This is a genomic window from Amycolatopsis sp. NPDC049159, assembly GCF_040648295.1.
Lineage (GTDB): Bacteria > Actinomycetota > Actinomycetes > Mycobacteriales > Pseudonocardiaceae > Amycolatopsis > Amycolatopsis pretoriensis_A.
Genome location: NZ_JBEZDL010000008.1, coordinates 170254 through 225625 on the forward strand (window position 1 = coordinate 170254; position 55372 = coordinate 225625).

The 55372-nt window shown below is 71.8% G+C and carries 60 protein-coding genes (3 of these 60 only partly in view); 31 read left to right on the forward strand and 29 right to left on the reverse strand.

What is annotated here, in order from left to right; translation table 11 throughout:
• The 3 genes from AB0B33_RS17160 to AB0B33_RS17170 form a co-directional block, all read right to left on the reverse strand.
• Window positions 1–129 carry the 5' end (the start) of an ABC transporter substrate-binding protein gene (locus tag AB0B33_RS17160; protein ID WP_360772341.1) on the reverse strand. It extends 1194 nt beyond the left edge of the window, so the window shows 129 of its 1323 coding nt (coding positions 1–129); its start codon is at window positions 127–129; the stop codon falls past the left edge of the window.
• Window positions 130–385: 256 nt separating this feature from the next.
• On the reverse strand, window positions 386–901 hold the full coding sequence (locus AB0B33_RS17165; protein ID WP_360772790.1) for a general stress protein: 516 nt from the start codon (window positions 899–901) through the stop codon (window positions 386–388).
• Window positions 902–1077: 176 nt separating this feature from the next.
• Window positions 1078–2274: an acyl-CoA dehydrogenase family protein gene (locus tag AB0B33_RS17170; protein WP_360772344.1), complete on the reverse strand. Its 1197-nt coding sequence runs from the start codon at window positions 2272–2274 to the stop codon at window positions 1078–1080.
• Window positions 2275–2405: 131 nt separating this feature from the next.
• On the opposite strand from AB0B33_RS17170, the gene AB0B33_RS17175 reads away from it, so the two are divergent.
• Both AB0B33_RS17175 and AB0B33_RS17180 read left to right on the forward strand, forming a co-directional pair.
• Complete coding sequence (locus tag AB0B33_RS17175; RefSeq protein WP_360772347.1) at window positions 2406–2756, forward strand: DUF4190 domain-containing protein; 351 nt, start codon at window positions 2406–2408, stop codon at window positions 2754–2756.
• Between the two features lie 34 nt (window positions 2757–2790).
• Window positions 2791–3402 (forward strand): DUF4190 domain-containing protein, encoded by a 612-nt coding sequence (locus tag AB0B33_RS17180; RefSeq protein ID WP_360772350.1) that lies wholly within the window; start codon window positions 2791–2793, stop codon window positions 3400–3402.
• Here AB0B33_RS17180 and AB0B33_RS17185 read toward each other — a convergent pair.
• Window positions 3399–4253: an SPFH domain-containing protein gene (locus AB0B33_RS17185; RefSeq protein ID WP_360772353.1), complete on the reverse strand. Its 855-nt coding sequence runs from the start codon at window positions 4251–4253 to the stop codon at window positions 3399–3401. The genes AB0B33_RS17180 and AB0B33_RS17185 overlap by 4 nt on opposite strands.
• Window positions 4254–4345: 92 nt before the next feature.
• On the opposite strand from AB0B33_RS17185, the gene AB0B33_RS17190 reads away from it, so the two are divergent.
• The 4 genes from AB0B33_RS17190 to AB0B33_RS17205 are packed head-to-tail and all read left to right on the forward strand — an operon-like array spanning window position 4346 to window position 8203.
• Window positions 4346–5257 (forward strand): aminoglycoside phosphotransferase family protein, encoded by a 912-nt coding sequence (locus AB0B33_RS17190; RefSeq protein ID WP_360772356.1) that lies wholly within the window; start codon window positions 4346–4348, stop codon window positions 5255–5257.
• Window positions 5258–5267: 10 nt separating this feature from the next.
• Window positions 5268–6545, forward strand: a complete 1278-nt coding sequence (locus AB0B33_RS17195; RefSeq protein ID WP_360772358.1) for a CBS domain-containing protein — start codon at window positions 5268–5270, stop codon at window positions 6543–6545.
• The gene (locus AB0B33_RS17200; protein ID WP_247014530.1) at window positions 6538–7047 is read left to right on the forward strand and encodes a DUF1003 domain-containing protein; all 510 of its coding nucleotides are present in this window, start codon (window positions 6538–6540) and stop codon (window positions 7045–7047) included. The genes AB0B33_RS17195 and AB0B33_RS17200 overlap by 8 nt, the downstream gene beginning before the upstream one ends.
• A 10-nt stretch (window positions 7048–7057) precedes the next feature.
• Entirely contained in the window at window positions 7058–8203 is a 1146-nt protein-coding gene (locus AB0B33_RS17205) for a P-loop NTPase (protein ID WP_247014531.1), read from the forward strand.
• Between the two features lie 48 nt (window positions 8204–8251).
• On the opposite strand, the gene tatB is transcribed toward AB0B33_RS17205, so the two are convergent.
• The 4 genes from tatB to sigE all read right to left on the reverse strand — a co-directional run bounded on the left by tatB (window position 8252) and on the right by sigE (window position 12314).
• Window positions 8252–8662: a Sec-independent protein translocase protein TatB gene (tatB, locus tag AB0B33_RS17210; protein WP_360772363.1), complete on the reverse strand. Its 411-nt coding sequence runs from the start codon at window positions 8660–8662 to the stop codon at window positions 8252–8254.
• Between the two features lie 78 nt (window positions 8663–8740).
• Window positions 8741–10258, reverse strand: coding sequence for a trypsin-like peptidase domain-containing protein (locus tag AB0B33_RS17215; protein ID WP_247014533.1), 1518 nt, complete (start codon window positions 10256–10258; stop codon window positions 8741–8743).
• Between the two features lie 797 nt (window positions 10259–11055).
• The gene (locus AB0B33_RS17220; RefSeq protein WP_247014534.1) at window positions 11056–11706 is read right to left on the reverse strand and encodes a zf-HC2 domain-containing protein; all 651 of its coding nucleotides are present in this window, start codon (window positions 11704–11706) and stop codon (window positions 11056–11058) included.
• Complete coding sequence (gene sigE, locus AB0B33_RS17225) at window positions 11703–12314, reverse strand: RNA polymerase sigma factor SigE (RefSeq protein ID WP_247014535.1); 612 nt, start codon at window positions 12312–12314, stop codon at window positions 11703–11705. The genes AB0B33_RS17220 and sigE overlap by 4 nt, the downstream gene beginning before the upstream one ends.
• A gap of 190 nt (window positions 12315–12504) precedes the next feature.
• On the opposite strand from sigE, the gene AB0B33_RS17230 reads away from it, so the two are divergent.
• Window positions 12505–13149, forward strand: coding sequence for an O-methyltransferase (locus AB0B33_RS17230; protein ID WP_086865531.1), 645 nt, complete (start codon window positions 12505–12507; stop codon window positions 13147–13149).
• A 1-nt stretch (window position 13150) separates the two neighbouring features.
• Here AB0B33_RS17230 and AB0B33_RS17235 read toward each other — a convergent pair whose 3' ends face one another.
• Window positions 13151–14335: an MFS transporter gene (locus AB0B33_RS17235; protein WP_360772368.1), complete on the reverse strand. Its 1185-nt coding sequence runs from the start codon at window positions 14333–14335 to the stop codon at window positions 13151–13153.
• Window positions 14336–14397: 62 nt separating this feature from the next.
• On the opposite strand from AB0B33_RS17235, the gene AB0B33_RS17240 reads away from it, so the two are divergent.
• Complete coding sequence (locus AB0B33_RS17240; protein ID WP_360772371.1) at window positions 14398–15291, forward strand: LysR family transcriptional regulator; 894 nt, start codon at window positions 14398–14400, stop codon at window positions 15289–15291.
• Between the two features lie 187 nt (window positions 15292–15478).
• Here AB0B33_RS17240 and AB0B33_RS17245 read toward each other — a convergent pair whose 3' ends face one another.
• Window positions 15479–16933, reverse strand: coding sequence for a M17 family metallopeptidase (locus tag AB0B33_RS17245; protein WP_360772374.1), 1455 nt, complete (start codon window positions 16931–16933; stop codon window positions 15479–15481).
• 90 nt (window positions 16934–17023) lie between these two features.
• A complete protein-coding gene (locus AB0B33_RS17250) occupies window positions 17024–17191 on the reverse strand; it encodes a DUF3117 domain-containing protein (protein ID WP_013222969.1) in 168 nt (55 codons plus the stop codon).
• A 197-nt stretch (window positions 17192–17388) separates the two neighbouring features.
• Between AB0B33_RS17250 and AB0B33_RS17255 the strand changes: the two genes are divergently transcribed.
• The gene (locus tag AB0B33_RS17255) at window positions 17389–18183 is read left to right on the forward strand and encodes an enoyl-CoA hydratase-related protein (RefSeq protein ID WP_360772377.1); all 795 of its coding nucleotides are present in this window, start codon (window positions 17389–17391) and stop codon (window positions 18181–18183) included.
• Between the two features lie 19 nt (window positions 18184–18202).
• Here AB0B33_RS17255 and AB0B33_RS17260 read toward each other — a convergent pair whose 3' ends face one another.
• Genes AB0B33_RS17260 through AB0B33_RS17280 form a run of 5 tightly spaced genes read right to left on the reverse strand, consistent with a single transcriptional unit; the run spans window position 18203 to window position 20516 of the window.
• Window positions 18203–18766 (reverse strand): DNA-3-methyladenine glycosylase I, encoded by a 564-nt coding sequence (locus AB0B33_RS17260; protein WP_360772380.1) that lies wholly within the window; start codon window positions 18764–18766, stop codon window positions 18203–18205.
• Complete coding sequence (locus AB0B33_RS17265) at window positions 18759–19217, reverse strand: SRPBCC family protein (protein ID WP_247014541.1); 459 nt, start codon at window positions 19215–19217, stop codon at window positions 18759–18761. Before AB0B33_RS17265 ends, AB0B33_RS17260 begins: the two co-directional genes overlap by 8 nt.
• Window positions 19214–19537: a DivIVA domain-containing protein gene (locus tag AB0B33_RS17270; RefSeq protein ID WP_247014542.1), complete on the reverse strand. Its 324-nt coding sequence runs from the start codon at window positions 19535–19537 to the stop codon at window positions 19214–19216. The genes AB0B33_RS17265 and AB0B33_RS17270 overlap by 4 nt, the downstream gene beginning before the upstream one ends.
• Window positions 19534–20202 (reverse strand): permease prefix domain 1-containing protein, encoded by a 669-nt coding sequence (locus AB0B33_RS17275; RefSeq protein ID WP_247014543.1) that lies wholly within the window; start codon window positions 20200–20202, stop codon window positions 19534–19536. Before AB0B33_RS17275 ends, AB0B33_RS17270 begins: the two co-directional genes overlap by 4 nt.
• Complete coding sequence (locus AB0B33_RS17280; protein ID WP_125307115.1) at window positions 20199–20516, reverse strand: helix-turn-helix transcriptional regulator; 318 nt, start codon at window positions 20514–20516, stop codon at window positions 20199–20201. The genes AB0B33_RS17275 and AB0B33_RS17280 overlap by 4 nt, the downstream gene beginning before the upstream one ends.
• A 140-nt stretch (window positions 20517–20656) precedes the next feature.
• Between AB0B33_RS17280 and AB0B33_RS17285 the strand changes: the two genes are divergently transcribed.
• The 4 genes from AB0B33_RS17285 to cydC are packed head-to-tail and all read left to right on the forward strand — an operon-like array spanning window position 20657 to window position 25969.
• Window positions 20657–21817, forward strand: a complete 1161-nt coding sequence (locus AB0B33_RS17285; RefSeq protein ID WP_360772385.1) for a cytochrome ubiquinol oxidase subunit I — start codon at window positions 20657–20659, stop codon at window positions 21815–21817.
• A gap of 3 nt (window positions 21818–21820) precedes the next feature.
• Window positions 21821–22807, forward strand: a complete 987-nt coding sequence (locus AB0B33_RS17290; RefSeq protein ID WP_360772388.1) for a cytochrome d ubiquinol oxidase subunit II — start codon at window positions 21821–21823, stop codon at window positions 22805–22807.
• 10 nt (window positions 22808–22817) lie between these two features.
• Window positions 22818–24380, forward strand: a complete 1563-nt coding sequence (gene cydD / locus AB0B33_RS17295; RefSeq protein WP_360772391.1) for a thiol reductant ABC exporter subunit CydD — start codon at window positions 22818–22820, stop codon at window positions 24378–24380.
• A complete protein-coding gene (gene cydC, locus AB0B33_RS17300) occupies window positions 24377–25969 on the forward strand; it encodes a thiol reductant ABC exporter subunit CydC (protein WP_360772394.1) in 1593 nt (530 codons plus the stop codon). The genes cydD and cydC overlap by 4 nt, the downstream gene beginning before the upstream one ends.
• On the opposite strand, the gene AB0B33_RS17305 is transcribed toward cydC, so the two are convergent.
• Window positions 25905–26807 carry a glucosyl-3-phosphoglycerate synthase gene (locus AB0B33_RS17305; protein WP_360772395.1) on the reverse strand — a complete coding sequence of 301 codons (903 nt, stop codon included), beginning with the start codon at window positions 26805–26807 and terminating at the stop codon, window positions 25905–25907. The genes cydC and AB0B33_RS17305 overlap by 65 nt on opposite strands.
• Before the next feature lie 51 nt (window positions 26808–26858).
• Here AB0B33_RS17305 and AB0B33_RS17310 point away from each other — a divergent pair, with 51 nt between their 5' ends.
• Window positions 26859–27533, forward strand: coding sequence for a lysophospholipid acyltransferase family protein (locus tag AB0B33_RS17310; RefSeq protein WP_247014549.1), 675 nt, complete (start codon window positions 26859–26861; stop codon window positions 27531–27533).
• 4 nt (window positions 27534–27537) lie between these two features.
• On the opposite strand, the gene AB0B33_RS17315 is transcribed toward AB0B33_RS17310, so the two are convergent.
• Window positions 27538–28254, reverse strand: coding sequence for an SDR family oxidoreductase (locus AB0B33_RS17315; RefSeq protein WP_360772400.1), 717 nt, complete (start codon window positions 28252–28254; stop codon window positions 27538–27540).
• Window positions 28255–28324: 70 nt separating this feature from the next.
• Between AB0B33_RS17315 and AB0B33_RS17320 the strand changes: the two genes are divergently transcribed.
• Window positions 28325–29170 (forward strand): LysR family transcriptional regulator, encoded by an 846-nt coding sequence (locus AB0B33_RS17320; RefSeq protein ID WP_360772403.1) that lies wholly within the window; start codon window positions 28325–28327, stop codon window positions 29168–29170.
• 26 nt (window positions 29171–29196) lie between these two features.
• On the opposite strand, the gene AB0B33_RS17325 is transcribed toward AB0B33_RS17320, so the two are convergent.
• The 5 genes from AB0B33_RS17325 to AB0B33_RS17345 form a co-directional block, all read right to left on the reverse strand.
• Window positions 29197–29487, reverse strand: coding sequence for a hypothetical protein (locus AB0B33_RS17325; protein ID WP_360772406.1), 291 nt, complete (start codon window positions 29485–29487; stop codon window positions 29197–29199).
• Window positions 29488–29774: 287 nt separating this feature from the next.
• Window positions 29775–30200 (reverse strand): hypothetical protein, encoded by a 426-nt coding sequence (locus AB0B33_RS17330; protein ID WP_360772409.1) that lies wholly within the window; start codon window positions 30198–30200, stop codon window positions 29775–29777.
• A 139-nt stretch (window positions 30201–30339) separates the two neighbouring features.
• Window positions 30340–30924 carry a TIGR00730 family Rossman fold protein gene (locus AB0B33_RS17335; protein WP_360772411.1) on the reverse strand — a complete coding sequence of 195 codons (585 nt, stop codon included), beginning with the start codon at window positions 30922–30924 and terminating at the stop codon, window positions 30340–30342.
• Window positions 30924–31709 carry a TIGR00730 family Rossman fold protein gene (locus AB0B33_RS17340; RefSeq protein ID WP_360772414.1) on the reverse strand — a complete coding sequence of 262 codons (786 nt, stop codon included), beginning with the start codon at window positions 31707–31709 and terminating at the stop codon, window positions 30924–30926. The genes AB0B33_RS17335 and AB0B33_RS17340 overlap by 1 nt, the downstream gene beginning before the upstream one ends.
• 9 nt (window positions 31710–31718) lie before the next feature.
• On the reverse strand, window positions 31719–33551 hold the full coding sequence (locus AB0B33_RS17345) for a glycoside hydrolase family 9 protein (protein WP_360772417.1): 1833 nt from the start codon (window positions 33549–33551) through the stop codon (window positions 31719–31721).
• A 113-nt stretch (window positions 33552–33664) separates the two neighbouring features.
• Between AB0B33_RS17345 and AB0B33_RS17350 the strand changes: the two genes are divergently transcribed.
• The 6 genes from AB0B33_RS17350 to AB0B33_RS17375 all read left to right on the forward strand — a co-directional run bounded on the left by AB0B33_RS17350 (window position 33665) and on the right by AB0B33_RS17375 (window position 44072).
• Complete coding sequence (locus AB0B33_RS17350; protein WP_360772420.1) at window positions 33665–34939, forward strand: helix-turn-helix domain-containing protein; 1275 nt, start codon at window positions 33665–33667, stop codon at window positions 34937–34939.
• Between the two features lie 257 nt (window positions 34940–35196).
• Entirely contained in the window at window positions 35197–37227 is a 2031-nt protein-coding gene (locus AB0B33_RS17355) for a M4 family metallopeptidase (protein WP_360772423.1), read from the forward strand.
• A gap of 79 nt (window positions 37228–37306) precedes the next feature.
• The gene (locus tag AB0B33_RS17360) at window positions 37307–38572 is read left to right on the forward strand and encodes a helix-turn-helix transcriptional regulator (protein WP_360772425.1); all 1266 of its coding nucleotides are present in this window, start codon (window positions 37307–37309) and stop codon (window positions 38570–38572) included.
• Window positions 38573–38895: 323 nt separating this feature from the next.
• Entirely contained in the window at window positions 38896–41160 is a 2265-nt protein-coding gene (locus tag AB0B33_RS17365; protein WP_360772428.1) for a M4 family metallopeptidase, read from the forward strand.
• A gap of 85 nt (window positions 41161–41245) precedes the next feature.
• On the forward strand, window positions 41246–42850 hold the full coding sequence (locus AB0B33_RS17370) for a M28 family metallopeptidase (protein ID WP_360772431.1): 1605 nt from the start codon (window positions 41246–41248) through the stop codon (window positions 42848–42850).
• A gap of 169 nt (window positions 42851–43019) precedes the next feature.
• Entirely contained in the window at window positions 43020–44072 is a 1053-nt protein-coding gene (locus AB0B33_RS17375; RefSeq protein WP_360772434.1) for a chitinase, read from the forward strand.
• A gap of 42 nt (window positions 44073–44114) precedes the next feature.
• On the opposite strand, the gene AB0B33_RS17380 is transcribed toward AB0B33_RS17375, so the two are convergent.
• Window positions 44115–44921, reverse strand: coding sequence for a DUF3152 domain-containing protein (locus tag AB0B33_RS17380; protein ID WP_360772437.1), 807 nt, complete (start codon window positions 44919–44921; stop codon window positions 44115–44117).
• A 258-nt stretch (window positions 44922–45179) separates the two neighbouring features.
• Here AB0B33_RS17380 and AB0B33_RS17385 point away from each other — a divergent pair, with 258 nt between their 5' ends.
• Entirely contained in the window at window positions 45180–45617 is a 438-nt protein-coding gene (locus AB0B33_RS17385; protein WP_360772440.1) for a hypothetical protein, read from the forward strand.
• 3 nt (window positions 45618–45620) lie between these two features.
• On the opposite strand, the gene dapE is transcribed toward AB0B33_RS17385, so the two are convergent.
• A complete protein-coding gene (dapE, locus tag AB0B33_RS17390; RefSeq protein ID WP_360772443.1) occupies window positions 45621–46691 on the reverse strand; it encodes a succinyl-diaminopimelate desuccinylase in 1071 nt (356 codons plus the stop codon).
• 23 nt (window positions 46692–46714) lie between these two features.
• Here dapE and AB0B33_RS17395 point away from each other — a divergent pair, with 23 nt between their 5' ends.
• The 5 genes from AB0B33_RS17395 (at window position 46715) to AB0B33_RS17415 (ending at window position 49773) form a co-directional block, all read left to right on the forward strand.
• Window positions 46715–47143 carry a hypothetical protein gene (locus AB0B33_RS17395; RefSeq protein ID WP_360772446.1) on the forward strand — a complete coding sequence of 143 codons (429 nt, stop codon included), beginning with the start codon at window positions 46715–46717 and terminating at the stop codon, window positions 47141–47143.
• Between the two features lie 28 nt (window positions 47144–47171).
• Entirely contained in the window at window positions 47172–48155 is a 984-nt protein-coding gene (gene dapD, locus AB0B33_RS17400; protein ID WP_360772449.1) for a 2,3,4,5-tetrahydropyridine-2,6-dicarboxylate N-succinyltransferase, read from the forward strand.
• Between the two features lie 28 nt (window positions 48156–48183).
• The gene (locus AB0B33_RS17405) at window positions 48184–49122 is read left to right on the forward strand and encodes a CHAD domain-containing protein (protein ID WP_360772452.1); all 939 of its coding nucleotides are present in this window, start codon (window positions 48184–48186) and stop codon (window positions 49120–49122) included.
• Window positions 49123–49288: 166 nt separating this feature from the next.
• A complete protein-coding gene (locus AB0B33_RS17410) occupies window positions 49289–49459 on the forward strand; it encodes a hypothetical protein (protein WP_360772455.1) in 171 nt (56 codons plus the stop codon).
• 137 nt (window positions 49460–49596) lie between these two features.
• Window positions 49597–49773 (forward strand): hypothetical protein, encoded by a 177-nt coding sequence (locus tag AB0B33_RS17415; protein ID WP_247014564.1) that lies wholly within the window; start codon window positions 49597–49599, stop codon window positions 49771–49773.
• Here AB0B33_RS17415 and AB0B33_RS17420 read toward each other — a convergent pair whose 3' ends face one another.
• The gene (locus AB0B33_RS17420) at window positions 49774–51189 is read right to left on the reverse strand and encodes an FAD-dependent monooxygenase (RefSeq protein ID WP_360772458.1); all 1416 of its coding nucleotides are present in this window, start codon (window positions 51187–51189) and stop codon (window positions 49774–49776) included.
• Window positions 51190–51270: 81 nt separating this feature from the next.
• On the opposite strand from AB0B33_RS17420, the gene AB0B33_RS17425 reads away from it, so the two are divergent.
• Complete coding sequence (locus tag AB0B33_RS17425; protein WP_360772461.1) at window positions 51271–51888, forward strand: TetR/AcrR family transcriptional regulator; 618 nt, start codon at window positions 51271–51273, stop codon at window positions 51886–51888.
• Here the strand turns inward: AB0B33_RS17425 and dapC are convergent.
• The 3 genes from dapC to AB0B33_RS17440 form a co-directional block, all read right to left on the reverse strand.
• Window positions 51882–52973: a succinyldiaminopimelate transaminase gene (gene dapC, locus AB0B33_RS17430; RefSeq protein ID WP_360772464.1), complete on the reverse strand. Its 1092-nt coding sequence runs from the start codon at window positions 52971–52973 to the stop codon at window positions 51882–51884. The two genes, AB0B33_RS17425 and dapC, sit on opposite strands and share 7 nt — an antisense overlap.
• A complete protein-coding gene (gene fdxA, locus AB0B33_RS17435) occupies window positions 52970–53290 on the reverse strand; it encodes a ferredoxin (RefSeq protein WP_360772467.1) in 321 nt (106 codons plus the stop codon). Before fdxA ends, dapC begins: the two co-directional genes overlap by 4 nt.
• Before the next feature lie 109 nt (window positions 53291–53399).
• Window positions 53400–53573 (reverse strand): hypothetical protein, encoded by a 174-nt coding sequence (locus tag AB0B33_RS17440; RefSeq protein WP_360772470.1) that lies wholly within the window; start codon window positions 53571–53573, stop codon window positions 53400–53402.
• Between the two features lie 59 nt (window positions 53574–53632).
• Between AB0B33_RS17440 and AB0B33_RS17445 the strand changes: the two genes are divergently transcribed.
• Window positions 53633–54424, forward strand: coding sequence for a GNAT family N-acetyltransferase (locus AB0B33_RS17445; protein WP_360772473.1), 792 nt, complete (start codon window positions 53633–53635; stop codon window positions 54422–54424).
• Window positions 54421–55372, forward strand: the 5' portion of a protein-coding gene (gene cofD, locus AB0B33_RS17450; RefSeq protein ID WP_360772476.1) for a 2-phospho-L-lactate transferase. Its footprint extends 38 nt past the window's final position; only the first 952 of its 990 coding nucleotides appear in the window; it begins with the start codon at window positions 54421–54423; the stop codon falls past the right edge of the window. The genes AB0B33_RS17445 and cofD overlap by 4 nt, the downstream gene beginning before the upstream one ends.
• A protein-coding gene (locus AB0B33_RS17455; protein WP_360772479.1) for a coenzyme F420-0:L-glutamate ligase crosses the window boundary here: on the forward strand, window positions 55346–55372 show its beginning. The gene runs 1368 nt beyond the window's last position; only the first 27 of its 1395 coding nucleotides appear in the window; the start codon lies at window positions 55346–55348; the stop codon falls past the right edge of the window. Before cofD ends, AB0B33_RS17455 begins: the two co-directional genes overlap by 65 nt.

Genomic DNA, 55372 nt, shown 5'->3' on the forward strand with positions numbered 1-55372 from the left:
GTTGATCTTCAGCCCACCGCCCGATCCGCAACCGGCCAGCAGACCGGTCACCAATGCCCCTGCCCCCAGCAGGACCGCGGCACGGCCGGGCGAGCGTCCCCGTTCGCCCGCGCCGATCCTCTTCCCCATAAGGCCTCCTCACCCGCGTGCACGCCGGTTACCGCGGTACCCGGTGGGCACCGCGACGCGATGAGGCGAACCGCGCCAGCACCCCGACGTGCTAGTGCTCGGGCCGCCGCGCTGGTTGGGCGAGGCCGCCCGACTGGTGTCGGACAACTTATGCCGGGCGATCACACCCCGCAAGCAGTATCGGTAACGATTCAGCCCACCGCGCGTCGAATCGTGATTTTTCCCTGGTAGGGGCGGAGTTTTTAGGGGTTCGGGTTCAGGGGTTCGGCTTGAGCGCGAGCTTGGCGAGCAGTTCGCGCGCCTGTTCGGCGGACCGCGGCTGGCACAGGACGTCGTACCGGCCGGCGACGAGCTGGCTCGCCGAGGAGAAGTCCCGCCGCCCGCGCGACATGCTGTACCCGATGGCGGCGAACATCAGCCCGGACAGCACGCCGAGCACGAGCCCGGTGAGCACCTGCAACGCGAAGCCCTGGTTGACGAACAAGCCGAGCAGCAGCCCGGCGAAGATGCCGAACCAGGCCCCGGACACCCCGCCGGCGGCGAGCACGCGCCCCCAGGTCAGCCGCCCGATGACGCGCTCGACGAGCATCAGGTCGACCCCGACGATGGTGACGTCGGAGACGGCGAACTCGCTCTCCGCGAGGAAGTCGACGGCCTGCTTCGCCTCGCCGTAGGTCGCGTACGACCCGATCGGCCAGCCGGTCGGCGGGGTCGGCAGCCGTGGCAGGTTGCCGGGCGCCCGGCTCCCGCCGAAGGGACTACTCACCATCATCACCTGCGCACTCGTGGTCTCGGGCGTCCATCTTGTCAAGAACGCCCGGACCGTGCGAGCCGCTTACCCCGAAAGGCCGGACACTGCCCCATGTCGACAAGTCGCTTCGCACTTTCCCTATGAAAGTGTCGCCGGAGGGCGCCTCCCGCGCAGCTTTCGTAGGGAAAGTGGCGGCCTCAGGAGCGGGACTTGTACTCCCGCAGCAAGCCGCGGCTGATGATGGTCTTCTGGATTTCGCTCGTCCCCTCGCCGATCAGCAGGAACGGGGCCTCGCGCATCAGGCGCTCGATCTCGTACTCCTTCGAGTACCCGTAGCCGCCGTGGATGCGGAACGCGTCCTGCGTGACCTCCGCGCAGTACTCCGAAGCGATCAGCTTCGCCATCCCGGCCTCGACGTCGTTGCGCTCGCCCGAATCCTTGAGCCGCGCCGCGTTCACCATCATCAGGTGGGCCGCTTCGACCTTCGTCGCCATCTCGGCCAGCTTGAACGCGATCGCCTGGTGCTCGGCGATCGCCTTGCCGAACGTCTTGCGCTGCTGGGCGTACTCGACCGCGAGCTCGAACGCGCGGATCGCGATGCCGCACGCCCGCGCCGCGACGTTCACGCGGCCGACCTCGACACCGTCCATCATGTACGCGAACCCGCGCCCCGGCGCCTCGCCGAGCACCATGTCCGCGCCGATCCGGTAGCCGTCGAAGACCGCTTCGGTCGTGTCGACGCCCTTGTAGCCCATCTTGTCGATCTTGCCGGGGATGGTGAGCCCGGGCGCCACCTCGCCGAAGCCTTCCGGCTTCTCCACGAGGAACGTCGTCAGGTTCTGGTGCGCCTTCTCGGCGCCCTCGTCGGTCTTGACCAGCAGCGCGATCAGGTTCGACGAACCGCCGTTGGTCAGCCACATCTTCGAGCCGTCGATGACGTAGCCGTCGTCGGTCTTCTTCGCCTTGGTCTTGATCGCGGCGACGTCCGAGCCGAGATCCGGCTCCGACATCGAGAACGAGCCGCGCACCTCGCCGGTCGCCATCCGCGGGAGGAAGTGCTGCTTCTGCGCTTCCGTGCCGTGGCGGGAGATCATGTGCGCCACGATGAAGTGGGTGTTGATCACACCGGACACGCTCATCCAGCCCCGCGCGATCTCCTCGACCACCAGTGCGTAGGTCAGCAGCGACTCGCCGAGCCCGCCGTACTCCTCCGGGATGGTGATCCCGAACAGGCCCATCTCCTTCATGCCCTCGACGATGTCCGCCGGGTAGGTGTCGGAGTGTTCGAGCTCCTGGGCGTGCGGGATGACTTCCTTGTCCACGAACTGGCGGACGGTCGCGAGGATCTCCGACTGCACGTCGGTCAGGCCGGCGGTCTGGGCGAGACGGGCCATCACGGCTCCCTTTCCGGAATACGACGCCGCTCCCGGCGCTGGGTTACCGGTGAGTATGACCCGAAACCCGCGACCCTGCTATGAGGGCGCTCACGATTCCCGCCGTAGAGTGCGGCGCGGAGGGGAGCACCATGACTTATCCGCAGGACCCGAACAACCCGTACGGTCAGCAGTACGGCTACCAGCAGCCCGGTTACCCGCAGTACCCCGGCTACCCGGGCGGCTACCAGCCCCCGGTGGAGGGCTCGGGCCTCGCCGTCGGGTCGCTGGTCTGCTCGATCCTCGGGCTCATCCTGTGCTTCGTCGTCGGCATCGCGGGCATCATCATGGGCCACATCGCCTACGGCAAGGCCAAGCGCGGCGTGGCCGACGGCCAAGGCCTCGCGCTGGCGGGGATCATCATCGGCTACATCTCCATCGCGCTGAACATCGGCCTGCTCGCCCTGTTCATCGGTATCGGCGCGTTCAGCGGCTGGCGCTAACCTTGGCTTCGCGCACGCACCGAGGGGATCCGTCATGACCGACCCGTCCGGGGACAAGGACCGCCCGGCCACCGATCCGACCGTGGCCTACGACCCGCCGCCGGCCACCGAATCGACGTCGTACGAGCCGGAGCGGTACGACCCGCCGGCCGGTGACGCGACGATCGCGGACACCACCGTCGCGGACACCACCGCGACCGCCGAGCCGGCCGCCGCCCCGGAGCAGCCCGGCCCGCTGCCGCCCGGCTCGTTCGAGACGCCGGCCGCGCACATCCCCGGCACGCCGTACGCCGCTCCCGGCCAGCCGGTGTACTCGCCGCCGCCCGGGTACCCGCCGCAGCCGTACCCGCAGTCGTACGTCACACCGCCGCAGTACGGCTCGCCGTACGCGCCTTCGGCCCGCGGGCAGGACAACGCGCTGGCGATCGGCGCCCTGGTCTGCTCGATCCTCGGCTTCTGCTCCGGCATCACGGCGATCGCCGGGGTGGTCATGGCCCACATCGCGCTGAGCAAGACGAACCGCGGCGAAGCGGGCGGCCGCGGCTTGGCCACGGCCGCCCTGATCGTCGGCTACGTCGCCATCGCGCTCTGGGTCGGCTTCTTCACCACCCTGATCGTCCTGAGCGCGAACGGGCAGCTGACCTAGTCCGGCAGCACCGCGTCGCCGGGGCTGCGCGGCGCCGGTGTCGCGTGACCGTTCACCTCCGGCTTCGCCTCGGCCGGCGGTTCCGGCGGCGGCGCGGCCTTCGGCGTCTGCGCGTCCAGGAACCGCAGCAGTTCCACCGGGAACGGCAGCACCAGCGTCGAGTTCTTCTCCGACGACACCTGCACGACGGTCTCCAGCAGCCGCAGCTGCAGCGCCGCCGGGGTGTCGGCCATCTGCGCGGCCGCCTGCGAGAGCTTGTACGACGCCTGCAGTTCACCGTCGGCGGAGATGACGCGCGCGCGCCGTTCCCGCTCCGCCTCGGCCTGCCGCGACATCGAGCGCTTCATCGCCTCCGGCAGCGCGACGTCCTTGATCTCGACGCGGTCGATGTGGATGCCCCAGTCCAGCGCGGGGCTGTCGATCATCAGCTCCAGGCCCTCGTTGAGGCGCTCGCGGTTGGAGAGCAGGTCGTCGAGCTCGCTCTTGCCGATGATCGAGCGCAGCGACGTCTGCGCGACCTGGCCGACCGCCGACCGGTAGTCCTGGACGTTGACCGCCGCGACGATCGGGTCGATGACCTTGAAGTAGACGACCGCGTCGACCCGGACGGTGACGTTGTCGCGGGTGATGCCGTCCTGGGCGGGGACCGGCATGGTGACGATCTGCATGTTGACCTTCTGGATCCGGTCCGCGAACGGCACGAGCACCGCCAGCCCCGGTTCGCGGACCTTCGCCCGCACCCGGCCGAACCGGAAGACGAGGCCGCGTTCGTACTGCTTCACGACGCGCACACTGGCCGCGAGCCAGGCTCCACCCGCGACGACGACAGCGCTGAGGATCTCCACCACCATGGCTGCTCCCGGGGTTGCGTTTTCCCCTGAAAACCCAGCGTACGCCGGTCGCGGTCCCGACGAAACGCGCTGGACGCGGCCACCAGACTGGGGTGGTGACCGATCTTCGCGTTCCCCCGCTGTTCGCCGCCCGGGCCCCGAAGGTGCTCGGCCCCGGGGCGGTCCCCTGGCTGGCGGAGCTGCCCCGGCTCGCCGCCCGCTACGCGCGCGAGTGGGGCTTGACGTTCGAGGGCGAAGCGATGCACGGCTACGTCGGCGTCGTGCAGCCCGCGCGCCTGGCCGACGGCACGCCGGTGGTGCTGAAGCTCGGCTGGCGCGACGAAGAATCGGCCGACGAGCCGCTCGCACTGTCCACATGGGCCGGTCGGGGTGCGGTGCGGCTGCTGGACTCCGCACCGGAGGACGGCGTCCTGCTCCTCGAACGGCTCGACGCCGGCCGCACCCTGGACGACCTCCCGCTGCGCGAAGCGATCCCGCTCATCGGCGGCCTCGCGCGCCGGCTCGCCGTGCCCGCACCGCCGTCGCTGCGGCGGCAGCTGCGCACCGAAGCCGGGAGCCTCGCCGAGGAGCTCCCCCGCCGGTGGGCCGAGCTCGGCGAGCCGTTCGAGCGGCGGCTGGTCGACGACGCCGTCGCGATCTGCCGCGAGCTCGGGCCGGGCGCGGGTGACCGGCTGGTGAACGAGGACCTGCACTTCGAGAACGTCCTCGCCGGTACGCGCGAGCCGTGGCTGGTCATCGACCCCAAGCCGCTCGCCGGCGACCTCGAGTGGGGTGTCATCCCGTTGTTCTGGAACCGCTTCACCGAGTCCACACTGGACGAACGGTGCACGCTGATCGTCGCTTCACTCGAACTGGACGCCGCGAAAGCGCGGGCTTGGACGCTCGTGCGGGCCGTGCAGAACTGGATCTGGATGATCGAGGAGCTCGCCGAGACCGGCGAGGAGAGCGACGACCCGGCCTTCGTCACAGTGCCGGAAATCGCTGTCTGGGCAGCCAGCCGATAGTGTCAGCGCCATGGCCGCGGTCAACAGGGTTTTCGCTGCTCAGCTGTCCGGCTTGCCCGTGTTCGGCCCGGACGGCGAGTCGATCGGCCGGGTCCGCGACCTGGTGGCCGGGCTGCGGCTCGACGCGCAGCCGCCGCGGATCCTCGGGCTGGTCGTCGAGCTGAGCACGCGGCGGCGCGTCTTCGTGCCGATGCTGCGGGTCACCGGGATCGAGCCGACCGCCGTGACGCTCGCCACCGGCTCGGTCAACATGCGCCAGTTCGTCCAGCGGCCCAACGAGGTCCTGGTGCTCGGGCAGCTGCTCGACGCGCACGCCGCGCTGACCGCGTCCGGCACGCGGATCACCGTCGTCGACGCCGGGATGGAGCCGACCCGCACCCGCGACTGGGTGCTGGCCAAGCTGGCCATCCGGGAGCGGCGGAGCGGGCTGGGCCGCCGCCGCGCGGCGATGCAGGTGCTGCCGTGGTCGGAGGTCTCCGGGCTGGGCCTGGCCGACCTCGGCGCGCAGCCCCAGGGCGCCGGCCAGCTGCTCATGCTGTTCGACACCATGCGCCCGGCCGACATCGCCGCGACCGTGCGCGACCTGCCGCTCAAGCGGCGCCACGAGGTCGCCGACGCGATGGACGACGAGCGCCTCGCCGACGTCATCGAAGAGCTGCCGGACGACGACCAGAAGGAACTGCTGGCGTACCTGGCCGAGGAGCGCGCCGCCGACGTCCTGGAGGCGATGAACCCCGACGACGCGGCCGACCTGCTGGCCGAGCTCGCCCCGGCCGACCAGAGCCGGCTGCTGGAACTGATGGAGCCGGAGGAGTCCGCGCCGGTCAAGCGGCTGCTGGAGTACTCGTCCGACACCGCGGGCGGCCTGATGACGCCGGAACCGGTGGTGCTCACGCCGGACACGACGATCGCGGAGGCGCTGGCCCACATCCGCAACCCCGAGCTGCCGCCGGCGCTGGCCAGCATGGTGTTCGTCTGCCGGCCGCCGACCGCGACGCCGACCGGGCGCTACGTCGGCGTCGTCCACTTCCAGCGGCTCCTGCGCGAGCCGCCGGCGGAGCTCGTGGCCAGCGCCGTCGACACCGGCCTGCCGCCGCTGAAACCGGGTGCCTCGCTGGCCGAGGTCACGCGGTACTTCGCGGCCTACAACCTGACCTGCGGGCCGGTCATCGACACCGAGGACCACCTGATCGGCGCGGTGACCGTCGACGACGTCCTCGACCACCTGCTGCCCGAGGACTGGCGCGAGACCGGGCTGCACGACACCATGGAGGAACACCGTGCCTGAGCTGACTCCGGGACGGCGGCTCGACCAGCCCCGCGGCCAGAACCGGTTCAGGCTGAACATCGACCCGGACACCTTCGGCCGGCTGTCCGAACGGCTGGCGCGGTTCCTCGGCACCGGCAAGTACCTGTTCTGGCAGACGCTCATCGTGATCATCTGGATCGTGCTGAACCTGGCCGCGGTGTCGTTCCGCTGGGACCCGTACCCGTTCATCCTGCTCAACCTGGCTTTTTCGACACAGGCTGCCTACGCGGCACCGTTGATCCTGCTCGCGCAGAACCGCCAGGACGACCGCGACCGCGTCTCCCTGGAGGAGGACCGGAACCGGGCCCTGCAGACGAAAGCCGACACGGAATACCTGGCCAGGGAGCTGGCGGCGCTGCGGCTGGCGGTCGGCGAGGTGGCGACGCGGGACTACCTGCGCAGCGAGCTGGACCGGCTCCGGGAGGACCTCGCCGTCCAGCCCAGGAAGGCCAAGCCGAGCCGCACTCCTACCGGCTCGTAACATGGACGGGGTGACCAGTACTCAGCAGCTCCCCAGCGTCGACGACGTCCGCAGCGCGCTGAAGAGCGTGCAAGACCCGGAGATCCGGAAACCCATCACGGACCTGGGGATGGTCAAGGACGTGGTCGTCGGCGACGACGGCGTCGTGACGGTCGGGATCTACCTGACGGTCGCGGGCTGCCCGCTGAAGGCGACGCTGACCAACGACACGAAGGAAGCCGTCGCGAAGCTCCCCGGCGTCGTCGACGTACGCGTCGAGCTGGACGTCATGAGCGACGAGCAGCGCTCCGAGCTGCGGAAGTCGCTGCGCGGCGACGCGGCCGAGCCGGTGATCCCATTCGCGCAGCCGGGCTCGATGACCCGCGTGTACTGCGTGGCGTCGGGCAAGGGCGGCGTCGGCAAGTCGTCGGTCACGGTGAACCTGGCGGCGTCGATGGCCGCGCGCGGCCTTTCGGTCGGGGTCGTGGACGCCGACATCTACGGCCACTCGATCCCCCGCATGCTGGGCGCGCGCGAGAAGCCGACCAAGGTCGACACGATGATCATGCCGCCGCAGTCCCACGGCGTGAAGGTGATCTCGATCGGCATGTTCACCCCGGGCAACACGCCGGTGGTGTGGCGCGGCCCGATGCTGCACCGCGCGCTGCAGCAGTTCCTGGCCGACGTGTTCTGGGGCGACCTCGACATCCTGCTGCTGGACCTGCCGCCGGGCACCGGCGACATCGCGATCTCGGTGGCCCAGCTGATCCCGAACGCGGAGATCCTGGTGGTCACGACCCCGCAGCAGGCGGCGGCCGAGGTGGCCGAGCGCGCGGGTGCGATCGCGCTGCAGACGCGTCAGCGTGTGGCGGGCGTCATCGAGAACATGTCGTGGCTGGAGCAGCCCGACGGCTCCCGCCTGGAGATCTTCGGCTCCGGCGGCGGCCGGACGGTGGCCGATTCGCTGACGAAGTCGATCGGCTCCGACGTCCCGCTGCTCGGCCAGGTCCCGATGGACCCGCGAGTGGTCGCCCAGGGCGACGCGGGCACGCCGATCGTGCTGTCCGAGCCGGAAGCGCCGGCGTCGGTGGTGCTGAACGACGTGGCGAAGAAGCTCTCGGTCCGCGCCCGCGGCCTGGCCGGGATGATGCTGAACGTGACCCCCGCGGGCCGCTGACCCGCTCGCGGAAGCCGAAGGCCACCCCGCGGGGTGGCCTTCGGTGCGTCAGGTGGCGTCCGGGTCGATCGGCGGGCGCTCGCCCGGCTTCAGCGGCTCCGGCCGCGCCGGGGTCTGGCTGACCGTCGAGCCGTTGGTCCCGTTCGTCCCGTTGCTGCCGTTCGTGATGCCCTTCAGGCCCAGCGGGTCCGCGTCGCCGTCGAACAGGTGCTGCGTCACCACGCGTTTGGGGTCGAAGTTGCGCAGCCCGCGGAGGTCTTCGAGGGGCTTGCGGAGCTGGTCGAACTCCGGGCCCATCTCCTCGCGCAGCTGTTCACGGGCACCGGTCGCGAAGTCGCGGACCTTCTTCACGCTCTTCGCCAGCCAGGACGCCGCCTCGGGGAGGCGTTCCGGGCCGAGGATGAAGAGACCGGCGATGATGAGGACGAGGATTTCGCCCCACCCGACGCTGTCGAACACCAGTCAACCTCCGCAGCTGAACCTACCCGCCCAGGGTACCCGCAGCCGGCCGTGCGCCGGCAGGCCGAACGCGGGAACTCAGTCGGAAGCCAGGGTTACGTCCACGACGAAGCTCGCGCCGTCGCGCGCCAGCGACACCGGGACCACTTCGCCGACGTCGTGCGCCCGGACCGCGACCGTCAGTTCCGCGGAGTCGCGGACCAGCCGGCTGCCGATCTTCGTGATCACGTCGCCCTCCTTGATGCCCGCGTTCGCGGCCGGCCCGCCGGGGGCGACGTTCTTGACCTGGGCGCCCATGGTGGACGACCCGGCGACCGTCGACGACGCGTTGATGCCGATGTCCGCGTGCTGGACCTTGCCGTCCTTGATCAGCGCCTTCGCGATCTTGATCGCGTAGTCGCTCGGGATGGCGAAGCCGATGCCGATGCTGCCGCCGTCCGCGCTGGACGAGCGGATCGACGAGTTGATGCCGACCAGCGCACCGGTGGCGTCGACGAGCGCACCGCCCGAGTTGCCGTGGTTGATCGCGGCGTCGGTCTGGATGGCTTCGTAGGTGACCGGCGGGGCGCCACTGTCGCCGCCCGCGGTGATCGGGCGGTTCAGCGCGCTGACGATGCCCGCGGTGACGGAGTTCTGCAGCGCCAGCGGCGAGCCGATCGCCATCACTGTGTCGCCGACCTGAAGGTCCGCGGACTTGCCGATCTGCAGCACGGTCGGGTTGGTGACGTTCACCTTCACGACCGCGAGGTCGGTCTTCTGGTCGGCGCCGACGAGCTTGGCCTCGGTGCGGGTGCCGTCGACGAAGATCGCGGTGACCTTGACGCCCGGGTCCGCGGCGGCGGAGGCGATGACGTGCTCGTTGGTGAGGATGTAGCCCTGCGGGTCGATCATCACGCCGGAGCCCTGCTCGCCGGACTCGGCGCCGGGCTTGAAGACCTCGAGCGAGACGACGGCGGGCGCGACGCGCTTGGCGATCTCGGCGACCGAACCGGCCGGACGTTCCTTGGCGGCCTCGGCTTCGGAGATCGTGGCGGAGCCGGTGAGCTCGGTGCCGGTGTCGGCGACCCACCAGCCGACGAGGCCGCCGACCGCGCCGACGAGCAGCGCGACGACCCCGAGCAGGGCCAGCGCCTTGGGTTTGACGCGCCGACCGAAGAGCACCTCGGGCAGGCTGAGCAGCGCTCCCGGCGGGCGCTGGGCGGGCTTTTCCTCGTCCTCGGCCGGCATCGCGGGCCCGGCGAGCACGGCACCGGCGCCCGGATCGCGCCACGGGTCGCTGGTGCTGTTCCACAGCGGCGGATCGGCTTCCTTCGGGTCACCGGTGGCTTCGCGCGGCCGTTCGAGCAGGACGCCTTCGGCCCCGGGCGGCCGCCGGAAGGCTTCGGCGAGCGACTCGGGCGCGGGCGGCGCGAGGTTGACGCCGTTGGCCTTCTGCGGGGAGTAGAGCTTGTCGAACGCCCCATCGACACCCTGCGGCCTGCCGAACACGGCGGCCTGAGCGGGATCGACGGCGGGCCGCGCGAGCGGCCGCGGACCCAGCCGGTCGGCATCACGCGCGCCGGACTGCTCGGGATTCACGTTCGGCTCGGTCATCATTCCCCGGTGCAGAAGAAGATCAGGTGGCTGGGCGTGACGATACCCAAGCCCAGTGCTCCGAGTCTGCCGGTCGGCCGGTGAAGTGGCTGTTTCTTGGCACGGGCGGCCGAGGGGCCGGGCGGGAACGCGGGATGTGACGTGTTCGGCGACGGCTCGCGGCGGCCCCGGCGGCAGGCCCTGCCGCTCGCGGTGGCCTCGGCGGCAGGCCCTGCCGCTCGCGGTGGTCTCGGCGGCAGGCCCTACGGCTCGCGGCGGGCCCGGCGGCACGCCCTACCGCCCCCGGCGGGCCCGGCGGCACGCCCTACCGCTCCCGGCGTCCTCGGCAGCCTCCCCTACCGCCCCCGGCGGGCCCAGCGGCACGCCCTACCGCCCCCGGCGGGCCCGGCAGCCTCCCCTACCGCCCCCGGCGGGCCCAGCGGCAGGCTCTCCTGCTCGCGGCGGTCTCAGCACCCCAGCACGTGGGCTGCGGCCGAGCGCCTCGGCAAGCACCGGCGCATCCGCCACCGACATCGGCCCGGCGACGGCCTTGATGGCCGCTGGTAGGTGGCAGCCGCGGCTCGGCACCCCGCCCGTGAGCTGCGGCCGAGCACCCCGGCAAGCACCGGAGCGTTCGCCGCCGGCAGGCCCGAGGCGGGCGGCAGCCGGCGCGGTGGTCTCGACAAGCCGCTACTCGGCACCCGGCTGCCGGGCCGAGCGGCACCCTCAGCGCCGTTGCGGGCTCAGCGCCGCCCGGCCCCACCCCGCACACGGCAAAGGCCGCCACGAGGTCTTCCTCGCAGCGGCCTCGATCAAGCCGTTCAGCGGATGCCGACGGGCACCGCGGCAGGCGAAGTGCTCACCGGAATCGACTTCGGCGCGGGCTGGGGCGGCACCGCCAGCTGGGCCGGGAGCAGGTTCGCCGGCTGCGGCGCACCGCCGCCCTGCTCAGGGCCGCCGTCGCCGTCCGCGGACGTCCCGACCAAGGCCAGCGCGCTCAGCACCAGCCCGGACACGACGACCCCCGCGCCCTGCGCGGCGCGGCGCTTGAAGCGGCCGCCGCCGAGGACGTTCGGCGACTGGCCCAGCGGAGCCGACGATCCCAGCGGCGCGACACCGCCCAGCACACCCGCGTCACGCAGGCCGGCGACCCGGTCGGGACGCTGGACCGCGACGAGCTGGCCGTCGGCCGTGATGGCCAGGTTGTCCGGGGTGCCCGGCAGCTCCGTGTGCTGCGGGATCGACTGCAGGCTCGCCAGGAACCCCGCCGACATCGAGGGGGCACCGGCGTGCCGGATCGTGTCGACCGTCTGCCGCTGGGCGCGGACCTCGGCCGCGCACGCCGGGCAGCGGGTGATGTGCGACGCCGCTCGATCGCGCGCGCCGTGCGAAAGTTCGCCGTCGACGAACGCCACCACGGCGTCCGGCAGCAGGTGCGACTCGGGGAGTCCCCAGCCTCGCGGTGCGGTCATACCGACACCTTCGCAGACTCCGGTGCGTGAGCGCGCCGACGCTCGAGCGAAGCGCGCAACGCCTGGCGGCCGCGGTGGATCCGGCTGCGGACGGTGCCGAGCTTGACACCCAGCGTCGCGCCGATCTCCTCGTACGACAGCCCTTCGACGTCGCACAGCACGACCGCGGCGCGGAACTCCGGAGGCAGCTCGTCGAGCGCCGCCTGCAGGTCCGGGTCCAGGTGGGTGTCGGAGTAGACCTGCTCGGGGCTCGGGTCGTCGCCCACGATGCGGTCGGTGTCCTCGGGCAGGCCTTCCATCCGCACGCGCGAGCGGCGGCGGGCCATGTCCAGGAAGAGGTTGGTGGTGATCCGGTGCAGCCAGCCCTCGAACGTCCCCGGCTTGTACGACGCCAGCGAGCGGAAGACCCGGATGAAGGTCTCCTGCGTGAGGTCCTCGGCGTCGTGGGTGTTGCCGGTCAGGCGGTAGGCGAGCCGGTAGACCCGGTCGCCGTGTTCGCGCACGACCTCGTCCCAGGACGGCGGCGTCCAAGCTGCCTCGTCCAGGGTCACCGGCTGAGCCCCGGCGTCGGCAACGGCGTTCTGCATAGCGGGAGCAGGCACCTCCATCTGCGTTTCTCCTGTCTGCTCCACCCAACGCGGGCTGTGGCCACGGTGTTCCCGTGTGTCTGGTTTTCAGTCTGTCGAGGTTCCTTATGGTTCTAGTGAGACTGGACTGAGAGCAGGCTGAGAAGTTCTTCCCGGGTGCTTACCAGGGAGCCTGCGAGGATTTATCGACAACCAACGCTAACCTCCGTGCGTGAACACGCCCACCCCTGCGGCCGCACCGGCCGATTCCGGGTTCGTCGACGGGTACCTGCCCGACGACGAGGTGCTGTCTTCGGCGCGGGCACGGGCCGAGGACCTGGGCTGCGTCCCGCTCAGCGCGGGCGCGGGCGCGACGCTGCGCTTCCTGGCCGCGACCCTGCGCGCGAAGGCGGTGGTCGAGGTCGGCACGGGCGCCGGCGTCAGCGGGCTGAGCCTGCTGCGCGGCATGGCCCCGGACGGCATCCTGACCTCGATCGACGTCGAGCCGGAGTACCAGCGGGCGGCGCGCGCGACGTTCCGCGAGGCCGGCTACGCACCGGGCCGCACCCGGCTGATCATCGGCCGCGCCCTGGACGTCCTGCAGCGGCTCACGCCGGGCGGGTACGACCTGGTGTTCGTCGATTCCGCGCACATCGAGTACCCGGGGTGCTACGAGCTGGGCGTGTCGTTGCTGCGGCGGGGCGGGATCATCGCGTTCCACAACGTGCTGGCCGGCGGCCGGGTGATCGACCCTTCGCACCGGGACCCGGAGACGCTGGCGCTGCGCGAGGTGGCACGGGCGTTCCGCGAAGACGACCGGCTGGTGCCGGCGCTCCTGCCGGTGGGCGGCGGGTTGCTGGTCGCGGCGGCGATCTGAGTCAGCTCGCCACGAGCTCCCGGCGCTCCAGCCGAACCCGCGTCCCGGCACCGACCGCCGCCACCGCCAGCAGGAGCCACACCACCACCAGCGCGATCAGCCACGACCAGCCCTCGTGGCCGTAGACCCACGCGCCCACCGCGCCGCCGACACTGCTGCCCAGGTAGTACGTCGCCGTGTACGTGCCGCCGACCTGGCCGCGGGCGTTCTCCGGGGCGTCGGCCGCCGCCCAGCCGTTCGCGACCGCGTGCGCGGCGAAGAACGCGCAGGTCAGCACCAGGAACCCGGCGATGACCATCGGGAGTGAGTCGGGCAGGGTCAGCGTCGCGCCGGCCGCCGTCAGCAGCAGCGCGCCGATCAGCGCGCGGCGGCGGCCGACCCGGGCGACCAGGCGGCCGGCCGCGGCGGACGACACCGAGCCGCTCGCGTAGGCGAGGAACACCAGCGACGCGATCGCCGGCGAGAGGCCGAGCGGGTCGCCGGTCAGGCGGAAGCCGGCGGCGTTGTACAGCGCGACGAACGAGCCCATCGCGAGCAGCGCGACCGCGTACTGCGCGAGCAGCACCGGCTTGCTCACCGCCGTGACCAGCCCTTGCGCGACCGCGCGGAGCTGGGCGTTCCCGCGCGGGCGCGTCCCCCGCGGCAGCGTCACGACGGTGATCGCCGAGCACACCGCGCCGACCCCCGCGACGACGTACAGCGCGCCGCGCCAGCCGAGCGGGCCCGCGGTGAACCCGCTGGCCAGCCTGCCGAGCATGCCGCCGATGGTGTTGCCGGCGATCATCGCGCCGACCGCGGCCGCGACGCCCGCGCGGCCGAGCCGTTCGGCCAGGTACGCGGCCGCGACGCCCGGGAAGCCGGCGATCGCGATCCCCTGCAGTGCCCGCAGGACGAGCAGCGCCGGGTACGTCGGCATCAGCGGCAGCAGCAGCCCGAACACGACCGACGCGATGACCGACGCGAGGATCACCGGCCGCCGTCCGACCACTTCGGACAGCGCGGCGATCGGCAGGACGGCGATGGCGAGCGCGCCGGTCGCGACGCTGACGGCGAGGGCCGCGCCGCCGGGGTCGAGGTGGTACTGCGCGGCGAGCTGCGGCAGCACCGGCTGCGGCGCGTAGAGCAGGGCGAAGGAGGAGATCCCGGCCGCGGCGACGGCGGTCTTGACTCGGCGCGTGGAAGTCACGATCTGAAAGTAAGCAGAGCTAACCAATACGTCCAATGCGTTCAGCTGGCATGATTCATGCGGTGACGCATGAATCACTGTCGGCGCAGGTCGCGCCGCACCTGCCGCTGCTGGCCGCCTTGCGGAAGACGAGGAACGTCACACGCGCGGCCGAACTGCTGGGCGTCCCGCAACCGACGGTGAGCCGCCGGCTCGCGGCGCTGGCGGACGCGCTGGGTGCGCCGCTGACGGTGCCGGACGGCCGCGGCATCCGCCTCACCCGCGCGGCCGACCTGCTGGCGGAAGCGGCGGAGCGCGGCCTGGCGGCGCTCGACACCGGCGTCCGGCTGGCGCGGGAAGAGGTGTCCCCGGAGTCGGGGCACGTGGTGCTGGGGTTCCTGCACCTGCTCGGCCGCTCGCTGGTGCCGTCGCTGCTGCGCGGCCACCGGGCGCGGTACCCGGGGGTGCGGTTCACGCTGGTGCAGGGCTCGCGGCAGGAGATGATCGACCGGCTGGTGGCCGGCGAGCTGGACCTGGCGCTGCTGGCGCCGCTGCCGTCCGTTCCCGGGCTGGCTTCCGCGGGCCTGGTGGACGAGGAGATCCTGCTGTCGGTCCCGGCCGGCCACCCCTTGGCCGGGCGGCGATCGGTGCGGGTTTCGGAGCTGGCGGACGAGGAGTTCGTGCTGCTGGAGCAGGGTTACGGCGTCCGGACGTTGACGGACGAGCTCTGCGCGGCGGCGGGGTTCACGCCGCGGATCGCGTTCGAGGGCCAGGAGTCGGACACGGTGCGCGGCCTGGTGGCGGCGGGCCTGGGGGTGGCGCTGCTGCCACGGTTCGGGCCGGGCAGTCCGGCGGGGGTCGCGGAGGTGCCGCTTTCGCCGCGGCCGTACCGGACCATCGGGTTGGCCTGGCGGGCGGAGGAGCCGATGACCCCGGCGGTGAACGGCTTCCGGGACCACGTGCTGGCCGGGGTTTGAGCGGGGCCACTTACTGCCGACGTGCCCCCGCCCAACGGCGGTTTCCGGCGGTCGTTGCACCACCGCTGCTCGATCCCTGGAAGTCGCCCTCCCTGAGGGCCGCCCTGCTCCAGTCTATCGGCACCCCCGGACAAGCCCGCCCACGAACAGCAGGTTGTCCACCGCCCCCACGACTTGTGGGCAAACCTCAGCCCAGCGAAGCAGCCAGCTCCACCAGGGTCCGCGCCGCGAAGCCGGTCGCTCCCGGGACCACCTCGTCGTAGTTCTTCTCCGACCGGGCCGGTCCGGCGATGTCCAAGTGCGCCCACGGCAACCCGGACGTGAACTCGCGCAAGAACAACGCCGCCGTGATGCTGCCCGGGCCGCCGGGCGTCTGCCGGACGTCGCCGAACTCGCCGCGGACGTTCTCCGCGTAGTCCTCCACCAGCGGCATGCGCCACCACGCCTCGCCCACCCGGGCGCCCGCCGCGACGACCGCCTCGGCCAGTGCGGAATCCGAGGCGAACAGGCCGCCCGTGCGCAGGCCGAGCGAGACCTTCATCGCGCCCGTCAGCGTCGCCGCGTCGACCACGTAGTCCGGGTTGAACTTGCGGATCCCGTACGCCAGCGCGTCGGCCAGGACCATCCGGCCCTCCGCGTCCGTGTTGGACACCTCGGTCGTCTTGCCGCCGTAGTGGCGGACGATGTCGCCAGGCCGGTACGCCGAGCCCGACACGTGGTTCTCCGCCGCGGGCACCAGGGCCGTCACGCGGATCGGGAGGCCCAGGGCCGCGATCGCGCGGGTGGCCGCGATCACCGCCGCGCCGCCCGCCATGTCCGTGCGCATCAGGTGCATGCCGTCGGCCGGCTTGATGGACAGGCCGCCCGTGTCGAACGTGATGCCCTTGCCGACCAGCAGCAGGTGCCGCGAAGCGCCCGCGGGCTTGTACGCCATCTCGATCAGCCGCGGCGGGCGCGCCGAGCCGCCGCCGACCGCCACGACGCCGCCGAAGCCCTGTGCCGTCAGCCACTTCTCGTCCCGGATCGTCACCTCGACGTCCGGGCCGGCCACCTTCGACGCCGTGTCCGCCAGCCACGCCGGGGTCTTCACGTTCGACGGCGTGTTCGCCAGATCGCGGGTCAGGGCCGTCGCCGCGGCCAGCGCCGAAGCGCGGGCGACCAGTTCGCCGGCGGCCGGGTCCGCGGTCACCAGCCGCACCGTCCGGACCGACGGCTTGGGGTCCTCGCCCGTCACCTTGAAGCGGTAGCCACCCAGCAGCAGCCCCAGCGCCAGCTCGGTCACGTGCTCGCCGGACGCCTCCTCCGGCAGCGCCACCTGCACCGCGCGGAACGCCTTGGCGCCACTCCCGACGTCGTCCGCCAGCGCCGCGTTCACCGCGCGGACCAGCGCCGCGCCGGTCTTGCGGTACTGCTTCGGTTCGCCGTCGCCGAGGCCCGCGACCCAGCGGGGCCCGTCGCCGGGGACCGTCTGCACGTCGCCCGCCTTGCCGGTGATCCGGACGCCGCCGACCTCGAGCGGCTCGGACTCGACGTCGTCCGCCGGCGCGGTCACGAACCGGGCCGTCGGGGTACCGCGGCGGAGATCCGCCGCTACCTCGATGTCGAGCAGGCTGGTCGGAACGGGGGGTAGCGGATTACGCACAGTGAGCAACCTTCGGGCGCAGAGGAACCGCGACCCCGGCCTCCGAAGGGAGACCGGGGTGCGACGGAAGGACGGTTCGAGGGAGGCTTTTTAGCCGGTGACCTCCGCCAGTGCGGCGCCGAGGTCCTTCGCTTCTTCCGCGGAAAGTTCGACGACGAGTCGCCCACCGCCCTCGAGCGGTACGCGCATCACGAGGCCCCGCCCCTCCTTAGTCACTTCGAGGGGACCATCTCCGGTCCGGGGCTTCATGGCCGCCATAGCGTGCTCCCTCCGTCTCAACCGGCGCGCCCGGGTCGCGCTCGCGTGAAAGCCAGCCGGGTCTGGTGTCCATTGTCCCTCATCAGCGGCCGGGCGCATCAGCGGACCGATCTTTTGCCGCCGTATCGGTGCTGGTATGCGGCCCGCGAGGGGTGTGAGACTGTCGGACGACCGATGTTTCCGCGCAAGGAGAAGACGTGACCACATCCGACGTCCTGCTGATCGCCGACGCCGACGGGGTGCGCACCCTCACCCTCAACCGGCCGCAGGCGTACAACTCGCTGACCGTCGAGCTGAAGGAAGCACTGCTCGCGGCGCTGCGCGAGGCGGCGGACGACGAAGCCGTCCGCGCGGTGGTGCTGACCGGTTCGGGCAAGGCGTTCTGCGCCGGCCAGGACCTGAAGGAGCACGTGGGGCTGCTGCAAGCGGGTGACCCCGCCCCGCTACACACCGTGAAAGAGCACTACAACCCGATCGTCGACGCGATCGTCTCGATGGAGAAGCCGGTGATCGCCGCGATCAACGGCACCGCCGCCGGTGCCGGGGCCGCGTTCGCCTACGCCTCCGACCTGCGGATCGCCGCCGAGTCGTCGTCGTTCCTGATGGCCTTCGCCAACGTCGGGCTGGGCCCGGACTCGGGTGCTTCGTGGACGCTGCAGCGGCTGGTCGGCTACGGCCGCGCCGCCGAGCTGATGCTGCTGGCCCGGACCGTCGACGCCGCGGAGGCGCTGCGCCTCGGCCTGGTCGGCGAGGTCGTGCCGGACGAAGAGCTGCCGGCGCGCGCCCAGAAGGTCGCGGCGAAGCTCGCGGCCGGGCCGACGGTGGCCTACGCGAAGATCAAGAGCGTGCTCAACCTGGCCGCGCAGTCGACGTTCGAGGAGGCCCTCGCCGCCGAGGACGCCGCCCAGACCGCGCTCGGCGCGACCGCCGACCACACCGAAGCCGTCGAGGCCTTCGTCGGCAAGCGCAAGCCGAACTTCCAGGGCAAGTGAGCGCCGGGCTGCTTCCGGGTCAGGCGGCCCGGAAGCAGCCTTGGACGTGGTCGTCGACCATGCCGGTGGCCTGCATCAGCGCGTAGCACGTGGTCGGGCCGAGGAAGACGAAGCCGCGCTTCTTCAGCTCCTTCGCCATCGCCTTCGACTCGTCGGTGATGGCCGGCACGTCGGCCATCGTCTTCGGGCGCTGGTGCGAAGCAGGCGCGAACGACCACAGCAGGTCGTCGAGCGGGGTGTCCAACGCGGCGATCGCCTGCGCGTTCTTGATCGCGGCCAGGATCTTCGCCCGGTTCCGCACGATCGACGCGTCCTGCATCAGCCGCTCGACGTCGGCGTCGCCGAACTTCGCCACCTTCGCCGGCTTGAACCGCTTGAACGCCTTCCGGAAGTTCTCGCGCTTGCGCAGGATCGTGATCCACGAGAGCCCGGACTGGAACGACTCGAGGCACAGCCGCTCGTACAGCTCGTCCTGCCCGTGGAGCGGCACGCCCCACTCTTCGTCGTGGTAGGCCACGTAGTCCGGGGCCGAATTGCCCCAGCTGCACCTCGCGACGCCGTCGGCGCCGGCCAGCTCACTCATCCCCACCCACCGAATAGTCCTCCGCGAACCGCGCGAACCGCCGCAGCGACTGGCGCACGCCCAGTGCGAACGCCGGCCGCACCACCGGCCAGCCGAGCCGGCCCAGCGGCCCGAACGGCAGCCGCAGGTGCTCGGCCCAGACGAACGTCGAGCGCTGCGCGCCCTTCGGCACCACCTGGAACACGCCGGTGCCCTGCACGACGCGGCCGAGGTGCCGGACGGCGCACCGCACCGGCGGCTCCCAGCTCGTGATCTCCATCTTGTCCGTGAACCCGATGCCGGCCACGCCGGTGAACGCCGAGAGCCGCGACCCGACGCTGCGGCCGTTGCCCTCGACGACCTCGACCTCGGTGCCGAGCATCCACTCGCCCTGGCGCGTCCAGTCGGTGAGCGCGAGCCAGGTCGTCCCGGCCGGCGCGCGCACGTCGACCGACAGGATCAGATCCGTCACTGGGCGCCTTCGGGCGAACTCTCGCGCTCGCGCTCACGCTGCTCCAGCTCGGCCACGCGCTCGCGCAGCTCGTCGATCTCGACGCCGAGGCGCCGCAGCACCCAGTCCACTTCGGACATCTTGTAGCCGCGCAGCACCAGCTGGAAGCGGACCTCGGTCAGGTCCTCGCCGGTGATGTCCTCGGCGGGCAGCCGCGTCGGCGAACTGCCCGGCGGCAGCGGGGCGAGCTCCTCACCCCGGCCGAAGACCACGGCGGCCAGCAGGAACACCACGGCGGCCACCAGCAGCATGACTACGAGGTAGATCAGCGCGGTCGTCACGCGACGATCGTGGCATACCCACCCCAGGATCGTCGCGCGAGCACGACGAGCCGCAGCGAAAGCAGCACCCAGACGACCATCAGCACCGCGCACGGGACGCTCAGGACCAGCCTCGACGCGTCGACGAACCCGGTCGTGCCGATCAGCAGCCCGACCGAAGCCAGGTTGACGCCGACCGCCAGCGCGATGAGGGTGCCGCAGAACCGCGCGAGCCCGGCGCCGTCCAGGTGCCGGCTCAGCCAGCGGATGCCGAGCAGGGCGAGCACGCCGATCACCGGGACGACGAACACGGCGCCGTGGGTGACGTGCGTGACGACCTTGTACCACTCCGGGGTCGGCGTCGAGATCTTCGTCCACTCGCCGAAGGTGAGGATCCGGGCGTAGTCCCACGAAACCTGCATCACCGGGACGCCGATGACGAGCTTCCACAGCGTCCGGACGCCGCTGAGCATGCCGAGCTCGGCCTGGTAGTCGCGGGCGACGACGGCCGCCGGCCCGAAGTCGGCGACCGCGCGCCGCTCGGCGTCCTCGTCGCTCCAGCCGCCCGCGCGGTAGGCCTCGGCGGCGTCGTGCAGGCCGTCGCGGGCCTCGCCGAGCAGGTCGGCCTTGAACCGGCCGCAGCCGTGCAGCCTGCGGTCCAGGTCCCCCAGGTACTCCTCGATCATGCGCCCAGCACTCCCCCGATGACCGTCGTGAACTCCCGCCACTCGGCGCGTTCGGCGGCCAGGGCCTGCTGTCCGGAGCGGGTGAGCCGGTAGGTGCGTCGTTTGCGCCCGGAGACGACGTCCCACTCGCTGGCCAGCCAGCCGGCCCGTTCGAGCCGGCGCAACGCCGGGTAGACCGTGCCGGTCGGCAGGTCGAGCGCGCCGTCGCTGCGCAGCTGGAGCGCCTCGATGATCGCGTAGCCGTGCAGCTTCCGGCCGTCGAGGACCGCCAGCAGCAACGCGTCGAGGTGCCCGCGCAAGGTGTCCGCCTTCATAGGTACGCAGTCTACGCATCCCACCCTGGAGAGGCTATTGCCCGGTCACGGGGGACGCACCCGGGGATATCCCGGAGATGACCCGGATCTCATGGATTTGACGGCTACATGTAGCCAGCCTACGTATATAGTCGGGCGCCATGGACGCACTCCCGGTCGCGAGACTCCAGTTCGCGACGACGACTTCGATCCACTTCCTGTTCGTGCTGCTCACGCTGGGGTTGGTCACGATGGTGGCCGTGATGCAGACGCGCGCGGCGGTCGGCGGCAAGCCCGAACTGCTGCGGATGACCCGTTACTGGGGCCGCTTGTACGTCATCAACTACGCGCTGGGGATCGTCACCGGAATCGTGATGGAATTCCAGTTCGGGCTGACCTGGACCGGGCTTTCCACATTCGCCGGCGACGTCTTCGGCGCACCGCTGGCCATTGAGACGCTGGTCGCGTTCTTCCTCGAGTCGACCTTCCTCGGCCTGTGGATCTTCGGCTTCGGGCGGATGGGCAAGTGGCTGCACCTGACGCTGATCTGGCTGGTCACGCTGACCGCGTACGCGTCGGCGCTGTTCATCATGCTGGCCAACTCGTTCCTGCAGAACCCGGTCGGCAGCCGGCTCGAGGGCGGCACGCTGCACCTCGACGACTTCGGCGCGCTGTTTTCGAACCCGGCACTGGCCGCGTCGCTGCCGCACGTCATCAGCGCCGCGCTGGTGACCGGCGGGTTCTTCGTGGTCGGCGTCAGCGCGTACCACTTCCTCAAGCGCACGACGGAGGTCGAGTTCTTCCGCCGCTCGATGCGGATCGGCGTGGTCACGGCGCTCGTCGGCTCGATCTTCGTGGTCAACCAGGGCTTCGCGCAGTTCGGCCGGTTGAAGATGTACCAGCCGGACAAGCTCGGCGGCAGCGCGGTGGGCGCGCCGCTGGGCGTGATGATCGTGCTCGGCTTCGCGATGTTCCTCTGCGCGCTCCTCGGCACGTTGCTGCTGTTCCGGAACTGGCTCACCCGAGCCCGGTTCCTGCACCACCTGATGGTCGCGGCGATCCCGTTGCCGTTCCTCGCGTCGATCATGGGCTGGCTGGTGCGCGAACTCGGCCGTCAGCCCTGGCTGATCTGGGGGAAGCTGCGCACCGCCGACGCCGTCGCGGACGTCCCGGCCGGCCAGATCCTGTTCTCCTTCATCGCCTTCACACTGCTGTTCGCCGCGCTCGCGGTCGCCGACTGGGTGCTCATGGCGCGGGTCGCCAAGCGCGGCCCGGAGCCGGTCGAGGAGCCCGCCGAACGGCCCGTCCTGAGCGGGGTCTGACCGGTGGTGACGATCTGGTGGTGCGTGCTCGGCCTGCTGACCTGCGGGTACTTCGCGCTCGCGGGCTACGACTACGGCGTCGGGATGCTCCTGCCCGCCTTCGAGACCGGCGAACGACGGCGGCGGCAGACGCTCGGCGCGCTCGGCCCGTTCTTCCTGGCCAACGAGGTGTGGCTGGTCGCGGCGGTCGGGCTGCTGTTCGGCGCGTTCCCGCACCTGGAGGGCAAGGTGTTCGCCGGGGCGTACGTCCTGGTCGTGACGCTGCTGCTCGGCCTGGTCACGTTCACGGCGTCGATGCAGCTGCGCAGCCGCCGCCCGGACGCGCGGCGCGGCGCCTGGACCGCGGGCATCGTCGGCGGCGCGGTGGTGACGGCGTTGTCGTGGGGGCTGTTCCTCGGCAACCTCGTGGTCGGGCTGCCACTGACCGCCGACGGCTCGCCGTCCGGGGACGTCCTCGTGCTCTTCAGCCCGTACGCCGTGCTGTGGGGGCTCGGGTTCGTGGCCCTGTTCGCCTTGCAGGGCGCGGCTTTCCTCGCCGTGCGCGCCCCGGCCGAGCTGACCGGGCGGGCGGTGCGGCTGGCCCGCGCGTTCACCGCGCCGGTGCTCGCGTTCCTCGTGATCGCGACGGGGTGGGGGTGCTTCACGTTCGACGGCGTGACCGCGCTCGGCGTGGGTGTGGTCGTGCTGGCCTTCGCCGCCCTCGCCGTCACCTGGCTCGGTCTCTTCGCGAAGCGGTACCGGGTCGCGCTGCTCGGCTCGATGGTCCTGGCCGCGTGCCCGGCCCTGCTCGCCGGCACGCTGCGCTTCCCCGCCGTGCTGGTTTCGCCCGGGTACGCGCTCACGGTCGAGCAGGCGGCGACGGCGCCGGGGACGTTCGCGGTGCTGGCCTGGTTCGCGCCGCCGTCGGTGCTGGTGCTGCTGGTGGTGCAGTGGCTGACCTGGCGCGCCCACCGCCATCCCGTCGACCAGCGCTCGCTGCTGCACTTCTAGGGGGAACGCCGTGCCCGCTCTACCCGGACTCCGGCGCTACCTGGCCGTGCTGGCCGCGCTCGGGGTGCTCACCGCCGCCGCGGTGCTGCTCCAGGCCGAAGGTCTCGCCACGCTGCTCACCGGCGGCGGTGTGTCACCGGTGCTGGTCGTCGCGATCGCCGCGAGAGCAGTGCTTTCGTGGGGTCACGGCGTCCTCAGTGGACGGTTCGCGGCTTCGGTGCGCGGCGGCCTGCGCCGCCGGTTGCTCGATTCACGCGCCGACCGCGCGGGCGTCGTGGCGACGCAGGTGACGCGGGGGGTCGACGCCATGGACAGCTACCTGACCGGGTACCTGCCATCGCTGGTCGTGTCGGTGGTGGTGCCGGTCGCGGTGATCGTGCGGCTGTTCACGACGGACCTGGTGTCGGCGCTCATCGTCGCGGCGACGCTGCCGCTGATCCCGGTGTTCGCGATCCTGGTCGGCAAGCACACGGCGATGCGCACCGAGCGGCAGTGGTCGCTGCTGACCAAGCTGGGTGGCCACTTCCTCGACGTGGTGCGGGGATCGGGGACGCTCCGGCTGTTCGGCCGGGCGGCGGCGCAGGCGTCGACGGTCCGGTCGATGGCCGCCGCGCACGCCGACGCGACGATGAAGACGTTGCGGATCGCGTTCCTTTCCGCGCTGGTGCTGGAGTTGGTGGCGACGATGTCGGTGGCGCTGGTGGCGGTGCCGATCGGGTTCCGCCTCCTGGACGGCGGCCTCGACGCGCGGACGGCTCTCCTCGTCCTGCTCCTCGCCCCGGAGGCGTACCTGCCGCTGCGCGCGGCGGGCGCGAAGTTCCACGCGGCGGCGGAGGGGCTGACGGCGTTGCGGGAAGCCCTTGCGGTACCGGTGGTTGTTCGTCGTTCCGCGGCTTCGACTCGGCGGCGGGGTGCGCCTTCGCTGGCGCTGGAGCGGGTTTCGGTGTCTTATGACGGCGTCCCGGCGCTGTCCGAAGTGGACTTGACGGTGCCGGCCGGGTCGCGGATCGCGTTGGTGGGTCCGAGCGGGTCCGGGAAGAGCACGGTGCTGGCGGTGCTGCTGGGGTTCGTCACGCCGACGTCGGGGCGGGTGCTCGTCGACGGGGTGGACCTGCGGTCGCTGTCCCCGGCGGACTGGCTCGAAGAGGTGGCTTGGGTGCCGCAGCGGCCGACGCTGTTCCGGGGGTCGCTGGCGGAGAACATCGCGCTGGGACTGCCGTCCGCGGACGTGCCGGCCGCCGCCCGGGCCGCGGCGTTGGATTCGGTGGCGGCGGGCCTGCCCGCGGGGTACGCGACGCAGGTGGGCGAGCTGGGCGAGGGCTTGTCGGCGGGCCAGCGGCAGCGGGTGGGACTGGCACGGGCACTCGCGCGGACGTCGTCGGGGCTGGTGCTGCTCGACGAACCGACGACCCGGCTGGACTCCCGCACGGAGGATACGGTCCTGTCGGCGACCCGGCGGCTGCTGCCGGACCGGACCGCGGTGCTGGTGGCGCACCGGCCGGCGCTGGTGGCGCTGGCGGACCGGGTGGTCGAACTCCGCGACGGCCGGATCCGCACGGAGGTGGCGGCGTGAACCTCTGGGCCGTGTCCACGAGGGACACCCTCCGCCTCGTCCGTGCCGCACTCCTCGGGGCCGGGGCCGAACTCGCCGCCCTCGCGCTCATGGCCACCGCCGCCTGGCTGCTCCTGCGTGCCGCCGAACGGCCGCCGCTCGGGGCGCTCACCGTCGCCATCGTCGGCGTCCGGACCCTCGCCCTGCTGCGCGGCGGCCTTCGCTACGCCGAGCGGCTCGCCGGGCACGAAGTCGTCCTGCGGTGGCTCGGGGCGCTGCGCACCCGCGTCTACCAGGCCCTCGTGCCCAGCTCACGGTACTCCGGCGGGGACCTCCTCACCCGGCTCGTGTCCGATGTGGACGCTCTGCAGGACGCCGTCCTGCGGTGGTTGCTGCCCGCCGTCGTCGCAGCGCTCGTGGGGTCCACCGCGGTCGCCGTCGTGGCCACCGCTTCCGCCGGTGCCGCCGCCGTGCTCGCCGCCGGGTTGCTCGTCGCGGGTGTGCTGCTCCCCTGGCTGGTCATCCGCACCACCGCCCGTGCCGCCCGCGAGAACGCCCCGAAACGCGCCGAACTGGCCGAGCGCGCGGTCGAACTCGTCACCGGGCACCGGGAGCTCGTCGCCGCCGGCGCGCTGGCCGAACACCGCGCCCGGGCGACCACCGTCGTCGACGGGATCGCCGTGAGCGAGCGGGCCACCTCGGGTACGGCCGCGCTGCTCGGCCCCGCCGGGGTGCTCGTCCAGCTGGGCACCACCGTCGCCGTCGCGCTGCTGGCCGGCGCCTCCGTGCCGTGGACCGCCGCGCTCACGCTGGCCGCCATGACGAGCTTCGAGGTCGTCCTCCCGCTGGTCGCGGCCGCCCGGCGGGTGCCGGCGATCCGCGCGTCGGCCGCCCGCGTGCGGGCCGTCCTGGCCCAGCCGCCCACTCCCGAAGGCACCCGGACGCCGGAAAAGGGGCACTTCCGGCTCGAAAGCGCCGGCGTCCGCCACCCGGGCCGGGCACCCGCGCTCCAGCGGATCGACCTGGACCTGCCGCCCGGCAAGCGCGTCGGGATCCTCGGCCCCAGCGGCGCCGGCAAGACGACGTTGCTCCGCCTCCTCCTGGGCAGCCAGGCACCCACCGAAGGCCGGGTGCTCCTCGACGGCCACCCGCTCGGCGAGTACGCCGACCTGTCGGGAACCATCTCGGGCGCCGAAGCCGACGCGCACGTCTTCCACGCGACCGTCCGCGAGAACCTCCTGCTCGCGAAGCCCTCCGCCACCGACGACGAGCTGCGGGAAGCCTGCGCGGTCGCCGGGTTCGACCTGGACCTCGACCGCGGCACCGGGCCGGACGGCGACGCGCTCTCCGGCGGTCAGCGGCAGCGGCTCGTCCTGGCCCGCGCGGTCCTCGCGGCCCCGCCGGTGCTGGTGCTCGACGAGCCCGTCGAAGGCCTCGACCCCGCGCACGGCGACGCCGTCCTGAAGAACGTCCTCGCGCACGCGAAGGGCACGGTCGTCCTGGTCACCCACCGCCCCGAGCACCTCGACGGCTTCGACGAGGTGCTCACCCTCGAGGACGGGCGAGCACTTCCCGCATCGGCGGCCGGTCGGCGACCCGGACGTCCGTGACGTCCGGCAGCCACTCCTCGTCGACCTGGACGAACTGCGTGAACGGCGCGTCGGCGGCCGGCACGCCGCAGCGCGCCAGCGCCGTGCCCAGGATCTGGCGGGACATCACGCCCAGCTGCGGCAGCGATCGGTTCCGGTGCTTGCGGACGCCGAGGTTGACCTGGGCGAGCCCGTCGAGGCCGTAGCGCGCCTCGGCGTCGAGGAGCAGCCCGATCTCGACGCCGTACCCGGCGGCGAACGGCACCGATTCGAGGAACTCGCGGGTGCCCGCGTACTCGCCGCCGAGGGGCTGGACCAGCCCGCCGAGCGCCGGGCGCAGCGCCGAGAGCACCGGCCGGGCCAGCAGCTCGGTGACGCGGCCGCCGCCGCCGCTCTCCAGCCGCAGCGGACGGCGGTAGAAGCCCTTGACCAGGTGCACGCCGGGCTCGGTGACCAGCGGCCCGAGCAGCGACGGCACGAACGCCGGGTCCGGGTCGACCAGGTCCGAGTCGAGGAAGACGACGAGGTCACCGCTGGTCGCGGCCAGCGAACGCCACAGCACCTCGCCCTTGCCGGGGACCGGCGGCAGGTCCGGCAGCACGTCCTCGCGGCGGACGACCCGCGCGCCCGCGGCTTCGGCGGTTTCGACCGTGGCGTCCGTGGAACCCGAGTCCACGACGACGAGCTCGTCGACGACCGAACCGACCAGGGGGCGGACGGACGCGACGACGGCACCGACCGTCCGCTCTTCGTCGAGGGCCGGTAGCACGACGGAAACCGTCCGGTCACCCTTCGCGGTCACGATGTCCGCGGACGTCCAACCGGGTTCCTGCCACGTGCGCCGCTCGAACCAACTCACGAGTAACGATCGTGCCATGCTGGTGTCACCGCCACCGAGGAGGAGGACCACTTGATCGCGCAGCTTGTCCGCTTCGTGCTGGGGCCGCTGGCCAGGGCGCTGTACCGGCCCGAGGTGCACGGCGTGGAGAACGTGCCCACCACGGGCCCGGTGCTGCTCGCGGCCAACCACCGGGCGGCGCTCGACACCGGCGTGATCACGTTCGCGACCCCGCGCCAGGTGAAGTTCCTCGGCAAGGCGGAGTACTTCACCGGCAAGGGCCTCAAGGGCAAGCTGATGGCCGGCTTCGTCGGCGGCCTCGGCTACATCCCGGTCGAGCGCGGCAACGCCCAGGCCGGGCTCGCCGCGCTGGAAGCGGCCCGCAAGGTGCTCGACGCGGGCGGCGTCTTCGCGATCTACCCCGAGGGCACCCGCTCCCTGGACGGCCGGCTGCACCGCGGCCACACCGGCGTCGCGGCCCTGGCGCTGGCGACCGGCGCGAAGGTGGTGCCGGTCGCGCTGACCGGCACCGAGCACCTCCAGCCGAAGGGCGCGAAGATCCCCCGGCCCGCGAAGATCTCCATCACGTTCGGCAAGCCGCTGGACTTCTCGCGCTATGAGGGCCAGGACTACGCCCCGGCGATCCGCCGGTCGGTCACCGACGAGGTGATGTACGCGATCCTGGAGATCTCGGGCCAGGAGTACGTGGACACCTACCACAAGCGGCCGAGCGAAGGCGTCGCCTGAGCCGTCACCAGGGCACCGGGCCCTCGTCGTCGACGAAGGTGCCCGTCGGGCCGTCCGCTCCGATCGTCGCCATGCGGACCGCCGACACCGCACCTTGCGCCGGGGTGCGCGGGCCGGCGTGGTTGTTCAAGTCGGTCGCGCAGTGGCCCGGGCAGACCGCGTTGACCAGGATCCCGTCGGGCCGCAGGTCCCTCGCGTACTGCAGGGTCAACGACGTCAACGCCGTCTTCGACGGGGTGTAGCCGGCGGAAATCGGCAGCTGGGCGTCGGGGTCGGCGTTGCGCGTCAGTGACGCGCCGCCGCTGGAGACGTTGACGATGCGCGGAGCGGCCGAGCGGCGCAGGAGCGGCAGCAGCGCGTTCGTGACCGTGACGACGCCGAAGAAGTTCGTCTCGAAGATCGCGCGCAGCGTGCCCAGGTCGGCGGTGCTGGGGCGCTGGTGGGAGAGGTCCGTGCCCGGCGAGCGGCTGATGGCCGCGTTGTTGACCAAGACGTCGAGCCGCCCGTACCGCTCCTCGATGCGGGAAGCGGCTTCGGCGGCCGACGCCGGGTCCGTCACGTCGAGGACCACCGAAGAAACGCCCAGCTCCGCCGCGGCCTTCTCGCCGAGTTCCGCGCTGCGGGCGCCGATGACGACGGTGTGCCCGAGGGCGGCGAGCTGCGCGGCGATCTCGCGGCCGATGCCCTTGTTCGCGCCGGTGACCAGAGTGATTTCGTCCATGGCTCCAGCACACCAGCGGGACGCCCGCGCGAGCCAACACCGATGTCGCATCGGCCGATACTCTGGTGGTATGGAGACGCGGGAGCTCGCGTATTTCGTCGCCGTCGCCGAAGAACTGCACTTCGGCCGCGCGGCGCAGCGCCTCGGCATGGCGCAGCCCCCGCTGTCGCGCGCCATCCAGCAGCTCGAACGGCGCATGGGTGTCACGCTGCTGGAACGCACGAGCCGCGGCGTGTGCTTGACGCCCGCGGGCGCGGTTTTCCTTGCGGAGAGCCGCAAAGCGCTCGACGCCGTGGAGGCGGCCGTGCGCCGGGCGCAACGCGCGGGGGAGGAAGTGCCGAAGCTGCTCGTGGCGATGAAGCCCGACGGCGACGCCGGCCTGCTCGAGCGGATCCTGCCCGGCTACCGCGCCGACCCGGACGCGATCGAGGCCGAGATCGTCGTGTGCGGGATCGGCGAGCAGTCCCGCATGCTGCGCGACGGCCGCGCCGACCTGGCGTTCCTGCACGGCCCGCACGACGACGTCGCCGGGTTCGACACGGAGCTGCTGCTGGAGCAGGACCAGCTGGCGATGCTCCCCCGCGGCCACCGGCTGGCGGGCCGCGCGGCGCTGGTCATGGCCGACCTCGAGGGCGAGCCGTTCCCGCGCTGGCCGGGCAGCGACGTGCCGGGCCCCGAGGTGCGCGACGCGGGCCAGCTGCTGCAGCTGATCGCACTGGGCCAGGTCGTCGCGGTCGTCCCGGAGTCGGCGCGGCGCCACGTCCGCCCGGACGTCGTGTGCGTGCCGGTGCTCGACGCGCCCCGGACCTCGGTGGTGCTGGCCTGGCCCGACCGGACGCGATCACGAGCCGCGGCGGCGTTCGTCCGGGCCTGCACCGGAGTCGCGGACGACAGCCGGGTGGCGGTCGATCGCTGATCTCGCCGGCCCGGACGCTCGGGTTCTCACCGCGACTCCGACGGAGAACTCGAGTCGGCGTCGATCGGGCGGCCCACCAGAGCCGCATGGCGCGTGATCTGAACCGGGCCGACGACGACGTCTACCTCGAGCAGCCACACCACCGCACCGATGAGCGGCACGAGAACGACCAACACCACGACGAGTCGAGTGGTCGATCCCCCATTGGAGATAGCCAGTCCCAAAGTCGAGCGGGGCGCCGGCTCGCGCACGTCGCACTTGTTGCGTTTTCGACCTTGTTTCCTCGCGGTTCGGCGGGCTCGAAGCTCGTTGCTCATACCAAGGATCTCCTTCGCCACTCTCGCCCGGCATCGGTGGATCAGCGCAGCCGGCGCGCACTCCCGGATCAGCAGAGCGGAGTAGGCACACCGACAAGGAGCGCACCAACCTTCGTTGTGCACACATCGCTGTGTGCACCAAAGTTCGGGCCGCGCCAGCTTCGCGTCATGTTTCGAGTTGGCAGAACCCCGACCGAATCCGAACTAGGCGTACGAGAGGCACGAGAAAACTGGCGTCCGTGTTGACTTCCATCGAATCCGGACATCGGAGAGGGTGTTTTGGCGATTCAAGGCACGCGGGGTCCGGCCATCCCGGGCAACGTGGCCGCTGCCATCAAGATCGTGGAGGGACTACTGGCAGGCAGTGAGGAAAGCGGGGTGAGCGTGACGCTGGGGAAACCCGAAAAACACGGCTTGATCGGCGGCTGCATGTCCCTGGTCGACATCTTGTTTCCGGCCCGGCACTCCGAGGAGGCAATCTCCGCGTCGAACTCGAGGACGGGACCAGTGAGGTCGAACTCGTCGCGGACATGCTGGTTCGCAAACTGCACAACCAACCGGAATTGCAGGCCTCGGCTCACGGCAAGCTGCCCTTGGTCGCAGGTAGCCTCCGGGCCGCACAGGTGAACGATTCCGCCGTGGAACACCGCTTGAGCATCCCGGTCGAAGTGTCCCCGGCCGAGGCGCTCATCTGGGTTATTGCGCTCTGGCACCTTTGCGAATTCATTTGGCCCGTGTCCGCCACACTCCCGCGCGGTACATCTTGCTCACAGTGATGCCGCCGGCCCAACGCAAGCCGGCGGCATCCTTGATCGTCGTGGTCAGCCACTCGGCACCTGACCTGCACCGACATCAGATCCCCGGCGCTTCCTTAGCCCACTTCGGCGGGGCCGGCGGCTCGTAGCTCTCGAACCGGTCCAGCAGCACCGCCGCGTCCGCGTCCGCCATCACGAGCTGCCGGTACTCCGGCTTGACGAAGCCCTCGGTCACCATGTGGTCGGCGAACGCCAGCAGCGGGCCGTAGTAGCCGTCCACGTCGACCAGGCCGATCGGCTTGCCGTGCAGGCCCAGCTGCGCCCACGTCCAGACCTCGAACAGCTCCTCCAGCGTGCCCGCGCCGCCCGGCAGCGCCAGGAAGCCGTCCGACAGGGCCGCCATCTTGGCCTTGCGCTCGTGCATGTCGCGGACCACGTGCAGTTCGGACAGGCCCGCGTGCGAGATCTCGACCGAGGACAACGCCTCCGGGATCACGCCGATCACCTCGCCGCCCGCCGCGAGGGCCGCGTCGGCGACGACACCCATGGTGCCGACGCTCGCGCCGCCGTAGACCAGGCCGATGCCGCGCTGGGCCAGGAGCTTGCCCAGTGCCGCCGCCTGCTCGGCGTAGCGGGGCGAGAACCCCATCGACGAACCGCAGAACACGCAGATCCGGCTCATCAGTGGGTGTCCTCCCACGCCTGGTAGGACTCCTGGACCACGCGGACGGCGTCGTCGATGTCGTCGGTGACGTGCAGCAGGTCCAGGTCGTTCGGGCTGATCTTGCCCTCGGCCTGCACGGTCTTGGCGATCCAGTCGTAGAGGCCGCCCCAGTAGTCGCTGCCGAACAGAACCACCGGGAACTTCGTGACCTTCTTGGTCTGCACCAGGGTCAGCGCCTCGAACAGCTCGTCGAGCGTGCCGAAGCCGCCGGGCAGGCAGATGAAGGCCTGCGAATACTTGATGAACATCGTCTTGCGGGCGAAGAAGTACCGGAAGTTGACGCCGAGGTCGACCCACGGGTTCAGGCCCTGCTCGAACGGCAGCTCGATGCCGAGCCCGACGGAGAAGCCGCCGGCCTCGGCCGCGCCGCGGTTGACCGCCTCCATCGCGCCCGGGCCGCCGCCGGTCATCACCGCGAAGCCGGCGTTGGCCAGCGCACCGCCGATCTTGCGGCCGAGCTCGTACTCGGGGTTGTCGCGCTTGGTGCGGGCCGAGCCGAACACCGTGACCGCGCGCGGGACCTCGGCGAGCGCGCCGAACCCCTCGACGAACTCGGCCTGGATCCGCAGGACGCGCCACGGGTCGGTGTGCACCCAGTCGCTCGGGCCGCGCGAGTCCAGGAGCCGCTGGTCGGTGGTGCTGCCCTGGTCGCGGCGGTCGCGGCGCAGCACGACCGGGCCCTTGTGCCGCTCCACCGGGCGCTCGGGGTACTGGCCGTCGGGGAATTCAGACTGTTCACTCACTCAGCCATGCTACGGCCTGCCCGCCAGCGAAAATGCGAGCAGCGCCGTGGAGGTGAAGTCGATGGCCGGCTCGTTGCTGGGCCATGAACTCAAGTCGTCGGCGTAGCGGCTTCCCTGCCCGTCGAAGGATTCATACGGACGGGTGCATTCCTTCGCGCCCGCGGGGAACGGCAGGTCGGCGAAGTTGTCCGCGCCGTTGGGGCCGTTGACGACCGCGCCGTAGAGCACTTTCGACGGGCCTGCGAGGTTCGCGGCCTGGTGGTGCGGGCACCGCGGCGACGTCGTGCCGACGCCGACCACGAGGGAGACGCCCCACGCGTTGGCCCCGAGGGTGAAGTCCCGTTGTTGCGCGCCGAAGGCGGCGTAACGGGAGTCGCCGGTGACGCGCTGGTAGAGCCGCGCGGTGGCGGCGAAGCCGAAGCTCTTGCTGGCCGCGTCGAAGTCGGTGACGGCGACCGCCGTCCGGAATGGACTCCGCTTCGCCGCCTCGACGCCGGAGTCGAGCTGGCGCCGCAGGTCCGCGGCGAGGTCGCGCACGCCGAGCGCGGCGCCGGGGACGCCGGTGCGCAGCAGTCCGGCGAGGTCGGCGTGGGCGAGCGCGCTGGTGTCGTAGAGGTTCAACGTGCTCGTGTCGCCGCTGCCGATGTACGCCTCCGCCCACTTCGCCGCGTCGCGGGCCCAGCCGTTCGCGCGCGGGTCTTTCAACGCCCGCGCCGCCAGCGCGAGCTGCGTCGCGCCCAGCTCCAGGTCGTCCGCCCAGGACGATTCCGGGTAGTACGCGTGCGGGAACGCGGTGACGAGCTCGCCGACGCCGGCCGTCTTGGCCTGGGCGAACACCGCCGCGGCTTCGGTCAGGTAGTGGCGGGCCAGCCGCGGGTCGCGTTGCGCGTGGACCTGCGCGCCGAGCGCGAACGCGGCGGCGACGCGGCCGGCGAGGTTGGGCGAGAGCGGCGCGCCAGCCGGGGCAGCCGGGAACACCGGGCGGTGCTTGACGAAGTAGGCCGGGTCGCCGGGCTTGACGTCGAGGGCGTCGTCGTCCTGCGGGTTGCGCCAGACGTCGTGGTCGCCGAGGAAGCCGAACTCCTCGCTGCCGGTGCCGATGCCGACCTGCGCGTAGAGCGTCTTGGTCCGGCCGTCCCAGACCTTGTCGAGCCAGTCGAGACCGAACCGGACCTCCTTCGCCAGCACCGGGTCCGGGTCCTCGCGCAGCACGAAACCCAGCTCCGCCAGCGAATACGCGGTGTTGGACGTGAACTTCACGAAGTCGCCGGCGTCGACCCAGCCGCCTTCGACGTCGACCGGGCCGCCTCGGGGCTTCAGCGGTTCGACGATTTCGTCGCCGCCCTCGCCGGCGAACTCCGGTTCCGCGTAGACGGTCGCGGTCCGGTCGGCCAGGTGCGAAGGCTTGCGGTCCAGGCGGCCGGGGACGACGTCGTGGCCGTCGCGCTGGGCCTGGAAGAACTCGGTGGTGGCGCGCACGAGCGGGCGGAACAGCCGGCGCGCGGTGTCGATCCGGAACGGCGGCGACGTCGCGCCCGCGGCCTTGACCCGGTAGGTGCCCGGACGGTCCAGAGTGGACAGATCGAGGTCGAACACCGCCGGGTAGCGGGCGTTCCAGGCTCCGAGGCTCGCGCCGGTGCGGCCCGTGCGGACGGTGTGCCCGCGCTCGTCGACGACGGTGAACGTCCCCGGCGCGCTCCCGAGCAGGTACGCGTGCTTCGCCTCCCCCAGCGCGTAACCGACTTGGTCGACGCGCACCTCGGCCGGGGTCGCGGCCTCGGCCGGGCCGGCGGCGAGGGGCACGGCGAGGACGGCGGCCGTGGCGAGGGGAAGCAGGCGCATGATCGGCCTCCGCTTTGTTAGGAAAGTTTCCTATTTAACGCTAGCCTGACGGCGACCGGGGCGTCAATATGTCCGTTTCCGCGACTTCACGGGCGATGACCTACCGTGGGGAGATGACCGAACCGCTCGGCGCGCGGATCCGGCGGTTGCGCACCGACCGCGGGTGGACCCAGCGCGAGCTCGCCGAGCCCGGCTACGACCGCGGGTTCCTGGCGAAGGTCGAGACCGGCAGCCGTCCCCCCTCGGACGAGATGCTGGCCTACCTGGCCGAACGCTTCGGGCTGACCGTCGACGAGCTGCGGTTCGGCCGTCCCCCGGGCGTCGCGGACGAGCTGCGCGCGGCGCTCGACGAGGGCTACCGCGACCTGGAGCAGGGCCGCGTCGCCGACGCGGAGACGCGGTTCGCGGCCGTGGCGAAGCAGGCCGCCGGCTACCACCTCGACGACGTCGAGTGCTACGCGCGGTTCTGCCGGGCCGAGGTGAAGTGGCAGCTCTTCGACGTCGAGGGTGCGCAGCAGGAACTGGAGCACGCGGAAGAACTGGCGGCGGCCGCGCCGCCGTGGCTGCGGGCGATGATCGTGCACCGCTGGTCCGGCTGTCGGTACCTGAGCGGCGACGCGGGCACGGCGATCGCGCGCGTCGAGGCCGAGCTGGCCACCCGGCCGGCCGACCCGGACGCCGAGCTGTGCCTGCTCAGCGCGTTGATCCACCCGCTGATGGAGATGGGCGGCCTGCACCGCGCCCGCCGCGCGGCCGAGGACGGCCGTCGCCTGGCCCGGGCGGCCACCCGGCCGGACTTCGTGGCGCGCTTCCACCGGCAGGCATCGCAGGTGTGGCAGGCGATCGGGCGTGCGGACCAGGCGTTGCAGGACCTGACGGAAGCGTGCCGGCTGTTCACGTCGGTGGGCTTCGACCGCGACGCGGCGCGGTGCCGGTGGGCGCGCGGCTATCTGCTGCGGCGGGTGGGCCGCCTCGACGAGGCCCGCGCGGAGCTCACGGCGGCCCGCGACCAGCTGGCGGCGATCGGGTCCGAGGAGGGTCTCGCCGGCGCGACGGTCGAGCTGGCCGAGGTCCGCCTCCGCCAGGGCGCCCCGGACGAGGCGGCCGCGCTGGTCTCCGAGGTCTGGCCGCTGCTGACCCGGGACGTGGAGGCCCTCGGCGAGGCGACCGGGCTGCGGGGGCAGATCGCGGCGGCCCAGGGCGACCCGGAGACGGCGATCCGCCTCCTGCGCGAGGCGGCGGAGATCCAGCGGGGAGCATCGCTGCACGGGGCCGCGGTTTCGACGTCGTTGCGGCTCGGCGACGCACTCCGACAACGTGGTCATCTGACCGAAGCCATCGAGGCCTACCGCCGCGGCCTGGACTCGGCGGCGGGCACCGAAGGCTGATTCGCCGGACCACTGGGCTCAGTGGTCCGGACCAAAACCGAATTTCCTACCAAAGTTGGTGAATTGGTTCAGACCAGTCGCCAACCGGGCCGCTTCCTGCGGTTTCGCCCCGGGCGCCGTAATCTTGGCGGCACCCCGCTGGGCCATTCGGCCCATTGACCCGCGCACCACCGGAACCTTTACTCGGATGCGTCCGGCGCAATAACAGCAGTTATTTCGACGGACACACTCCCCACGGTCCCCGGAAAGGTTCCCCCATGAGATCCCCACGAGGGCTGGCGGCGATCGCCGGCCTGGCCCTGAGTTTCGCGGTGCCGGTGATCCCGGCCGCCGCTGCCGCACCTCCCGCCGCCACCCCACCCGAGGCGCTCGCCGCGCGAGCCGCCGACCAGGCTGCCCTCAACGGCGCCGACCGGCTCGCCAAGGGCGCCGGGGAGACCTTCGTCCGCACCGGGGTCACCCCGGGTGGCGGCGGGCTCTACTTCGCCTCCTACCAGCGCACCTACCACGGCCTGCCGGTCGTCGGCGGGGACGCGGTCGTCGTCGCCGACGGGGCCGGGCGCGTCCGCGGCACCGAAGCCGCCAAAACCGCTCCGATCACCGTCGGCACCCAGGCCACGCTGAACGCCGCGCAGGCGAGCAGGATCGCCGCGGCCAAGGTGTCCACAGTGGACAAGGCCGAGGCGCCGAAGCTGGTCGTGCTGGCCGGGGACGCCCCCAAGCTCGCCTACGAGGTCGTCGTCAGCGGCCACACCGGCGGCCACCCGACCAAGCTGCACGTCTTCGTCGACAGCGCGACCGGCGCGGTCCTCGACACCCGGGACGACGTCCGCGAAGCGGGCACCGGCAACTCCTACTACGCCGGGACCGTCTCGATCGACACGTCCGGCTCCGGCAGCTCCTACTCGATGACCGACCCGGCCCGCCGCGGCATCGCCTGCGGCCGCGAGGGCGGCTCGATCTTCACCAAGAGCAGCAACACCTGGGGCAACGGCTCCGGCACCGACCTCGAAACCGGCTGCGTCGACACGCTCTACAGCGTCCAGACCGAGTGGAAGATGCTCGGCGACTGGCTCGGCCGCAACGGCATCGACGGCGCCGGCGGCGGCTTCCGCGCGAGCGTCGGCCTCAACGACGTCAACGCCTACTGGGACGGCTCGTCGACGCACTTCGGGCACTCGCAGGACAACCAGCGCCAGGCGACGCCGATGGACGTCGTCGGGCACGAGTTCGGGCACGCCATCTTCCAGACGACTCCGGGCGGCGCCGGTTCGGGCAACGAAAACGGCGGGCTCAACGAGTCCACCGGCGACATCTTCGGCGCGCTGACCGAGTACTACGCCAACAACCCGAAGGACACCCCGGACTTCACCGTCGGCGAGGGCGTCAACCTCGTCGGCCAGGGCCCGATCCGCTACATGTACAACCCGGGCCAGATCGGCGACCCGAACTGCTACTCGTCGTCGATCCCGAGCACCGAGGTGCACGCCGCCGCGGGCCCGCAGAACCACTGGTTCTACCTGCTTTCCCAGGGCAGCAACGGATCCGGCGGGCCGACCAGCCCGACGTGCAACAATTCGAGCGTCACCGGCGTCGGCATCCAGAAGGCGGGCAAGATCTTCTACAACGGCCTGCTGAAGAAGACCTCGTCGTGGAACCACAAGGCCGCCCGCAAGGCCACGCTCGAAGCCGCGATCGCGCTCTTCCCCGGCAGCTGCACGGAATTCAACTCCACCAAGGCCGCCTGGGACGCGGTGAGCGTCGCCGCCGTCAGCGGTGAGCCGACGTGCAGCGGCCAGCCGCCGGCCGGCAACGACTACTCGCTGACGCTGTCGCCGACGTCGGCGTCCGTCCAGCCCGGACAGACGGCGACCACGACCATCACCACCCGGGTCACGTCGGGCAACGCCCAGACCGTCCAGCTGCTGGCCTCCGGCCTGCCCGAGGGCGCGAAGGCGACGATCAGCCCGGCGAGCGTCCAGTCCGGTGGCACCGCCACGCTGACCATCACCACCTCGGCGAGCACGCCGCAGGGCACCAGCCAGGTGACGGTCAGCGGTGACGGCCCCGATGCCGACCACAGCGCGCAGTTCTCGCTGACCGTCGGCACCGGCACCCCGCCGACCGGCTGCGGCGGCCTCACCGAGTGGGACGTGGCGAAGGCGTACGTGCCCAACGACGTCGTCGGCCACAACGGTCACAAGTGGACGTCCCTGTGGTACTCGACCGGTGCCGAGCCCGGCGCGCCCACCTCGTGGGCCGTGTGGAGCGACGGCGGCGCCTGCTGATCCCGGCCGCGCGGTGGCGGGCGACTCCCCCGCCACCGCGCGGCCTACCCTGGAACGTCCACGGCGGAAAGGCACCCGAGTGAGCGAGAGCGTCGGCGAACGCCTGCGTGAGCTGCGTACCGAACGCGGGCTCACGCAACGCCAGCTCGCCGGGCCGCAGTACTCCGCGGCCTACGTGTCGTCGGTCGAAACCGGCGCGCGGACGCCGTCGGGCGACGCGCTGCGGTTCTTCGCCCGGCAGCTCGCCATCGACCCCGACGAGCTGCTCGGCGGCCGCTCCCCGCGCGAGCTGCTCGAACTGGACCTCGACCTGATCGAGACGGCGGAACGGTTCCTGGCCGGTGACGTCCGCCGCGCGGCACCCCGCATGCAGCGGCTCCGCCGGCACGCCGAACGCCTGGACCGGCCGCGGCAGGCCGGGATCGCGCTGCTGTGGCTGGCCGGGTACTCGACGGGCGACGTCCGCACGAAGTACGTCGCCGAAGCCGAAACGGCGTTGTCGGGCGAGCCGCCGCCGGTGCGCGCGATGGTCGTGCCGCTGCGCGCGGCCGTGCTCAGCGGCTGGGGCGAGGCGCAGTATTCCCTGCACCTGCTGGAAACCTGCCACGCGGAGCTGCTGCGCGACGGCTACCCGCAGCCGTCGATGCTGCTGACGCTGCGGGCCTGCCTGGCCGAGCGGCACCTTCGCCAGGGCGATCTGGAGCGGGCTTCGGAGTACGCGGATTCGGCGCTGCGGCTCACCCGGGGCGGCCCCGCGGTGCTGGCCGAGCTGACCCGCAGCCACGTCGAGGTGTGCCGCAGCCACCTCGCGGCGGACCGGTTCGCCGACGCGGCCGCGTCGGTCGCCGCGGCCTACGACCTCATGCAGGAACGGGCCCTGCACCCGGCGATGGCGCACTGCCTGCTGGCCAGGGCCCGGGTTCGCGGCCGCGCGGGTGACGTCGAGGGCGCGTTGGCCGACCTCGGCGCGGCGCGGGAGACGGCGGGGCCGGCCGACGTCCCGGCGATCACCGTCGAGCTCGCCGCCGAATACCTGGCGGCGGGCCGGCTGGAAACGGCGGCCGCGCTGCTCGACCAGGTCCGCCCCTCGGTCGTGTCGGGCACGGCGCTGGCCGCGGAACTGCGGCTGCAGCTGGGTTCGCTGGCCAGGGCCCGCGGGGACGCCCGGCGCGCGGCCGAAGACCTGCGTGCCGCCGTCGAGCTGGCCACGGGCCTGGGCGCACGCGGGGTGCTGGTCCGCGCGCTGCGGCCGTTGAGCGAGCTGCTCGGCGAGGCCGGGAAGCGGGCGGAGGCGGCGGACGTGCTGCGCGACGGGCTCATCGCGCTGGGCGCGGAAGCCGACTGAGCAGGCACGACAACGTTTTCCTTTGCAGCACTAACGATTCCCGATGATCGAGATCGTCCGGCGTTCGGATGGTGTCGGGGACAATCCCTACGAAAGTCGTTCCGGGACGGAACACACCGTGAATCCCCTGCTGCGGTGGCCTTTGTACGAATTGATCCGAGAATCCTGAACGCGGCGTTGGTCCGTTCGGCGCATTGACGCCCAGATCCGCTGATCCTTTACTCGGATGCGTCCGGACGCATACCTGCTGTTAGCGGGCCGGACACGTCTCCCCTCTTTCCCTTACCGGACCTCGATTCTGCCTTCGTGAAAGGTTGACCTCGATGACCCATCGTGGGTTCAGGACGGGCTTGGCGGCCGCCGCCGGGTTCGCCATGACGCTCGCGCTACCGGTGACCCCGGCGAGCGCGACTCCCCAAGCACAGCCCGCAGCTCCGGACGTGGCCGCGGCCCGAGCGGCCGACCAGGCCGCCGCGAACGGCCTCGACGCGCTGAAGCGCGGCCCGGCCGAAGCGTTCCAGCGCGTCGGCCTGACCGCCGGTGGCGGCGGCCTGTTCTACGGCGCCTACCAGCGGACCTACCAGGGCCTGCGGGTCGTGGGCGGGGACGCGGTCGTCGTCGCCGACGGGGCCGGGCGGGTGCGCGGCACCAGCGCCGCCGAGACCGCCCCGATCGCCGTCGGGACGCAGGCACTCGTCGACGCCGCGAAGGCCGCGGCCACCGCGCGCGCCCAACTGGCCACTGTGGACAGTGTGAGCACGCCGGAGAAGGTCGTGCTGGCCGGGACGAGCCCGAAGCTCGCCTACGAGGTCGTCGTCGCCGGGCGCACCGCCACCGCGCCGAGCAACCTGCACGTGTTCGTCGACGCGGCGAACGGCGCGGTGCTGGACAAGCGGGACGACGTCAAGACGTTCTCCCCGGGCGCCCGGACGCAGGCCCAGCCCGGCACGGTGAACGTCGCCGGCACCGGGAACAGCTACTACGTCGGCAACGTCGCCATCGACACGACGCAGTCCGGCAGCACCTACACGATGCGCGACCCGGGCCGCACCGGCATCAGCTGCGGCCGCGAGGGCGGTTCCGTCTACAGCGGCCCGGACAACAATTGGGGCAACGGCTCCGGCACGGACCTCGAGACCGGCTGCGTCGACGTGCTCTACAGCGTGCAGACCGAGTGGAAGATGCTCGCCGACTGGCTGGGCCGCAACGGCATCAACGGCAGCGGCACCGGCTACCCGGCTTCGGTGGGCCTGGCCGACGTCAACGCCTACTGGAACGGGTCGTCGACCCACTTCGGGCACTCGCAGGACAACCAGCGCCAGGCCACCTCGATGGACGTCGTCGGCCACGAGTTCGGCCACGGCATCTTCCAGTTCACCCCGGGCGGTGCCGGTTCCGGCAACGAGAACGGCGGCATGAACGAGTCGACCGGTGACATCTTCGGCGCGCTGACCGAGGCGTACGCGAACAACACCAAGGACACCCCGGACTACGAGGTCGGCGAAGGCGTCAACCTGGTCGGCCAGGGCCCGATCCGCTACATGTACCAGCCGTCCAAGGTCGGCGACCCGAACTGCTACTCGTCGTCGATCCCGAGCACCGAGGTGCACGCGGCCGCCGGCCCGCAGAACCACTGGTTCTACCTGCTGGCCGAGGGCTCGAACCCGGGTGGCGGCAAGCCGGCCAGCCCGACCTGCAACAACTCCAGCGTCACCGGCGTCGGCATCCAGAAGGCCGGCAAGATCTTCTACAACGGCCTGCTGAAGAAGACCTCGTCGTGGAACCACAAGGCCGCCCGCAAGGCGACCCTCGAAGCCGCGATCGCGCTCTTCCCCGGCAGCTGCACCGAGTACAACGCCACCAAGGCCGCGTGGGACGCCGTCTCCGTGACCACCGTCAGCGGTGAGCCGGCCTCGTGCAGCGGCGGCGGCGCCGACTACTCCGTCGCGCTGAACCCGGCTTCGGGTTCGGTGCAGCCGGGCGCCTCGGCGACCACCACGCTCAGCACCGCGATCACCTCCGGCGCGGCGCAGTCGATCACGCTGTCGGCGTCGGGTCTCCCGGCCGGCGCGACCGCGTCGTTCAGCCCGGCGACGATCTCCTCCGGCGGCAGCTCGACGCTGACCATCGCGACGACCGCGTCGACCCCGACCGGCAGCTACCCGATCACCGTCACCACCGACGGGGCGACCACCGACCACACGGCGCAGTACACGCTGACCGTCGGGACGACGTCCTCGTGCGCCCCGGTGACCAACTCGACGCGCCTCGACATCCCGGACTACCCGGCGAGCGCGGTCAACAGCTCCAGCACCGTCAGCGGCTGCGCCCGCAACGCGTCCAACGCCACCAAGGTCGAGGTGCACATCACCCACACCTACCGCGGTGACCTGGTCCTCGACCTGGTCGCGCCGGACGGCACCGCCTACCGGCTGAAGAACTCCAGCAGCGACGCCACCCCGAACATCGACACCACCTACACCGTCAACGCTTCTTCGGAAGCCGCGAACGGCGCGTGGCAGCTCCGCATCCGAGACGTCGGCCCCGCCGACACCGGTTACCTGTCCTCCTGGACGTTGACCGTGTAGCACGCCCCACCCCGTGAAGGCCGCACCAGCCCGGTGCGGCCTTCACGGCCGTTCTCCCCAACCCCCATCGAAGGAACTCACCGCCATGAAGTGGAAGAGCAAACTCGGCGCCGGGGTCACCGCCCTGGCCGCCGTGCTGGGTGTCGTGACGGCTCCGGCGGCCACCGCCGCACCGGTCACCGCGCTCGCCGCGCCGGACATCTCGCTGGCCAACATCAAGACCCACCTCAACCAGCTGCAGACCATCGCCAACAACAACGGCGGCACGCGCTCGCCGCGTGGCGCGGGCTACGCGGCGTCGGTGTCCTATGTGGAGAACCTGCTCAAGAACGCGGGTTTCACCACGACCCGGCAGACGTGCACCAGCTGCATCGGGCAGTCGCAGAACCTGATCGCCGAGTGGCCGCAGGGCGACGCGAGCCAGGTCATCATGCTCGGCGCGCACCTCGACTCCGTCAGCGCCGGCCCCGGCATCAACGACAACGGCTCCGGCAGCGCGTCGATCCTCGAAACCGCGCTGACGCTGGCCCGCACCAACCCGGCGATGGCCAAGCGCGTCCGCTTCGCCTGGTGGGCCGACGAAGAGTCCGGCCTGGTCGGCTCCAAGTACTACGTCAACAACCTGCCCAGCAGCGAGCGCACGAAGATCAAGACCTACCTCAACTTCGACATGATCGGCTCGAAGAACTGGGGCTACTTCGTCTACGACGACGTCGCTTCGGTCAAGGCGATCTTCGACGAGTACTTCTCCTCCATCGGCATCCAGACCGAGGGCGACAGCGAAGGCGACGGCCGCTCCGACCACGCGTCCTTCAAGAGCGCGGGCATCCCGGTCGGCGGCCTGGCCACCGGCGCCGGTGACATCAAGAGCTCGGCGCAGGCGCAGAAGTGGGGCGGCACCGCGGGTGCGGCGTTCGACAACTGCTACCACCGCGCCTGCGACACGACGTCGAACATCCCGGACGCCCCGCTGGAGAAGAACTCCGACGCGATCGGGTACGCGCTCTGGAAGCTGGCCGTGGCCACCACCCAGGGCAACGACTTCTCCGTCAGCCTGAACCCGACCGCCGGCACCGTCCAACCCGGACAGTCGCTGCAGGTCGCCGTGGGCACCGCGACGACGTCCGGCTCGGCCCAGTCGATCTCGCTGTCCGCCTCCGGCCTGCCCGCGGGCGCGACGGCGTCGTTCAGCCCGGCCACCATCTCCTCGGGCGGCTCGTCGACGCTGACCATCTCGACGTCCTCGACCACCCCCACCGGCACCTTCCCGGTCACGGTGACGGCCGACGGCGCGAACGCCGACCACACGGCGACGTTCTCGCTGGGCGTCGGGACGTCGTCGTGCGCGCCGGTGACCAACGGGTCGCAGCTGACCATCCCGGACTACCCGGGTGCCGCGGTGAGCAGCACGGCGAACGTCGGCGGCTGCACGCGCAACGCGTCCAACGCCACCAAGGTCGAGGTGCACATCACCCACACCTACCGCGGTGACCTGGTCATCGACCTCGTCGCCCCGGACGGCACGGCGTACCGGCTCAAGAACTCGAGCAGCGACTCGACGCCGAACCTCGACACCACCTACACCGTCAACGCTTCTTCGGAAGCCGCGAACGGCACGTGGAAGCTGCAGATCAAGGACGTCGGCCCGGCCGACACCGGTTACCTGTCCTCCTGGACGCTGACCGTCTGACCCACCCCGGGGGCGGCACTTTCACGTGAAAGTGCCGCCCCCAGGTCCGCACTTTCACGTGAAAGTGCGAGTTGTCTAGACCACCCGTTCGTAGGTAGTCACCGGTTCCCCGCGGCGCTTATCTTGATCGGACACGCCGCGTTCGCCCTCAACGACGATGGGAATCGGTATGTCCGGTCGCAGAACCCGCCTGTTCGGAACTCTTCTGGCAGCGGCGCTGGCCGTCCCGCTGCTCGTGTCGGCCCCCGCGCAGGGGGCGGTGCAGGCCGACACGTGCGCGGTGAAACCGCGGCCCGCGGGCAAGGTCCTCCAGGGCTACTGGGAGAACTGGGACGGCGCCGCGAACGGCGTCCACCCCGGCCTGGGCTGGGTCCCGATCACCGACGCCCGCATGGCCCAGCACGGCTACAACGTCATCAACGCCGCGTTCCCGGTGATCCGGTCCGACGGGACCGTGTTGTGGGAGAACGGGATGGACGCCGGCGTCAAGGTGTCGACGCCGGCCGAGATGTGCGCGGCCAAGGCCGCGGGCGCGACGCTCCTGATGTCGATCGGCGGCGCGGCCGCTGGTATAGACCTCTCGTCGTCGACGGTGGCCGACAAGTTCGTCGCCACGGTCGTGCCGATCCTGAAGCAGTACAACTTCGACGGGATCGACATCGACATCGAGACCGGGCTGACCGGCAGCGGGAACATCAAGACGCTGTCGGCGTCGCAGTCGAACCTGATCCGCATCATCGACGGCGTGCTCGCGCAGATGCCGGCGGGCTTCGGGCTGACGATGGCGCCGGAGACCGCGTACGTGACCGGCGGCAGCATCACCTACGGCTCGATCTGGGGCGCGTACCTGCCGATCATCAAGAAGTACGCGGACAACGGCCGGCTGTGGTGGCTGAACATGCAGTACTACAACGGATCCATGTACGGCTGCTCCGGGGATTCGTACCAGGCCGGGACCGTGCAGGGCTTCACCGTGCAGACGCAGTGCCTCGACAAGGGCCTCGTGGTGCAGGGCACGACGATCCGCGTGCCGAACGACAAGCAGGTGCCGGGGTTGCCGGCGCAGCCCGGCGCGGGTGGCGGGTACATGTCGCCGGGCCTGGTTTCCCAGGCGTGGCGGTCGGTTCCGGGCCTCAAGGGCCTGATGGACTGGTCGATCAACTGGGACGGCTCGAAGGGCTGGACCTTCGGCGACAACGTCAAGTCCCTGCAGGGCCGGTAAGACCTCGTGAGTGTTCAGGCGGGTTGGAACCCGCCTGAACACTCACGAGTCGCCGGCGGGAATGGGGTCGTCGTACTCGCCCGGCGGGCCGGCGTACTCGCGGGCGCCGTCCGGGAAGGGCCAGGGGTTCGGGACGCAGCCGTGCAGCCCGAGCGTCTGCTGCTCCATCACCGGCGCCGCCTTGCCGGGGCCGGGGCACAGCTCGTGGCCCTGCCCGAGCCGGTGCCCGGTCTCGTGCGTGACCATGTACTGGCGGTAGACGTCCAGCGGGGCCCCGTAGTTCGGCACGGCGTTGGCCCAGCGGGCGACGTTGAGCACGACGTTGCTGCCGTTGCGGCAGGACGTGTAGCTGTCCGCGGTCCCGCCGCACAGCCTGTCGCGGCTGGCGGGGGTGGCCAGGTAGATCGTGAAGTCGGCGCTGTCGGCCGGCCCGACCTGCTGCAGCCGCCACTGCCCGCCGGCGGTCCAGCCGCGCGGGTCGCCGAGGATGCCGCGGATCTTCTTCGCGAAGTCGGCGGGCCCGACGCCGTCGATGTCGGTTTCGAGCGCGATCCGGTACCGCATCAGCCGGCCCTGGGTGCCGGCGACCTCGTCGCTGCCGGGGGTGAACATCCACTGCCCGGACCCGGTCCGCGGGAAGGTGATGGCGACCTCGACGGGCGCGGCCTGCGTCACGGGCACCGCCGGCTCATCGGGCGGCGGCGGCAGCGCGGTGGCCTCCCCGATGGCCATGACCACGGGCCCGGCCGCGGGCGCGGCCACGGGCTGCTGCTCACAGGCGGTGAGCACCCCGGCCACCGCCACAGCGAGCACGGCAGCAACCGCGCCCCGTCCGGCGGTTTTGGGCATGGGTCCTCCCCAGGTGCGGCTTTCACCGGGGAGTACGGCCGGGAAGCCGGAAAAGTTGCGGTGACCTGTGGCGACGGAGCGTCACCGCAGCTCAGAACCCATGAGTGTGACGACGGCCACAGATTCCACGGGAACACGAAAAGCGACAGTTGATCACTTTGAGTAACGCTCACTCGGCCCCCCACGACTACCCCGTAGTCAAACCGCCCGAGTGAGAAGAGCTTCGACGTGTCGAGTCCGGACTGGTGGGTCACGATCGTGGCCGCGGGCGTGCCCGCGGTGGCGGCCGTCAACGCTGCGATCATCGCGAGCAGAGCTTCGAAAGCCGTTCGCCGCACCGAGATCAAGGCGCAGCAGGTACGCGACCTCGAGGAGCGCGTCCACAGCAAGAAGCACGAAATCTACGAGCCCATGCTGACGACGTTCCAAAAGCTCCTGACGGAGCCGCCGCCGGTGGGCGCCGAGGCGGAAGAAGCACTCAAGCGCATCCGCGACTTCTCGACCTGGGTGCTCATCTACGGTTCCGACGAAGCGATCGCCGCTTTCCGCAGGTTCAAGCAAGGTCCCGGCAACCCCGGGAGCGACATGTGGCAGCTGTACGCGGACTTCATCCTCGCCGCCCGCAGGGACCTGGGGTACCCGGAAACCGGCGTAAGTCACGAACACGTCGTCGGCCTGTACGAAGCCGACGCCTGAAGCTCAGCCCAGGAACTTGCGGAGCACTTCCGTCACCTGGCGGATCTCCGCCGTCCGGACGTTCTCCTGCTTCGTGTGCGCCAGGGTCGGGTTGCCCGGGCCGAAGTTCACCGCCGGCATGCCCAGCGCCGCGAACCGCGCCACGTCCGTCCAGCCCAGCTTCGCCGCCGCGCGGCCGCCCGCTGCCTTCACCAGTTCCGCGGCCGCCGGGGCGGACAGGCCCGGGAGGGCGCCCGGGGAAAGGTCCACAACGGACAGTTCGTAGCCGTCGAAGACCTCGCGCAGGTGGCGCTCGGCCGCGGCCGGGTCGCGGTCCGGGGCGAAGCGGTGGTTCACCGTCAGGACCGCCGAATCCGGGACCACGTTGCCCGCCACGCCGCCGGTGATCGCCGTCGCCTGGAGGCCCTCGCGATACGTCAAGCCGTCGATGTCGACGATCCGCGGCTCGTACTCCGCCAGCCGGCGCAGGGGGCCGGCCAGCGCGTGGATCGCGTTCTCCCCCATCCACGCCCGCGCCGTGTGCGCGCGCTTGCCGGAAAACCGCAGTTCGACGCGCATCGTGCCCTGGCAGCCGGCCTCGATGACGCCGTTCGACGGCTCGCCGACGATCGCCAGGTCGCCCGCCAGCCACTCCGGCAGCTCGCGCTCGATCCGGCCCAGGCCGTTCTTGGCCGCCTCGACCTCTTCGTTGTCGTAGAACACGAAGGTGACGTCGTGCCGAGGCGACGGCAGCGTCGCGGCCAGGTGCAGGAAGACGGCGTCGCCGCCCTTCATGTCGACCGTGCCGAGGCCGTGCAGCACCTCGTCGTCGCCGGTGCCTTCGCGCCGCGACGGGAAGTTGCCGTTCTCCGGCACCGTGTCCAGGTGCCCGGCGAGCACGACCCGCGAACCGCGGCCGAGGTTGGTGCGGGCGAGGACGGCGTCGCCGTTGCGGACGACCTCCAGGTGCGGTGCCTGCTCCCGCAGCGCTTCCTGCACCAGCGTCGCGAGTTCGGCCTCGGACCCGGACACGCTGAAGACGTCCGCGAGGGCCGCGGTCAGGTCGACGGGGTCGGCGTGCAGGTCGAGGCTCATGGCCAGCACGCTACCGTGGGGGTGTGCGTAGGTTCGCGGTCGCGGTCGGCGGCTCTCTGCTGGTCCTCGTCCTGTCCGGCTGCGGCAGCGAAGCCGGCCCGACCCCCAAGCAGGGCGGCGAGCCGGGCCCGGACGCGCTCCCGACGAAGCTGACCGCGCTGACCGCCGACCAGTGCTACGCCAGCCCGCGCACCCAGCTGCCCAAGGGCTGTGAGAAGTACGTCACGGAGGTCGCGAACGTCCCCGGTTCGGCCCGCAAGCGCGCCGACGACCGCGACCCGCAGCTGGTCGCCGAGGCGGACAAGCTCCAGCAGGCGGTCGGCGAGTTCCGCGGTGCCGGCTGCACCACCGTCGCCGACCCGGGCGGCGCCTGCACGCAGGCGCTGGTCGACGTCGCCGCCGCGCTTTCGGGCCTGAAGAAGCAGGTAGACGCCCGGCCCACGAGTGGTTGATCCGCGTCACTCCACTACGGTGGTGGCCGTGAGCGAGCAGAGCCCGAACCCCGAAACGACCGGCGCCAGCGGCGTCGGGCTGGCCACCGTCGCGACCGACGGGACGGTCCTCGACACCTGGTACCCGCAGCCCAAGCTCGTCGAAGCCGGCACCGCCGGCACCGAGCGCCTGAGCGCGGAGAAGACCGCCGAACTGCTCGGCGAGGCCGCCGCGGCGCTGCTCGGCCCGGACACCGACCGCGGGGTCGAGGTCGTCGCCGTCCGGACCACGATCGGCAAGCTCGCCGACACCCCGGCCGACACGCACGACCTGTACCTGCGGCTGCACCTGCTCTCGCACCGCCTGGTCCGCCCGCACGGCCAGAACCTCGACGGCATGTTCGGCCTGCTGGCCAACGTCGTGTGGACCAACCACGGCCCGTGCCCGGTCGAAGGCTTCGAGTCGACGCGGTTGCGGCTGCGGGCGCGCGGCCCGGTGACCGTCTACAGCGTGGACAAGTTCCCGCGGATGGTCGACTACGTCCTGCCCTCCGGCGTCCGGATCGGCGACGCGGACCGCGTCCGGCTCGGCGCGCACCTGGCCGCCGGCACCACGGTCATGCACGAGGGCTTCGTCAACTTCAACGCCGGCACGCTCGGCGCGTCCATGGTCGAAGGCCGGATCTCGGCCGGCGTGGTCGTCGGCGACGGCTCGGACGTCGGCGGCGGCGCGTCGATCATGGGCACGCTCTCCGGCGGCGGCAAGGAGACGATCTCGCTGGGCGAGCGCTGCCTGATCGGCGCCAACGGCGGCATCGGCATCTCCCTCGGCGACGACTCGGTCGTCGAGGCCGGCCTGTACGTGACCGCGGGGACGAAGGTCGTCGTCGACGGCAAGGTCGTGAAGGCCCTCGAGCTCAACGGCATTTCCGGCGCGGTGTTCCGCCGCAACTCGGGCACCGGCGCGGTCGAGGTCGTGCCGCGCGCCGGCACCGGCGTCGAGCTGAACGCGATGCTGCACGCCAACGACTGACGCTGCGAATTCACCTACCATTCATGGGGTGACCACCGAATCGTTGCCTCGCACCCCGGCCGAGCTGGGCCTGCCGGACGCACCGGTGGAAGCCGGGCCCGCCGATCCGGCCGCGCACCACGTGCGGGCCAAGCTCGACCGGGAGATCCGCGCCCTGCTCGCGTACGAGGCCGGGACGCGCTCCGGTGCCGATCCCGAGGACCTGCACCAGATGCGCGTCGCGCTGCGGCGGATGCGCAGTGTGCTCAAGCTGTCCGGCGGGCTGGTCGGCGACGGCGCCGAGCCGGTGCGCGCGGAGCTGGGCTGGCTCGGGCAGTCGCTCGGCGAGGTGCGTGACTTCGACGTCCTGATCGGGCACCTGCGCGAGGTCATCGCCGACTTCGAGGTCCGCGACCAGGCCGCCGGGCACCGCCTGGTCGCCCGGTTCGTCACCGAGCGCGCGACCGCGAAGCGGCGGCTGACCAAGGCGCTGACCAGCGCCCGCTACTCGACGCTGCTGCGTGAGGTCAGCCTGCTGACCCGCGACGGCGAAGCACCGGCCGCGGCGGCGGCCGAGACGCACGACCTGGTCGCGGGGCTGGCGAAGCCGCACCGCAAGCTCGCCAAGGCCGTCCGCGCGCTGCCCGCCGACCCGCCGGACGACGACCTGCACGCGTTGCGCATCCACGGCAAGAAGCTGCGCTACGCGGCCGAGCTGGCCCAGACGTCGGCGAAGAAGAAGCGGGCGAAGCGGATCAAGGCCCTGATCAAGGCGACGCGCGACTTCCAGACCGTGCTCGGCGACCACCAGGACGCGGTGATCGCGGCCGAGCGGATGCGCTCGGTGCTGGCGTCGGCCGACGGCGAGGTCGGCTTCGTCGCCGGCCGGATCGCCGAGCGCGAGCTGGCCCGCCGCGCCGAGGCCCGCGCGGCCTGGCAGGCCTCCTGGACCGCGGTCGACACCGCCGCCCGCGCCCTGCACGCCTGACCGGACGTCATGAACGACTCTTTCACGACGTCCGGCGCGGTGAACGACTCGTTCATGACGTTCCGCCAGGCCGGACCGGCTGAACGGCTTGCGGGACGCCGCCGGGCCGGCGAGTCCGCATTCGAGTAAGCGCGAATCCCCAGCTGCGCGCGACTACCGAGACGTCATGAACGACCCGTTCATGACATCCGGCGCGGTGAACGACCCGTTCATGACATCCGGCGCGGTGAACGACCCGTTCATGACGTTCCACCGGGCCGGCCCGACGAGTGAGCAGCGCCGCCAGGCCTCCCGAACGGCCTGCCGGACGCCACCGGACCGACAAGTCCGCATTTGAGTGAACGCGAGTCCCCAGCCGCGCACGGCTACCGAGACGTCATGAACGACCCGTTCACGACATCCGACGCGGTGAACGACCCGTTCATGGCATTTCGACCGCCCCCGGGACCGGCGCCGCAGCCCTAGGCTAGAGCGATGGAGACCGCGCTGACCCTGGCCATCGGCGGCGTCGTCCTGCTCGTCCTGAGCATCCTCACGGCCGGCGTCCTGGCCGGGCGCCGGGTGCGGCGCGGGCGGAAGCGCGGCCGCTACCCCTACCGCGCGAAGCCGAACGGCACCTACGACAACTCCACGCACACCGGGATGTCGTGATCAGGCGATCGACCAGACGTACCCGTCCGGCCGGATGAGCACCCGCCGCCCGGCTGAAGCCTCGTAAGCCGCGTACGCGTGGCCGCCCTCGTCGATCAGCGCGTCCGGGGTCGGGGCGCTGCCCGCCGGCAGGATCCGGTACGCCGGTTCGGCCGACGCCGGCCCGTCCCCGAACACCAGCTCCGTCGCGTGCGGGCCGCGGAACAGCTCGAACAGCCGCACGCGCTTGCCGTTCGCGTCGGCCAGCGGTGCGTCCGGGGCGCGGTCGCCCGGGCGCAGTGTGCCGGTCCCCGCCGGGGACAGCGGGCCGCCGCGGTAGTTGACGTCCAGCTGCTGCGTCTCCTCGCCGCGCCGGTGGGCGTCCTCGTCGCCGTCGACGTACTTCCGCATCAGCTCCGACGAGATGCCCAGCACGCGGGCCGCGTTCGCGCGCCGCTCGGGCTCGTAGCTGTCGAGCAGCTCCGGTGATCCGTCGGCGAGCTTCCAGCCCAGGTTGTAGCCGTCCTGGATGCCGGTGTTGAGGCCCTGGCCGCCGGTCGGCGGGTGGACGTGCGCCGCGTCGCCGGCCAGGAACACGCGGCCGTCGCGGAACCGCGCGGCCAGCCGGACGTTCGGCCGCCACACCGTGGACCAGGCCAGGTCGGACAGCCGGACCGTGCCGCCGCTCAGCGCGTCGAGCCGCGCCTGGACCGCGGGCAGCGCCGTCTCGACGTCGGTCTCGCCGTCGCCGAGCGGGGCGCCGAACTGGAAGTGCGGCGTCCCCGGCAGCGGGCTGAACATCATGCCGCTCATCGGGTCTTCCGGCGTCGCGAACCAGTGGCCGTAGGCCCGGTCGAGGCCCTCGGCACGGACGTCGCCGAGCAGCATCCGGATCGACTCGTCCGTGCTGCCCTCGAACGCGATCCCCAGTGCCTTGCGCACGAAGCTCTTGCCGCCGTCCGCGCCGACCAGGTAAGCCGCGCGCACTGTCTCGCCCGTGCTCAGCGTGGCCGTGACGCCGTCGGCGTCCTGCTCGAACCCGGTCAGCCCGGTGTTCAGCTCGACGCGCACGCCGAACTCGGCCAGCCGGTCGCGCAGGATCCCCTCGGTCTGCGACTGGCCGAGGAACCAGCCGGTCGGGTACGGCTTCGACGGCGTCGGCTCGACCGGGTCGAACATCATCCGCTCGCCGACCACCTCGCCGCCGAGGTGGATCTTCATCGGCACCGGCGCCGCGCCCGCGGCCAGCACCGCGTCGAGCACGCCGAGGTCTTCGAAGACCTCCAGCGTGCGCGGCTGCATGCCGTCGCCGCGCGAGCCGACGAAGTACGTCTCGGCCTTGTCGACGATCCGCACGGCGACGTCGCGCCGCGCCAGTTCGATGGCCAGGGTCAGCCCGGTCGGTCCGGCTCCCGCGATCAGCACCCGTGTGTCCATGTCGTCCTCCCAGTGAATTGAGATTCAGTGAATCTAGATTCAGAATGGCGCTGCTAGCGTCCCGTGTCAAGGGAGGTGCCGATGACGGCGACGAGCCGCAAGGAGAAGGCCGCGGAGACGGAGGGCGCGCTCAAGGCCGCAGCCAAGCGCGTCTTCGCGCGCAAGGGCTACCTGAACACCAAGATCACCGACATCACCGCCGAGGCGGGCCGGTCCGCGGGGTCGTTCTACAACCACTTCGCGGGCAAGGAAGAGCTGCTCGAAGCGCTGATGGCCGACATCGCGGCGTCCGGGGACGAGAGCGCCGAGCGCGAAGACCACCTGACCGACTTCAGCGACCCCACGGCGGTGCGCTGGCACGTCAAGCAGTACTGGGAGTTCTACCGGGACAACGCCGCGACCATGCTGGCCCTGCGGCAGGCGGCGATGGTCAGCGAGACGTTCGCGAGCACGCTCGCGCGGTTCGGCGCTTCCCAGGCCGCCGACCTCGACGACCACCTCGCGCACATCACCCGCGCCGGGCTGAAGCTGCCCACGACGCCGGACCGCTGCGGGATGCTGATGTACAACCTCGTCGACGCCTTCGCGGCGACGTGGCTGCACGGCTCACCACCGGGCTGGACCCCGCCGTCCGACGAAGAAGCCGTCGAGCTGCTGACCCGGTTCGTCTACCGCGGCCTGACCGGCCGGGACTACTGAGCGAGCCGCTCCACGGCGGCGTCGACGCGCTCGTCGGTCGCGGTCAGCGCGACGCGGACGTGCTTGCCGCCCTTCGGGCCGTAGAACGTGCCGGGCGCGACCAGGATGCCGCGTTCGGCCAGCCAGGCCACCGTCGTGTCGGCGTCCTCGTCGCGGGTCGACCAGAGGTACAGGCCGGCCTCGGAGTGGTCGACGCGGAACCCGTTGTCCTCCAGCGCCTTCCGCAGGACGAGCCGGCGGCGCGCGTAGCGCCCGCGCTGGGCTTCGAGGGCCTCGTCGTCGGTCAGCGCGGCGACCATCGCCTCCTGGACCGGGCGCGGCACGATCATGCCCGCGTGCTTGCGGATGTCGAGCAGCTGCTTGACCAGGCGGGGGTCACCGGTCAGGAACCCGGCGCGGTAGCTGGCCAGGTTCGCCGACTTCGACAGCGAGTGCACCGCGAGCAGCCCGTCGGTCCGGCCGCCGGAGACGTCCGGGTGCAGGATCGACAGCGGCTCGGCTTCCCAGCCGAGGGCCAGGTAGCACTCGTCGGAGACCACGACGACGTCCCGCTCGCGCGCCCACTCGACGACCTTGCGCAGGTGCTCCACCGGGAGCACCCGGCCGGTCGGGTTGGACGGCGAGTTCAGCCAGATCATCGCCGGTTTCTGCGGGCCGAGCGCGACCGTGCTGTCGGCGCGCAGGATCGACGCGCCCGCCAGCAGCGCCCCGACCTCGTACGTCGGGTACGCCAGCTCCGGGATGACGACCAGGTCGCCCTCGCCGAAGCCGAGCAGGCGCGGCAGCCAGGCCACGGCCTCCTTGGACCCGATCGTCGGGAGCACGGCGTCCGGCTCGATGCCGGTGACCCCGTGGCGTCGCCCGAGCGCCGCGATGGCGGCCGCGCGCAACGCCGGGATGCCGTGCGTCGTCGGGTACCCGGGGATCTCCGAGACCGACGCCAGCGCGTCGCGGATGCCGGCCGGGACCGGGTCGACCGGGGTGCCGATGGAGAGGTCGACGACCCCGCCGGGATGCGCCTGCGCCGTGGCCTTGACCTCGGCGAGCGAATCCCAGGGGAAGTCGGGCAGCGCGACCGGGCTCATTCGCCCTGCGGGGGCAGCGCCTTGACGAACGACGGGTCGTTGGCCGTCTTGCCCACCTTGGAGGCACCGCCGGGCGAGCCCAGCTCGTCGAAGAAGTCGACGTTGGCCTTGGTGTAGTCCGACCAGTTGTCCGGGACGTCGTCCTCGTAGTAGATCGCCTCGACCGGGCAGACCGGCTCGCAGGCGCCGCAGTCGACGCACTCGTCGGGGTGGATGTACAGCATCCGCTCGCCCTCGTAGATGCAGTCCACGGGGCACTCGTCGATACACGCCTTGTCGAGCACGTCGACGCAGGGCTCGGCGATCACGTAGGTCACTGCGCACTCCTGCTTTTCTCTGCAAACAGCCAGACCGTGCCGACATTACGCGGCAGCGGCACCCGTTCGGTTGGTGAGGCAAGCCTTAGCCATACCCAGGGTATGGAGCTCACCGCTCGCGGCGGCGCGGGGGCGGGGTCGCCCGGGCGTCGCCGGTGATGACGAAGCGGGGCTTGGGGGCCTCTTCGTCGGCCTTCTTCTCCCCGACGGCCCGGTTGAACCCGTCGGAGATCTCGTCGACGAGCTTCTCGTTGTGCCGCTCGTCCTTGCGCTGGATGCCCACGGCCACCTCCTCAAGAAATCCGCTCCGCGACTTTCACCGCCTCGGTCCACAATCTAGCGGTGAACGCACCCGAGACGCTCGAAATCGCCTGCAGCAGAGCATGGCCGCCGGTGGTCGAGGAGTTCGCCGGCGAGTGGCGCCTGCGCTGGGCGGACGGCTTCACCGGGCGCGCCAACAGCGTCCTCGCCGTCGGCGAGCCCGATCGGCCGGTGCCGGAGGCGCTGCGGACGGCGTGTGACTTCGCCCACGATCGGGGGATCCCGCCGATGGTGCAGGTGATCCGCGACAGCCCGAACGAGCACGCGATCGCCGCGGCGGGCTGGGTCCCGGCCACCTCCCACGGCGCGGGCCACGAGGTCGTCGTCCTGACCGCCCCGCTCGCCCCGAGACGCAACTTTCCTAGGGAAAGTGCCGCCTCCGGCCCTCCGGACGCAACTTTCATAGGGAAAGTGCGGGATGAGCCGACGGCGGGCTGGTGGGAGCTGGCGCTGGGGTCGGACGCCGGCACCGCGGCCGCGCGCGCCGTCCTGACCAGTGGGAAGGTCGGCTACGGCGTCGCGACCGACGGCGAAGTCACGACGGCCGCGGTCCGGGGGGCGCTGGTGGACGGCTGGCTGCACGTCGGACGGCTCGCCGTGCGCCCGGAGCACCGGCGGCGAGGGCTGGCGTCGGCGCTGATGGCGGCACTGGGAACCTGGGGTGTGGAACAGGGAGCGGACCGCGCGGTGTTGCAGGTGGCGGAGGGGAACACGGGCGCGCTCGCGCTCTACGCGGGGCTCGGCTGCGCCCCGCACCACAGATACCGGTACTGGGTGCCCGCACCCGGCTCGTGCGAGGATTCGACGTCGTGAAGATCGTGGTAGTGGTCGGCGGAGTGGGCGGGGCCCGTTTCCTGCTGGGTGTCAAGGCGGCGCTGGGTATGCCGGCGGAAGGTTCCGGGGACTCGGAGCACGAGGTGACGGCGCTGGTCAACACCGGCGACGACGTCTGGATGCACGGGCTGCGGATCTGTCCCGACCTGGACACCTGCATGTACACCCTGGGCGGCGGGATCGACAAGGAACGCGGCTGGGGGCACTCGGGCGAGACCTGGGTGGTCAAGGAGGAGCTGGCGGCCTACGGCGCCGACCCGGACTGGTTCGGGCTCGGCGACAAGGACATCGCCACCCACCTCATCCGGTCGCGGATGCTGCGGGCGGGCTACCCGCTCTCGGCGGTGACCGAGGCGCTGTGCGACCGCTGGCAGCCCGGCGTCCGGCTGCTGCCGATGTCGGACGACCGCGTCGAGACGCACGTCGTGATCGACGACCCGGAGCAGGACGGCCAGCAGAAGGCCGTCCACTTCCAGGAGTGGTGGGTCCGGTACCGCGCCGAGCCGAAGGCGCACTCGATCGTCGCGGTCGGCGCCGACGAGGCCAAGCCCGCGCCCGGCGTGCTGGAAGCCCTCGAGGACGCGGACGCGGTGCTGTTCGCGCCGTCGAACCCGGTCGTGTCGGTGGGCACCGTGCTGGGCGTGCCGGGGGTCCGGGACGCGCTGCGCGGCGGCAAGTCCCAGGTCGTCGGGGTGTCGCCGATCATCGGCGGCAAGGCGCTGCGCGGGATGGCCGACGCGTGCCTGACCGCGATCGGCGTCGAGACCTCCGCCGAAGCGGTGGGCCGGCACTACGGCTCGCGCAAGGACGGCGGCGTGCTCGACGGCTGGCTGATCGCCGAGGGCGAGACCGCCGACGTGCCGGGCGTGACCGTCCGCGACGTCCCGCTGCTGATGTCCGATGTGGACGCGACCGCGGCGATGGCCC

Coding starts and splice junctions, on each gene's coding strand:
- AB0B33_RS17165 (WP_360772790.1), bottom strand. CDS start 901: ATGATGGTGAGTAGTCCCTTCGGCGGGAGCCGGGCGCCCGGCAACCTG.
- AB0B33_RS17170 (WP_360772344.1), bottom strand. CDS start 2,274: ATGGCCCGTCTCGCCCAGACCGCCGGCCTGACCGACGTGCAGTCGGAG.
- AB0B33_RS17175 (WP_360772347.1), top strand. CDS start 2,406: ATGACTTATCCGCAGGACCCGAACAACCCGTACGGTCAGCAGTACGGC.
- AB0B33_RS17180 (WP_360772350.1), top strand. CDS start 2,791: ATGACCGACCCGTCCGGGGACAAGGACCGCCCGGCCACCGATCCGACC.
- AB0B33_RS17185 (WP_360772353.1), bottom strand. CDS start 4,253: ATGGTGGTGGAGATCCTCAGCGCTGTCGTCGTCGCGGGTGGAGCCTGG.
- AB0B33_RS17195 (WP_360772358.1), top strand. CDS start 5,268: ATGGCCGCGGTCAACAGGGTTTTCGCTGCTCAGCTGTCCGGCTTGCCC.
- AB0B33_RS17215 (WP_247014533.1), bottom strand. CDS start 10,258: ATGATGACCGAGCCGAACGTGAATCCCGAGCAGTCCGGCGCGCGTGAT.
- AB0B33_RS17220 (WP_247014534.1), bottom strand. CDS start 11,706: ATGACCGCACCGCGAGGCTGGGGACTCCCCGAGTCGCACCTGCTGCCG.
- sigE (WP_247014535.1), bottom strand. CDS start 12,314: ATGGAGGTGCCTGCTCCCGCTATGCAGAACGCCGTTGCCGACGCCGGG.
- AB0B33_RS17250 (WP_013222969.1), bottom strand. CDS start 17,191: ATGGCGGCCATGAAGCCCCGGACCGGAGATGGTCCCCTCGAAGTGACT.
- AB0B33_RS17260 (WP_360772380.1), bottom strand. CDS start 18,766: ATGAGTGAGCTGGCCGGCGCCGACGGCGTCGCGAGGTGCAGCTGGGGC.
- AB0B33_RS17275 (WP_247014543.1), bottom strand. CDS start 20,202: ATGATCGAGGAGTACCTGGGGGACCTGGACCGCAGGCTGCACGGCTGC.
- AB0B33_RS17280 (WP_125307115.1), bottom strand. CDS start 20,516: ATGAAGGCGGACACCTTGCGCGGGCACCTCGACGCGTTGCTGCTGGCG.
- AB0B33_RS17285 (WP_360772385.1), top strand. CDS start 20,657: ATGGACGCACTCCCGGTCGCGAGACTCCAGTTCGCGACGACGACTTCG.
- AB0B33_RS17315 (WP_360772400.1), bottom strand. CDS start 28,254: ATGGACGAAATCACTCTGGTCACCGGCGCGAACAAGGGCATCGGCCGC.
- AB0B33_RS17320 (WP_360772403.1), top strand. CDS start 28,325: ATGGAGACGCGGGAGCTCGCGTATTTCGTCGCCGTCGCCGAAGAACTG.
- AB0B33_RS17325 (WP_360772406.1), bottom strand. CDS start 29,487: ATGAGCAACGAGCTTCGAGCCCGCCGAACCGCGAGGAAACAAGGTCGA.
- AB0B33_RS17335 (WP_360772411.1), bottom strand. CDS start 30,924: ATGAGCCGGATCTGCGTGTTCTGCGGTTCGTCGATGGGGTTCTCGCCC.
- AB0B33_RS17345 (WP_360772417.1), bottom strand. CDS start 33,551: ATGCGCCTGCTTCCCCTCGCCACGGCCGCCGTCCTCGCCGTGCCCCTC.
- AB0B33_RS17350 (WP_360772420.1), top strand. CDS start 33,665: ATGACCGAACCGCTCGGCGCGCGGATCCGGCGGTTGCGCACCGACCGC.
- AB0B33_RS17355 (WP_360772423.1), top strand. CDS start 35,197: ATGAGATCCCCACGAGGGCTGGCGGCGATCGCCGGCCTGGCCCTGAGT.
- AB0B33_RS17365 (WP_360772428.1), top strand. CDS start 38,896: ATGACCCATCGTGGGTTCAGGACGGGCTTGGCGGCCGCCGCCGGGTTC.
- AB0B33_RS17370 (WP_360772431.1), top strand. CDS start 41,246: ATGAAGTGGAAGAGCAAACTCGGCGCCGGGGTCACCGCCCTGGCCGCC.
- AB0B33_RS17375 (WP_360772434.1), top strand. CDS start 43,020: ATGTCCGGTCGCAGAACCCGCCTGTTCGGAACTCTTCTGGCAGCGGCG.
- AB0B33_RS17380 (WP_360772437.1), bottom strand. CDS start 44,921: ATGCCCAAAACCGCCGGACGGGGCGCGGTTGCTGCCGTGCTCGCTGTG.
- dapE (WP_360772443.1), bottom strand. CDS start 46,691: ATGAGCCTCGACCTGCACGCCGACCCCGTCGACCTGACCGCGGCCCTC.
- AB0B33_RS17410 (WP_360772455.1), top strand. CDS start 49,289: ATGAACGACCCGTTCATGACATCCGGCGCGGTGAACGACCCGTTCATG.
- AB0B33_RS17415 (WP_247014564.1), top strand. CDS start 49,597: ATGGAGACCGCGCTGACCCTGGCCATCGGCGGCGTCGTCCTGCTCGTC.
- AB0B33_RS17420 (WP_360772458.1), bottom strand. CDS start 51,189: ATGGACACACGGGTGCTGATCGCGGGAGCCGGACCGACCGGGCTGACC.
- AB0B33_RS17425 (WP_360772461.1), top strand. CDS start 51,271: ATGACGGCGACGAGCCGCAAGGAGAAGGCCGCGGAGACGGAGGGCGCG.
- dapC (WP_360772464.1), bottom strand. CDS start 52,973: ATGAGCCCGGTCGCGCTGCCCGACTTCCCCTGGGATTCGCTCGCCGAG.